30 protein-coding genes and 1 pseudogene (2 of these 31 cut by a window edge) are annotated in these 57,671 nt (G+C 60.4%); 21 read left to right on the forward strand and 10 right to left on the reverse strand.

Features of this window, described 5'->3' with window-relative positions; all coding sequences use genetic code 11:
• The 5 genes from HUW52_RS21605 to HUW52_RS21625 all read right to left on the reverse strand — a co-directional run.
• Positions 1 to 1,808, reverse strand: the 5' portion of a protein-coding gene (locus HUW52_RS21605; RefSeq protein ID WP_175554864.1) for a TonB-dependent siderophore receptor. The gene continues 673 nt to the left of window position 1, outside the view; the window shows 1,808 of its 2,481 coding nt (coding positions 1-1,808); the start codon lies at positions 1,806 to 1,808; its stop codon lies beyond the left edge, outside the window.
• A 337-nt stretch (positions 1,809 to 2,145) separates the two neighbouring features.
• Positions 2,146 to 5,376 carry an amino acid adenylation domain-containing protein gene (locus HUW52_RS21610; protein WP_175554865.1) on the reverse strand — a complete coding sequence of 1,077 codons (3,231 nt, stop codon included), beginning with the start codon at positions 5,374 to 5,376 and terminating at the stop codon, positions 2,146 to 2,148.
• Positions 5,373 to 18,899: a non-ribosomal peptide synthase/polyketide synthase gene (locus HUW52_RS21615; protein WP_175554866.1), complete on the reverse strand. Its 13,527-nt coding sequence runs from the start codon at positions 18,897 to 18,899 to the stop codon at positions 5,373 to 5,375. Before HUW52_RS21615 ends, HUW52_RS21610 begins: the two co-directional genes overlap by 4 nt.
• Positions 18,899 to 31,219, reverse strand: coding sequence for a non-ribosomal peptide synthetase (locus HUW52_RS21620; RefSeq protein WP_175554867.1), 12,321 nt, complete (start codon positions 31,217 to 31,219; stop codon positions 18,899 to 18,901). Before HUW52_RS21620 ends, HUW52_RS21615 begins: the two co-directional genes overlap by 1 nt.
• Before the next feature lie 243 nt (positions 31,220 to 31,462).
• A complete protein-coding gene (locus tag HUW52_RS21625) occupies positions 31,463 to 32,200 on the reverse strand; it encodes a thioesterase II family protein (protein ID WP_049802100.1) in 738 nt (245 codons plus the stop codon).
• A gap of 129 nt (positions 32,201 to 32,329) precedes the next feature.
• On the opposite strand from HUW52_RS21625, the gene HUW52_RS21630 reads away from it, so the two are divergent.
• Entirely contained in the window at positions 32,330 to 33,463 is a 1,134-nt protein-coding gene (locus HUW52_RS21630; protein ID WP_175554868.1) for a cupin-like domain-containing protein, read from the forward strand.
• Between the two features lie 111 nt (positions 33,464 to 33,574).
• Here HUW52_RS21630 and HUW52_RS21635 read toward each other — a convergent pair whose 3' ends face one another.
• On the reverse strand, positions 33,575 to 34,747 hold the full coding sequence (locus HUW52_RS21635; protein WP_175554869.1) for an MFS transporter: 1,173 nt from the start codon (positions 34,745 to 34,747) through the stop codon (positions 33,575 to 33,577).
• Between the two features lie 251 nt (positions 34,748 to 34,998).
• Between HUW52_RS21635 and HUW52_RS21640 the strand changes: the two genes are divergently transcribed.
• The 4 genes from HUW52_RS21640 to HUW52_RS21655 all read left to right on the forward strand — a co-directional run bounded on the left by HUW52_RS21640 (position 34,999) and on the right by HUW52_RS21655 (position 39,013).
• Positions 34,999 to 35,799: a glucose 1-dehydrogenase gene (locus tag HUW52_RS21640; RefSeq protein ID WP_175554870.1), complete on the forward strand. Its 801-nt coding sequence runs from the start codon at positions 34,999 to 35,001 to the stop codon at positions 35,797 to 35,799.
• A complete protein-coding gene (locus tag HUW52_RS21645) occupies positions 35,792 to 37,618 on the forward strand; it encodes a glycoside hydrolase family 15 protein (protein ID WP_175554871.1) in 1,827 nt (608 codons plus the stop codon). Before HUW52_RS21640 ends, HUW52_RS21645 begins: the two co-directional genes overlap by 8 nt.
• 360 nt (positions 37,619 to 37,978) lie before the next feature.
• Complete coding sequence (locus tag HUW52_RS21650) at positions 37,979 to 38,368, forward strand: hypothetical protein (RefSeq protein WP_175554872.1); 390 nt, start codon at positions 37,979 to 37,981, stop codon at positions 38,366 to 38,368.
• A 12-nt stretch (positions 38,369 to 38,380) separates the two neighbouring features.
• Positions 38,381 to 39,013 (forward strand): BRCT domain-containing protein, encoded by a 633-nt coding sequence (locus HUW52_RS21655; RefSeq protein WP_175554873.1) that lies wholly within the window; start codon positions 38,381 to 38,383, stop codon positions 39,011 to 39,013.
• 8 nt (positions 39,014 to 39,021) lie between these two features.
• On the opposite strand, the gene HUW52_RS21660 is transcribed toward HUW52_RS21655, so the two are convergent.
• On the reverse strand, positions 39,022 to 40,008 hold the full coding sequence (locus tag HUW52_RS21660) for a GlxA family transcriptional regulator (protein WP_175554874.1): 987 nt from the start codon (positions 40,006 to 40,008) through the stop codon (positions 39,022 to 39,024).
• Between the two features lie 89 nt (positions 40,009 to 40,097).
• On the opposite strand from HUW52_RS21660, the gene inhA reads away from it, so the two are divergent.
• From inhA to HUW52_RS21685, 6 genes and pseudogenes are all read left to right on the forward strand, one after another.
• Entirely contained in the window at positions 40,098 to 40,784 is a 687-nt protein-coding gene (inhA, locus tag HUW52_RS21665; RefSeq protein WP_175554875.1) for an isonitrile hydratase, read from the forward strand.
• 253 nt (positions 40,785 to 41,037) lie between these two features.
• A complete protein-coding gene (locus HUW52_RS21670) occupies positions 41,038 to 41,829 on the forward strand; it encodes a CPBP family intramembrane glutamic endopeptidase (RefSeq protein WP_016983501.1) in 792 nt (263 codons plus the stop codon).
• Positions 41,830 to 41,931: 102 nt separating this feature from the next.
• A complete protein-coding gene (locus HUW52_RS21675; RefSeq protein ID WP_016983500.1) occupies positions 41,932 to 43,497 on the forward strand; it encodes a PAS domain-containing methyl-accepting chemotaxis protein in 1,566 nt (521 codons plus the stop codon).
• A gap of 564 nt (positions 43,498 to 44,061) precedes the next feature.
• Positions 44,062 to 44,526 (forward strand): hypothetical protein, encoded by a 465-nt coding sequence (locus HUW52_RS21680; RefSeq protein WP_175554876.1) that lies wholly within the window; start codon positions 44,062 to 44,064, stop codon positions 44,524 to 44,526.
• 17 nt (positions 44,527 to 44,543) lie between these two features.
• Positions 44,544 to 44,759: pseudogene (locus tag HUW52_RS30445) on the forward strand (chemotaxis protein); the annotation flags it as partial.
• A gap of 312 nt (positions 44,760 to 45,071) precedes the next feature.
• Positions 45,072 to 45,545 (forward strand): hypothetical protein, encoded by a 474-nt coding sequence (locus tag HUW52_RS21685; RefSeq protein WP_110719734.1) that lies wholly within the window; start codon positions 45,072 to 45,074, stop codon positions 45,543 to 45,545.
• Between the two features lie 67 nt (positions 45,546 to 45,612).
• On the opposite strand, the gene HUW52_RS21690 is transcribed toward HUW52_RS21685, so the two are convergent.
• On the reverse strand, positions 45,613 to 45,978 hold the full coding sequence (locus HUW52_RS21690) for a DUF6124 family protein (RefSeq protein WP_175554877.1): 366 nt from the start codon (positions 45,976 to 45,978) through the stop codon (positions 45,613 to 45,615).
• A 1,106-nt stretch (positions 45,979 to 47,084) separates the two neighbouring features.
• Positions 47,085 to 47,765, reverse strand: coding sequence for an alpha/beta family hydrolase (locus tag HUW52_RS21695; RefSeq protein WP_016987594.1), 681 nt, complete (start codon positions 47,763 to 47,765; stop codon positions 47,085 to 47,087).
• Between the two features lie 95 nt (positions 47,766 to 47,860).
• Between HUW52_RS21695 and ccoN (HUW52_RS21700) the strand changes: the two genes are divergently transcribed.
• The 8 genes from ccoN (HUW52_RS21700) to ccoP (HUW52_RS21735) all read left to right on the forward strand — a co-directional run bounded on the left by ccoN (HUW52_RS21700) (position 47,861) and on the right by ccoP (HUW52_RS21735) (position 54,761).
• Complete coding sequence (gene ccoN, locus HUW52_RS21700; RefSeq protein ID WP_008082029.1) at positions 47,861 to 49,285, forward strand: cytochrome-c oxidase, cbb3-type subunit I; 1,425 nt, start codon at positions 47,861 to 47,863, stop codon at positions 49,283 to 49,285.
• Between the two features lie 10 nt (positions 49,286 to 49,295).
• The gene (gene ccoO, locus HUW52_RS21705; protein ID WP_016987593.1) at positions 49,296 to 49,904 is read left to right on the forward strand and encodes a cytochrome-c oxidase, cbb3-type subunit II; all 609 of its coding nucleotides are present in this window, start codon (positions 49,296 to 49,298) and stop codon (positions 49,902 to 49,904) included.
• 5 nt (positions 49,905 to 49,909) lie between these two features.
• Complete coding sequence (locus HUW52_RS21710) at positions 49,910 to 50,107, forward strand: cbb3-type cytochrome c oxidase subunit 3 (protein WP_038365514.1); 198 nt, start codon at positions 49,910 to 49,912, stop codon at positions 50,105 to 50,107.
• Positions 50,104 to 51,057, forward strand: a complete 954-nt coding sequence (gene ccoP, locus HUW52_RS21715) for a cytochrome-c oxidase, cbb3-type subunit III (RefSeq protein ID WP_175554878.1) — start codon at positions 50,104 to 50,106, stop codon at positions 51,055 to 51,057. Before HUW52_RS21710 ends, ccoP (HUW52_RS21715) begins: the two co-directional genes overlap by 4 nt.
• Before the next feature lie 482 nt (positions 51,058 to 51,539).
• Positions 51,540 to 52,982 (forward strand): cytochrome-c oxidase, cbb3-type subunit I, encoded by a 1,443-nt coding sequence (gene ccoN, locus HUW52_RS21720; protein WP_034152833.1) that lies wholly within the window; start codon positions 51,540 to 51,542, stop codon positions 52,980 to 52,982.
• On the forward strand, positions 52,982 to 53,590 hold the full coding sequence (gene ccoO / locus HUW52_RS21725) for a cytochrome-c oxidase, cbb3-type subunit II (protein WP_007917161.1): 609 nt from the start codon (positions 52,982 to 52,984) through the stop codon (positions 53,588 to 53,590). Before ccoN (HUW52_RS21720) ends, ccoO (HUW52_RS21725) begins: the two co-directional genes overlap by 1 nt.
• 5 nt (positions 53,591 to 53,595) lie before the next feature.
• The gene (locus HUW52_RS21730) at positions 53,596 to 53,781 is read left to right on the forward strand and encodes a CcoQ/FixQ family Cbb3-type cytochrome c oxidase assembly chaperone (RefSeq protein ID WP_003175465.1); all 186 of its coding nucleotides are present in this window, start codon (positions 53,596 to 53,598) and stop codon (positions 53,779 to 53,781) included.
• A complete protein-coding gene (gene ccoP / locus HUW52_RS21735) occupies positions 53,778 to 54,761 on the forward strand; it encodes a cytochrome-c oxidase, cbb3-type subunit III (protein ID WP_007917163.1) in 984 nt (327 codons plus the stop codon). The genes HUW52_RS21730 and ccoP (HUW52_RS21735) overlap by 4 nt, the downstream gene beginning before the upstream one ends.
• A 236-nt stretch (positions 54,762 to 54,997) precedes the next feature.
• On the opposite strand, the gene HUW52_RS21740 is transcribed toward ccoP (HUW52_RS21735), so the two are convergent.
• Complete coding sequence (locus tag HUW52_RS21740) at positions 54,998 to 56,002, reverse strand: metallophosphoesterase (RefSeq protein WP_175555721.1); 1,005 nt, start codon at positions 56,000 to 56,002, stop codon at positions 54,998 to 55,000.
• A 300-nt stretch (positions 56,003 to 56,302) separates the two neighbouring features.
• Between HUW52_RS21740 and HUW52_RS21745 the strand changes: the two genes are divergently transcribed.
• Both HUW52_RS21745 and ccoG read left to right on the forward strand, forming a co-directional pair.
• Positions 56,303 to 56,479 carry a hypothetical protein gene (locus HUW52_RS21745; protein WP_175554879.1) on the forward strand — a complete coding sequence of 59 codons (177 nt, stop codon included), beginning with the start codon at positions 56,303 to 56,305 and terminating at the stop codon, positions 56,477 to 56,479.
• 234 nt (positions 56,480 to 56,713) lie between these two features.
• Positions 56,714 to 57,671: the 5' portion of a cytochrome c oxidase accessory protein CcoG gene (gene ccoG, locus HUW52_RS21750; RefSeq protein ID WP_175554880.1), read on the forward strand. 458 nt of this gene lie beyond the right edge of the window; 958 of the gene's 1,416 nt are visible here — the first part of the coding sequence; its start codon is at positions 56,714 to 56,716; the stop codon falls past the right edge of the window.

Below are 57,671 nucleotides of genomic sequence, written 5' to 3' on the forward strand. Positions count from 1 at the left end.
TAACTGGCGTAAACCGCCCACTCGCGGCTCAGGTCATAGACGATACCGGCGTAAGGCGTGACTTCCCCGGTTTCGGTCGCGGTGCTTGGGTCGTTCTTGGTGATGCCGCCGAACGAGGATTGCGCCTTGGATTTGTAGCTGAAGTCGTACCAGCTGACACGGGAACCGAGCACCAGGGTCAGATCGTCGATCGGCTTGACGCGCCAGGTGCCATACAGGCCTTTCTGGCGGACGTCGTATTTACTCAGCGTGCCGCGACCACCCGAAGCGATCAGGCTGTCGTAGTTGATATCGGGACGGTCATTGTTGACGCCGAAAATCGTGTCGCTACTGTTGCTGAAGGTACGGGCGAGCTGATCGTCCGTTTCGAGCTGGGAAAAGTTACCGCCCAACATCACTTCCTGCTGCATCGACAAGGCTTCGAACTTGCCATTCAGGTTCATGTCGATACCGACTTTTGTCGAGTCGAAATCGGTCACGAAGTTGGCGTACTGCACGCCGCTGCCATCCGCTTCCAGACCGTCGCCGGCACTTTGCACGCGCTGGTTTTTCGCCTTGTTGCTTTCGGTCATGCGCACCGCACCGACCTTGAGTGCCCAGTCTTCGTTGAAGCGATGTTCGAGGTCGGCGTAAAGCGTGGTGACGTCGATGTCGGAACTGTTCCAGCGTGCACCGGTGTAGGTGGAGCGCGAGACATCCGGCATCTTGCCGTTAGCGTAACGTGGCAGGCCACGAATCATCGGACGCGAATCACCGTCGGAACGGCTGACGGCCAGACCCAGGGTGGTGTCTTCGCTCAGGTCGAAGTCCAGCGAGCCGTACAGCGACAGCGTCCGGCTCCAGTCGTGGTCAATGAACGAGTTGCTTTGGTCCTGATCGGCCACCAGGCGACCGCGGATGGTGCCGGCCTGGTTCAGCGGGCCGCCCGCGTCTACCTGCAGACCGTAATGGTCCCAGGAGCCCGCTTTGGCGGTCACGGACACAGTCGGTGCAGCCTGGCCGCGCTTGCGCACCAGGTTGATGGCGCCACCCGGGCTGCCAGTGCCTTGCAGCAATCCGGAAGCACCGCGCAGGATTTCCAGGCGATCGAAAAACACCAGATCCTGAGTGGCCCAGTTACCCAGCGAATAGGTGTTACGTGGAATCGGTACGCCGTCGTACTGCCAGTCATCGATCTGGAAACCGCGCGAGGAGATGATCAACCCCTTGCCGACGCCCTGCAGACCCACGACACCGGTGGTCTGGTTCAGCGCATCCTTGAGGTCGACCAGGTCCTGGTCGTCCATCTGCTTGCGGGTCATCACAGTAACCGACTGGGGGATTTCCTTGAGGGTGTGGGTGCCCTTGCCAATCGTCACAGCGTTGGAGGTGTAGGAGTTGCTGCCTTCGGTGGTTGCGCCGACCTGATGTGCGCTGATGTTGGTCGCGCCCAGTTCCAGGCCCTGGGTGCTGCTGCCACGCACCAGCATCAGGGTGTTGCCCTCGACGCTGTAGCGCACGTCGGTGCCCTTGAGCAATTCGGCGATGGCCGCCTGCGGGCTCATCTTGCCGCTGACGGCGTGGCTTCTGAGCCCGGCCATGTCGTCAGCGTTGTAGATCACCTGCTGGTTGGTCTGCTGACCGAACGCCTGCAGTGCTTGTGGCAACGATTGCGCCGGGATATTGATGCTGACGCTTTCAGCCATCACCTGAGCGCTCAAAGGCAATACACAGACCAGCCCCAGACCGGTCAACACGCGACGTGAACGCAGGCCGCGGGACATGACGAGTGCCTTGAACAGAGGTTTCAACTCATGAATTGCTGACATCGTGCTCTCTATTATTGGTAGAAGTGAAAGTCCATTGGGCCAAAGGGCCCGCCACGGCCAGCACACGGGAACCGCCCACTGTCGTTGGCCCCGTGGGCGACATGGCAGTGCGCGGTTGACCGGCCCCTCCCCGGGCGCGGTCATCCTGCTGGACGACGGCGAAATTTTTCTACTGAACAATCCGCTGCCTTGGCTGCCCTGCCTGACCGGATTTGCCCACATACCTTATTAAGACGCAGCACCTCCAAAAAACCGGAATGAGTTTATTTATCATTAACTCAAAAAGTTAAAAAAAAGGCCGACGCTGTTGGGCGACGGCCTTTTGTTTCTTTCTGTGTCAGCTTGTTTGCGCAGCCTTGGCGGCCTGTAACTGTCGCGCCTGCTCGGCTAGACGGGCCTTTTCCTCAGGACTCATCGCCTCCATGCGCAGGCGTACCTGAGCCATTTTCTCCAACTGCCCCGGGCTGCTTTCCACCGCCCGCAACGCCAGCGCCAGCGACGCCACGGTCGGATGATCGAAAACCAGTCCCGGATGAATTTCGCATTGCAGCAACTTGCGAATACCGGCGACCAGTTTGATCACCAACAGCGAATGGCCTCCGGCCGCGAAAAAGTCGCGCTCGACGCTCAAGCGTTCAAGCCCCAGCAGTTGCGCCATGCGCACGGCAAGCAATTGCTCCAGTGCATCACGCGGCGCAACGCCTTCGTCATCCGCTGCCGTAGCGGCCAATTGTTGCAGCGCCTTGCGATCGATCTTGCCGTTGGCCAGCCGTGGAAAACGCTCGATCAGTTGCAGATGCTGCGGCACCATCACGGCGGGCAGACGCGCACTCAGTTCGGCTCGCGCGGTGTCGAGCAGATTCGCTGTGGCGCCCTGCTGCGGCACGATAAACGCCAGCAGACCTTGCTCGGCCGACGCGGCAGGCACCACCAGCGCTTCGGCAACCGCCGGCAGGCGCAGCAACTCGGCTTCGATTTCCGCGAGTTCGATACGGAACCCGCGCACCTTGACCTGTTGATCACGTCGACCGTGCAACTGGATCGCTCCGTCGGTGCGGTAACGCGCCAGATCTCCGCTGCGATACAAACGCTGCGCCGCATCGAACGGACTCTGGATGAACGTCTGCGCATCGGCCTCGGCATTCAGATAACCACGGCACAATTGCGCACCGCCCAAGTACAACTCGCCCAGCACACCGACGGGCGCCAGACGCAAATCAGCGTCCAGCACATACACCTGATTGTTGCCCAGCACTTGGCTCAGCGCCGAGCAATCGCTGGCCGTGCCGTCCAGGGTCAGTGGATGGATCATCACACCCACCGTGGTTTCGGTCGGGCCATAGTGGTTGAACACCCGACAATCACTGCGCAGCCGCGCAATGCGCTCGATCAGCGTCGGCGCAATCGGTTCGCCGCCCAGCACCAGCGTGTGCGGCAAGGTTGCCTGCTCATTGTCGAGCAGCGCCGCAAGGTGCGACGGGACGATTTTCAGGCAGTCGACCTGATGCTGCTTCAGGTAGTCGGCGAATAATGCGCCGTCCTGCATTTGCGCATCACTGGCGACGTGCAGGGTTGCCCCATTGAACAGCGCACCGAACAACGCCGTGTTGCCCAGATCTGCCGCGACCGTAGAACTGAAACCGAAGTTTTTGCATGGCTCCAGACCCAGCGCCTGACTGGCCTGAGCGACGTAGTTGAGCAATTGCCGATGTTCGATCACCACACCTTTCGGCACACCGGTAGAACCGGAGGTGAACAACACATAAGCAATGTCGGAGCCTTGCGTCGCGAGCGTCGGCAACGGCGCGCCCGACGCACCGAGTTCTGCCAGCGTCAGCGTTTTGTACGGCTGATCCTGCCAGGCCGTCAGGTGCGCCGCATCGGTCAACAACAGCGCGGCGCCGGCCTGTTCCAGCATCAATGCCTGACGCGCCTGCGGCCATTGCACATCCAGCGGCAGATACGCGCACCCGAGGCGCCAGCTCGCCAACATTGCGATCACCAGATCCGCCGAGCGTGGCAACGCCAGCGCGATGATCGAGCCTGCGCTGACACCTTGATGGTTCAAACCCTGAGCGGCGCTTTCGACGCGGGCCTGCAACTGGCCGTAGCTCAATGACTGCTCAGCGTCGGTCAAGGCAATGGCGTGCGGCGTACGCAGCGCCAGATCAGCAATGCGCTGTGGCAGATAACGCTGATCAGCCAGCGCCTGTATCGCCGGATTGATTGCCAGCAAGCGCTGTTCAGCGGCGCGACTGAGCAGGTTGAGTTGCGCCAGTGTCGCGTGTGGTGCATCGACAATCGCGCTCAACAGCACGCCAAACTGTTCCAGTACGGCGTTGGCGGTCGCTGGTGAATAGCGCGAAGCGGCGTACTGCAGACCAGCGCCGGCAAGACGCTGGTTTTCGTCCAGCTGCACCTGCAACAACAATTCGAAAGCATCCGGTTGCACCTGCACGACGTCAGCCACGCTCCAGCGCATACCGCCGCTGCTCGCGGCAACGCCGATCTGGCCAAGGCTGAAACCGTAGGCCGAACGTGCTGCGTCGGGCGCCAGTTCCGGCGTCCAGTATTCCTGCCAGGTGCGATGTTCTTCGACACGCGCGGCCAATTGCCCCAGCCAGTCACTGAAGCGCGCACTGCCAGGCAGTTCCAGCGACAGCGGCAGGGTTTTCTCGAACACGCCCACGGCGTTGGCAAAATATTCATAATCAGCACGGCTGTCATGCCGCAGACCGACCAGTACCTGATCGAGCCCGCTCAAACGTCCCAGCAACACCCACCACGCGCCTTGCAGCAACGTGGCGACTGGCTGACCGAGCTGCTCGGCCAGCGCTTGCAGAGCATCACGCTGCGCCGACTGCAGACTCAGCGATACGCACGTATCGGCGGCACTCACTTCGAGGCCGGCGCTGCGAGCGGCCAGCCATGGCGTAGCGATATCGGCCTGCACACCTTGCAGGTGCTGCTGCCAGTAGGTACGCGCGGTGACGGCGTCTTCATCGAGCACCACCTCACTGCGCCATTCCAGATACTGGGCGAATTCCCCCGACTCTTCGTCTTCGCTTGGCTGAACCCCGGCGTACGCTTGCTGCACTTGTTGCAGCACAAGGTTCAACGATGGCGCGTCGGCACTGTAGCGAGCAATGCCCAGCACCAGTTGCCATTGCTGTGACGCCAGTCGATACAGCACCGCCTGGACACTGGCCGATTCGCCGACGACAAAGGCGCGTTCCAGCGATTCGCTGATTTGCGCCTGAACGTCCCCGCCGCGTTGCTCGCCGGCATGGATCGTCAGCGGGAAGCGCCCGGCGTCGGCCGCCGCCTGACGCAAACCGTGGAAACCGCTGACCTTGTCCAGCCGCGCCAACAGCATCGGCTGCTGTGCCAGCACGGTATCGAACGCGGCCTGCAAACGTTGCGGATCAAGATCACCGTCAATGCCAACGCTGAGCCAGCGCATGGCCTCGCCACAGGTGGCGGTGTTCGACAGGCGCTCATGCAGCGCCTGTTGCTCAGGCGTCAGGGCGAAACCCGGATCCTGCACGTCCTTCATGACTTCGCTCATGCTCCGCTTTCCTCGGTATTCAATGCCGCCCGAGCGTTGGTGGCCGCGCGCTCCAGGCTGCTGTGGTCGTACATGTCACCCATCGCGACGACAATCTTGCGCGGGCCCTCGAACGGATCACGGGCATGCGCCACCAGCATGTTGTCGAGCAGGATCGCGTCGCCCTTCTGCCAGTCGAATCGCACGGCGCACTCTTCATACAGCTCACCAATGCGCTGCATCACGTCGTCTTCGATCGGTGTGCCGTCGCCGTAATACACATGACGCGGCATGCGCTCGGCGCCGAACATCGACAGCAGGTCTTCACGCACATCCGGCTCCAGCCAGTAGATGTGGTGCAGTTGCACCTGATTGAAAAATGACTTGGCGCCGGTGATCGGGTGACGAATGATCGCCGGTCCCGGTGTGCGGGTTTGCAGTTCGTTGTTGTCGAGCCAGCGCCACTCGATACCGCCGGCGCGACAGCGGGCTTCGACTTCGGCACGGTCTTCGGTCTTGAAGAAGTGCTGCCACGACACGTCGAGGTTGTCGGTGAAGGTGCGCACATACAGCAAGCCTTTGGACTCGAACTTGTCACGCAGGTCTGCCGGCAGTTTTTCGTACATCAAGCGGCAGTCGACTACCGGCGTTGCACCGCCGACCGGCGCCGCTTGCTCGCAATAGAACATCTGCTTGCGCGGCCAGCGATCCTGGTGCGAGCTCTCGTTGTGGAACAGGATCATCTTGCGTTCCGGGTACGGCGTGGAGCGGTAGGTGTTCTTGCCGCCCTCCTTCTTCGGCAGATCGCCGTATTGACCGTACAGGCCCGGCTGGATCGCTTCGGCGAACGCTTCAAAACCCTGAATGCCGTCGAGCTCGAAACCACGGAAGAGAATGCCGGCGTGGGTCGCCAGTTTTTCTTCGATCAGCGGGCGGTTGTGCTTGATCCACTCGATCAAATCCAGCTGCGGCTCGTTCGGTTCCATCAACAGCGGGAACGGCTGCGGCGCAGCGATCAGCGATTCGCGGATCGGCGCCGGGCGAACCTTGGCCACCGGGGCGGCGCCACGCTTGAGGAACTTGCCCAGTTTGTCGGCCTTGGGTCCGGGGGCAGCGGGTTTGGCCGCCACTGCTAAATTGTCGACTGGCATGCTGATAGCTCCCAATTGAATGTCCTGATCAGCGACGATCTGTTCCAACAGGGCTATCCAGGCCTTCACCAGGTACTGAATGCGCTCGTGTCCGAACAAGGTTGTGGCGAATTGCCAATTACCCAGCAATTGCCCTTCTTCTTCGTCAACGAACAATGCCATGTCGAATTTAGAATGGCTCTGCAGTGCCGCCAGCGGCTCGACGCTCAAACCGCCCATGGATTGGGTGCGACCCGGCAGGTTGTTCATCACGAACAACACCTGCACCAACGGGTTCATGCCCTTGTGACGCGGCACGCCACAGGATTCGACGATCATGTCCAGCGGCAGGTCCTGATGCTCCAGCGCGCCGAGCAAGGTGTCCTGAGTGCCCGCGAGAAACGTCGAGAACGCCGTGTCGGCCGAGAAGCGTGAACGCAGCGGCAAGACGTTGACGAAGAAGCCGATCAGCCGCTCCAGCTGCGCCTGCTCGCGCCCGGCGACGTCGGCGCCGACCAACACGTCGTCGCCGCCGCTGAATTGATGCAACAGCACCTGGAACGACGCCAGCAGCGTGCTGTACAGCGTCACCCCGGCGTCATTGGCAACCTTGCGCAAGGCCTGACTCAAATCCTTCGGCAGATGGAACTGCACGGCATCACCGTCGTACGACGCCACCGGCCCGCGCGGGGTGTCCAGCGGCAGGTTGAGCTGCCCGCTGTAGCCACTGAGCCTCTCTCTCCAGTAATCCGCCTGCTGGCCGAGAATCCCTTGCCGCTCCAGCGCCTGTTGCCACAGGGCAAAATCCGAGTACTGCACTTCCAGCGCCGGCAACGACGCGGCAGCACCGGCCTTGCTCAACTCATAGAGCTGCACCAGCTCATTGATCAATACGCCCATCGACCAACCGTCAGAAATGATGTGATGCATGGCGAACAGCAGCACATGCTCGGTCGGCGACAGATGCAGGATGCGCCCGCGCCACAATGGCGCCTGCTCCAGATCGATCGGTGTCCGTGCGTTATCCAGCGCGGCCTGCGCGACCTGTTCTTCCTGGGCACTGCGCGACAGACCGGACAGATCGAGCAACGGGAAGTCGACGTCGACCTGCTCGGCAATCAGCGCAATCGGATCACCTTCGTCATCCTGCGAGTACGCGGTGCGCAACACTTCATGACGGCGCACCACTTCGGCAAAACTGCTCATGAAGCGCTCGACCGACAGCTCACCGCGCAAGCGCAAGGCCAGCGGCATGCCGTAGGCCGAGCTGCCGCCGGACAATTGTTCGGCGACCCACAGACGACGTTGCACCAACGACAGCGGTGCCGTCGACTTGGCGCCCCAGGCCTTCAGTGGAACGGCCTGACTGGCCGTCCCGCCGAGGGTCGGTGTCTGCTCCTCGGCCATCCAGGTGGCCAGATCCTTGAGGCGCGGATAGTTGAACAGGTCGCGCAGGCTCAACGCGCCGCCGGTCAAATGGCGCAAACGCGAGACGGCCTGAGTGGCCAGCAGCGAGTGCCCGCCCAGTTCGAAGAAATGATCCTCGCGGCTGACCTGATCGAGCTCCAGGACGTTCTGCCAGATGGCTGCGATCTGCTGTTCCAGTTCACCGACCGGGGCAACGAAATCACCCGCCGCGACAAACGCGTCGGCGCTCGGCAAGGCCTTGCGGTCGACCTTGCCGTTCGGCGTCAGCGGCAGGCTGGCGAGGAACAGCACGTGCGCCGGGATCATGTAGTCCGGCAGGTGCGTCTTGAGTCGCGTCTTCAGTGCTTCGCGCAGAGCGGCTTGCGCGGCCGCATCGGCGCTGGCCACGGTCGCATCATCGACCACCACATACGCCACCAGTTGATGGCTGGAGGCGATCGGTTGCGCCACCACTAGTGCCTGGCTGACGTTGTCGATCTGCAACAGACGCGCTTCGATTTCGCCCAGCTCGATACGGAAACCGCGCACCTTCACTTGGTGATCGATACGCCCGACGTATTGCAACGTGCCGTCGCCCAGATAACGGGTCAGGTCGCCGGTGCGGTACATACGTTCGCCATTGCCGGCGAACGGATTGGGCACGAATTTCTCTGCGGTCATCGCCGCCCGGCCCAGATAGCCACGGCTGAGACCGGCACCGGCCAGGTACAACTCCGCCGACACACCCTGCGGTGCCGGTTGCAGATCGCCGCCCAGCACATAACTGGCGGTGCGGATCATCGGTCGACCGATGTTCGCCGTGCCGCCAGCCTCTCGACGGGTCCAGGTGGAGTAAACGGTATCTTCCGACGGGCCGTACAAGTCGAAGATATCGGCGATGGTCGCCTGTTGATACAGGGTGTCCACCAGGTTCTGCTTCAGCGCTTCGCCGCACAGGTTGATGATGCGTACGCTGGCAGGAATATCGCCAGAGTCCTGCAAGGCATTGATTGCCGACGGCACGGTATTGATCAGGCGTACCTGATCGCGCGCCGGCAAGTGCGGCAACTCCAGCGCGTTGCGCGCGATGATCAACGAACCGCCATTGGCCAGGGTGACAAACAGCTCCCACACCGACAGGTCGAAACATACCGACGTCGAAGCGAGCACACCTTGAATGTCCTCGCGGCTGTAGAGGTGCTTCGACCAGTCGCTCAGCGCCATGATGTTGGCATGGCTGATCGATACGCCTTTGGGCTTGCCGGTGGAACCAGAGGTGTAAATCACGTAGGCAAGATTGTTCACACTCACGTCGGTGACAGGCGCGACCGTGCTGTAGGCCGAGAGATCCAGTTGATCCAGCAGCAACACTTGCATGTCGCCGGCGAGCGACAGGGTCGCGGCTACATCGGTTTCGGTCAGCAGCACGCGGGCGCGGCTGTCTTCAAGCATGTAGGCGACCCGATCCGCCGGGTAATCCGGGTCCAGCGGCACGTAGGTGCCACCGGCCTTGAGGACCGCGAGCAATGCCACCAGCAGATTGTCGGTGCGCTGCATCGCTACACCGACGCGCACTTCGGCGGCGACGCCCGTGCTGATCAAACGGTGCGCCAGGCGATTGGCCCGGGCATCGATATCGCTATAAGTGAAGGACTGCTGGCCGAACGTCACGGCGCGCGCGTCCGGCTGGGCAGCGACCTGACGCTCGATGGCCTGGTGGATGCAAATCGGCTCAAGATCAGCGCTTGCCTGCGGATTCCAGTCACGCAGAATACGTTGCTCGTCACCTTCCTCCAGCAAGTTCCACTCGCCCAGGCAGGCATCGGCGCTGGCGTGCATGCCGTCCAACAGTTGCTGCAACTGTGTCGCCAGTTTGATCACGGTGCTGGCGGCAAAGCTTGTGTGCTGATAGCTGAAGTGCACGGTCAGTTGCTGATCGAGGTTGACCATCAACGTCAGCGGATAGTTGGTCTGCTCATAGCGGTCAACCTCGCCAAAGCGCAGGTCAGCCGATTCGGCTTGCTGCAAGGCTTCGGCAATCGGGTAGTTCTCGAACACCAGAATGTTGTCGAACAACGCCTCACCGCTCTGCCCTGCCCAACGCTGAATGTCGAACAGCGGTGTGTGCTCTTGCTCGCGCAGCAACAGGTTCTGTGCCTGCACCTGTTGCAGCCATTGCGGCAACGACTGTTCGGCACGTGGGCTGGCAATGATCGGCAAGGTGTTGATGAACAGACCGATCTGCCCTTCGACGCCATTCAACTGCGCCGGTCGCCCCGATACCGTGGCGCCGAACGTGACCGTGTCCTGCCCGGTGTAGCGTTGCAACAGCAACAGCCACGCGGCTTGCACCAGCGTGTTGACCGTGACCTTCTGCGCCCGGGCAAAACTGTTGAGTTCGGCGGTCGCGTGAGTGTCGAGGGTCAGCAGGTATTCACCCTGACCGCTGGCGGTTGCATCAACCAGGTGCGGCACGGCATCGGCCAGATACGTCGGTGTCTCGAAGTCGGCCAGTTGGCCTTTCCAGAAGTTTTCCGTGACCTGCGCGTCCTGCTGCGCCAACCACTCGATGTAATCGCGATAACGCCCCGCCCCCATCGCCGGCGCGTGGCCGTGATAGCGCTGCAATACATCGCCGAGCAACTGCGAGTTGCTCCAGCCGTCCATCAGAATGTGGTGCGAGGTGTAAATCAGATGGAAGCGCTCAGCCGCCACCTGCACCACGACCAAACGCAGTAACGGTGCCGCGTGCAGATCAAAGCCTTGCAGGCGTTGCTCAAGCTCCAGGGCTTTCAGGGCTGGCGCCAGGTCACCGCGATCACGCCAGTCGAGCACGCTGAACGGCACTTGCAAGCCTTTGTGCACCACTTGCAGGGCGTTGGGCAGATCCCCTTCCCAGACAAAACCGCTGCGCAGCACTTCGTGACTGTCCATCGCCGCTTGCCAGGCATCGCGGAAACGCTCGACCTGCAAGCCATCGACGGCCACACACATCTGGTTGATGTAATCACCGGACTGTTGCGCGTAGAGGGTGTGGAACAGCATGCCCTGCTGCATCGGCGACAACGGATAAATATCTGCAATCTGCTGTGGGCGGGTTGGCAAGCCGTCGAGCTGCGCCTGGGTCAAGCCGGCCAGCGGGAAGTCCGAAGGCGTCAGCCCAGCGACGCCCGGGGTCAGGCAATGGCCGATCAACGCGGCCAGCTCCTCGGCATAATCCGCCGCCAGTGCTTCGATCACAGCACTGTCGAAACGCTCGCTGCTGAAGGTCCAGCCTACGCGCAATTCGCCGCCGTACACCTGACCGTTGAGGGTCAGCCAATTGCCCATTGGCGCATCCGGGCTCTGGTCGAGACCGGCGTTGTCCGGCGCCGGGGCAAACAGCGCGCCGTCATCGCCCTCGAAACTGCCGTCGAACTGGCCGAGGTAGTTGAAGGTGATGCGCGGGGTCGGCAATTCACGCAGGCTCTGTTGTGCCTGAGCATCGCCAAGATGACGCAGTGCGCCGAAACCGATGCCCTTATTGGGGATCGAGCGCAGTTGTTCCTTGATCTGTTTGATCGAATCGCCCGCGCCTTCGGCCGGGGTCAGGCGCACCGGGAACAGACTGGTGAACCAGCCGACGGTGCGGGTCAGATCAACACCGTCGAACAGCTCTTCACGACCATGACCTTCGAGCTGAATCAGCGTCGACGCCTGCCCGCTCCAGCGGCCAATGACCCGCGCCAACGCAGTCAACAGCAAGTCGTTGACCTGGGTGCGATACGCCGCCGGGGCTTCTTGCAGCAACTGTCGGGTCAGCTCGCTGCCGAGACGGGTCTGCACAGTGTGCGCCAGACGATTGTGCTGACCGGCATCGGCACGCTTGCACGGCAGATCCGTGCTGACATCGCTCAGGCTGGCTTGCCAGTAAGCCAATTCCTGTTGCAACGCCGCGCTGTTGGCGTAGCGCTGCAAGTGCTCGCTCCAGTCCTTGAAAGCACTGGTTTTCGCCGGCAGCTTCAGTGGCTGACCGTCGAGCAATTGCTGATAAGCGTTTTGCAGGTCTTCCAGCAGAATCCGCCACGACACACCGTCGACGACCAGGTGATGGATCACCAACTGCAAGCGCTGAGTACCATCGGCCAGATTCGCCAACACGGCGCGCAACAGCGGCCCGTTCTGCAGATCGAGGCTGCGCTGGGCGCGGTTGCCCAAGGCTTCCAGCGCAGCCGCATCGGCGACGTCTTCCTGCCACAGCAGGTTTTGCGACTGCACTTCAATCGCGCGGTGCTCGGCCTGCCACACGCCATTGTGCTGAGTGAAGCTCAGGCGCAAGGCATCGTGATGCGCGACCAGCGCACGCAACACTTGCTCGACTTTGTCCGCGTCCAGCGGCTGACGCGGCTTGAGCAGCACCGATTGGTTCCAGTGATGACGCTCAGGGATTTCATCGTCGAAGAACTGCTGCTGAATCGGCAGCAGCAACGCTGCGCCGGTCACCGCTTGTTGGTCGATGCTCGTTTCGTCATCGCCCAACTGCGCGACCAGGGCCAGACGTTGAATGGTCTGGTGCTGGAACAGGTCTTTCGGGTTCAGGCGAATGCCGGCCTGCCGTGCACGGCTGACCACTTGAATCGAGATGATCGAATCGCCGCCCAGTTCGAAGAAGTTGTCGTTGAGGCCCACTTGCGGCAGCTTCAGCACGTCTTGCCAGATCGCCGCCAAGCGTTGTTCCAGCTCACTTTGCGGCGCCTGATAGGTCTGCTGCGCCTGACTGGCATCCGGCGACGGCAACGCGCTGCGATTGAGCTTGCCGTTGGCGGTCAGCGGTAATTGCGCGAGCAGCAACAGGTGCGCCGGGATCATGTGATCCGGCAGGTTTTCCTTGAGTTCGGCCCGTACGCGGTCGCGCCACTGCGCCTGTTCAGCAGGGCTTGCGTCGAGTAACGCAGCATCGCTCGGCACCAGATACGCGACCAGTTGTTGACCACTGAGGCCCGGCTGCGCCAGCACCACCGCCTGACGCACGGCGGCCTGTTCAAGCAGTTGCGCTTCGATCTCACCGAGTTCGATACGGAAACCGCGAATCTTCACCTGATGGTCGATCCGCCCAATGTATTCGATCACGCCGTCAGCGCGATAACGCGCCAGGTCGCCGGTGCGATACAGACGACCACCGTCAGCGGCAAACGGATCGGGAATAAACCGCAACGACGTCAGATCGGCACGGTTCAGATAACCGCGCGCCAGACCGGCGCGACCGACGTACAGCTCACCGATGCAGCCTTTGGCCACCGGGTTCAGGTCGCCGTCGAGCAAATACCACGACAGGTCCGGGATCGGCTCGCCGATCGGGCTGCTGGCGTCACGCTGCAAATCGGCCATCGACAACGGCCGGTACGTCACGTGGACGGTGGTTTCGGTGATGCCGTACATGTTGATCAGTTGCGGCGTTTGGTCGCCGAAACGCTCGAACCATGGACGCAGGCTTTTCACTTCCAGCGCCTCACCGCCAAACACCACGTAACGCAGCGCCAGTTGTTGCGCGGCGTGCTCCGGGGCGCAGGCGACTTGCATCAACTGCTTGAACGCCGACGGCGTCTGGTTGAGCACGGTGATGCCTTCGCGACAGAGCAAAGCGAAGAAATCTTCCGGCGCACGGCTGACCTCGTAAGGCACCACCACCAGTTTGCCGCCGTACAGCAGCGCACCGAAAATCTCCCACACGGAGAAGTCGAACGCATAGGAGTGGAACAGGCTCCAGACATCCTGCGGGCCAAAATCGAACCACGCGGCGCTGGCCTCGAACAGGCGCAGCACATTGCGATGGGCGAGCAAGGTGCCCTTCGGCTGACCGGTCGAACCCGAGGTGTAAATCACGTACGCGAGGTTATCCGCGCTCATGCTCACTTGCGGATTGCTGTCGCTGTAGCCCTCGAGGTCTTCGCGATCCTGATCGAGCATCAGGCTGCGCACCGAGTCCGGCACCGGCAGACGTGCGAGCAAATGGCTCTGGGTCAACAGCAGGCCGATGCCGCTGTCGCCGATCATGTAGCTCAGGCGTTCTTCCGGGTAGCTTGGGTCGAGCGGCACGTAAGCACCGCCGGCCTTGAGAATGGCGAGCAGTCCGACCAGCATGTCGAGGCTGCGCTCGACCGCAAGGCCGACGCGCACGTCCGGGCCGACGCCGCTGGCAATCAGCTTGTGCGCCAACTGGTTGGCGCGGCTGTTGAGCTCAAAGTAGCTCAGGCACTGCTCGGCATACGTCACGGCAATCGCTTGCGGTGCGCGGGCGGCCTGGGCTTCGATCAAGTGATGCAGGCACTGCTCGCTCGGGAAATCGGCCACGGCCGGGTTCCATTGCAGCAGGGTCGCGCCGCGCTCGATGGCATCGTGCAGTGGCAGTTCGGCGATACGCTGGGCGCTGTCGGCGACGATGCCTTGCAGCAGATTCGTCCAGTGTTGCGACAGACGCTCGATAGTCTCGACGTCGAACAGGTCGGTGGCGTAAGTCAGCTCGGCCCAGACATTATCGGTCGATTCAAAGGTGTTCAGGGTCAAGTCGAACTGCGCGGTATTCGACGCCCAGGGCAAGCCTTCGATATGCAATTGCGGCAGGCGTGTCGCGCCCTGCGCCTGACGCGCCTGGCTCTGGTGGTTGTGCATCACCTGGAACAGCGGGCTATGGCTGAGGCTGCGTTCCGGTTGCAGCGCGTCGACCAGTTGCTCGAACGGCAGATCCTGATGGGCCTGAGCGCCGAGCACGGTGTTCTTCACTTGCTGCAACAGGCTGCGGAAGGTCTGCTGACTGTCGAATTCAGCCTTGAGCACTTGGGTGTTGACGAAGAAGCCAATCAGCCCTTCCGTCTCGACCCGATTACGGTTGGCCACGGGCACGCCAACACGGATGTCGGCCTGACCGCTGTAGCGGTGCAGCAAGGTCTGGAACGACGCCAGCAACAGCGCGAACAGGGTGACGTTTTCACGCTGCGCGACTTGTTTGAGGGCAGCGGCCAGATCGAGGCTCAGCGGGATGTCGCGACGGGCACCGCGATAGCTTTGCTCGGCCGGGCGTGGACGGTCGCTCGGCAGCTCCAGCAACGGCTGATCGCCATCGCCGAGTTGCGCGGTCCAGTAGCTCAACTGACGCTCGCGCTCACCGGCGTCCATCCACTGTTTCTGCCACACGGCATAGTCGGCGTATTGCACCGGCAACGTCGGCAAATGCGCGGTCTGACCCTGGCTGTACGCGGCGTACAACGCCACCAGTTCATCGACCATGATGTTCATCGACCAACCGTCAGAGACGATGTGGTGCAAGGTGATGACCAGCGCATGATCATCGGCAGCCAGACACAGCAGTTTCACCCGCAGCAACGGGCCTTGCTGAAGATTGAACAGGTGCAGGGTTTCTTCGGCGACCAGCGCTTGCAGCGCTGCATCGTCCAGCCCGGCAACGTCCTGCACTTGCAGATCCAGCGTGCCTTGCGTCTGAATCACTTGCAGGGTTGTGCCCTGCTCTTCGACGAAGCAGGTGCGCAGGGATTCGTGGCGCTCAATCAACGCATTGAAGCTTTGCTGCAATGCCGGCAGATCCAGTTCGCCACGCAGACGCAGTGCGGCCGGAACGTGATAAGCGCTGCTGGTCGGTTCCAGCTGCCAGAGGAACCATTGGCGTTCCTGCGCATAGGAAAGCGCCAACGGTTGCAGACGCGGCAGCGCAACAATCGCCGGTTCCTGCGTCGCCTGATCGACACCCAGCGCGGCAACGAAATCTTCCAGTGTGCTGTGCTCGAACAGCGTGCGCAGCGGCACCTGAACGTTCAGCGTCTGACGCACACGGGAGACCACTTGCGTTACCAGCAAGGAATGGCCGCCGAGTTCGAAAAAGTTGTCACTGAGGCCGACACGCTCAAGCTTGAGCACCGCTTGCCAGATCTCGGCGACGGCATGTTGAGTCGCGGTTTGCGGCGCAATGTAGCTTGATTGCAACTGGCTGGCATCGGGGGCCGGCAAGGCTTTGCGGTCGACTTTGCCGTTGGGGGTCAGCGGCAGTTGCGCGAGGAACAACAGCTGTGCCGGCACCATGTATTCCGGCAGTTCAGCCTTGAGGCTGGCTTTCAGCGCGGCACGCAGTTCGACTTCATCAGTAACGCTGGCGGATGGCACCACATAGCCGACCAGTTGCGCACCGGTCGGGCCGTCCTGAGCGACGACGACGGTTTCACGCACGCTGTCCAATGCAAGCAAACGCGCTTCGATCTCGCCAAGTTCGATACGGAAACCACGGATTTTCACTTGATGGTCGATGCGCCCGATGTACTCGATCACGCCTTCTGCGCGATAACGGGTCAGGTCGCCGGTGCGGTACAGACGTGCGCCGTTTTTCGCGAGCGGATCCGGTACAAAACGTTCGGCGGTCAGGCTCGGACGCTGGAAGTAACCACGCGCCAGACCGTCACCGCCAATCAGCAATTCACCGGGTGCGCCGAGCGGATTCAGCTCAAGGTCGCTGCCGAGGATGTACAGCGCGGTGTTGTCGATCGGCGTGCCAAGGAATGGACGGCTATTGTCCGCGCTCAGTGCGTGTTGCGCCGACCAGATCGTGGTTTCGGTCGGGCCATACAGGTTCCACACGCTCGGCGTCAGCGCCAGCATGCGCTTGGCCAATTCCTGCGGCAGCGCTTCACCGCCACAGAGGAATGTGCGGCCATTGAGAATCGCCGCGTGTTCGTTGTCGAGCAGCATGCGCCAGGTCGATGGCGTGGCTTGCAGCACGCTGACGGCGTGACGTTCGATCAACGCCAGCACCGCTTGCGGATCCTGATGCACGTCCTTTCCAGTCAGCACTACGCAGGCGCCAGCCAGCAGCGGGCCATAGATTTCCAGGCCAAAAATATCGAACGAGAACGTGGTCAGCGACAACATGCGATCCGCAGCGGCAATCCCCGGCTGCTTGATCATGCTCGCGACAAAGTTGCGCAGCGCCGCGTGGCGCACCATCACGCCTTTCGGTTTGCCGGTGGAACCGGAGGTGTAGATCGTGTAGGCCAAGTGCTCGCCATTGACGGCCACGCTCGGCGCGGTCTGTGGATAAGCCGCCAGCCAGTCACCTGGCTGATCGAGCAACAGGGTCTGCACACCCGCCGGGATCGGCAACTGCGCTTGCAAATGCGTTTGGGTCAACAGCAATTGCAGGCCACTGTCCTCGATCATGTAGGCCAGACGATCCTCGGGATACGCCGGGTCCAGCGGCACATAAGCGCCGCCGGCCTTGAGGATCGCCAACAGGCCGACGATCATCTCAACGCTGCGCTCGACCGCGATGCCGACCAATTGATCCGGGCCGACGCCGGCCTCGATCAGATGATGCGCCAGTTGATTGGCCCGGGCATCCAGCTCGCCATACGTCAGTACATCGTCGCCGATGATCAGCGCCGTCGCCTGCGGGTTTTGCTGCGCCTGCAAGGCAAAGTCCTGCTGCACGCACTCGGCCTGCGCGCTGTGATCCGCTGCGCGGAACCAGTCCTGCAACAACACGCCGTGCTCGGCACTTTCCAGCAGCGGCAGTTCGCCAACCCGCTGGGTTGGCGCGGCAATGATGCCCTGCAACAGGTTCTGCCAATGACGCGCCAGACGCTCGACCGTTTCCGGCTTGAACAGATCGGTGGCGTAGGTCAGCTCGGCGGCGAAACCATCCTTCGATTCGTAAGTATTGAGGGTCAGGTCGAATTGCGCGGTGCGCCCTTCCCACTGCACATCCTCGACGCTCAGCTGCGGCAGTTGCACCGCACCACGGCTCTGGTCACGGCTGGTCTGGTGGTTGAACATCACCTGGAACACCGGGCTGTGACTCAGGCTGCGCTCCGGTTGCAGCGCTTCGATCAACTGCTCGAACGGCAGATCCTGATGCGCCTGCGCGGCCATCGCCGCTTGCTTGACCTGGGCCAGCAGTTGGTTGAACGGCAACTGCCCATTCACTTCGGCATTCAAGACCTGCGTGTTGACGAAGAAGCCGATCAGGCCTTCAGTCTCGACCCGGTTGCGGTTGGCGGTCGGCACGCCGACGCGAATCTGCGCCTGGCCGCTGTAGCGATGCAGCAACGCCTGGAACGACGCCAGCAACAGCATGAACAGGCTGGCGCCTTCGCGCTGGGCCAGTTGCTTGAGCGCGTCGCTGAGGGCGGCTGGCAGGTCCAGTTGCAAGCGCGCACCGCGCAAACTTTGCACTGCCGGACGCGGGAAATCGATCGGCAGTTCCAGCACTGGCTGCTCGCCGTCCAGTGTCTTGATCCAGTAAGCCAGTTGTCGCTCACGCTCGCCCGCTTCCAGCCAGTGACGCTGCCAGATCGCGTAGTCGGCGTATTGCACCTCCAGTTCCGGCAATGCCAGTGGCTGCCCGGCGGTGTCGGCGGCGTAATGCTGGATCAACTCGTTGACCAGCACTTTGATCGACCAGCCATCGGCGATGATGTGGTGCTGGACCAGCACCAGCACATGATCGTCATCGGCGATTTTGAGCAATGCCACGCGCAGCAGCGGGCCCTGTTGTAGATTGAACGGGCGCGCGGTTTCGCCTTCGACGAACGCCTTGATCGCCGCCTCTTCGCCAGCGCTGTCGAGGCCTGCCGGCAGCGGTGCCATGGAGATGCTCAGCGGCAACTGAGGGTGAATCACCTGGCAGAAGGTTTCGCCGTGCTCGGCAAACGTGGTGCGCAAACTTTCGTGGCGCGCGGCCACGGCATTGAAGCTGCGTTCCAGCGCCGCCACGTCCAGTTGCCCCTTGAGGCGCAAGGCGCTGGGGATGTGATACGCGGTGCTGTGCGGGTCCATTTGCCAGAGGAACAGTTGACGTTCCTGAGCGTACGACAGAGGAATCGCTGCAAACCCGGAACGTGTTTCCGGGATCGGCAGGTTGGCCGGGGAGACGCCCTCTTCGAGCATCTTTTCCAGGTACAGCTTACGTTTGTCCAGCGGCAGAGTGATAAAGCGCTTGGCTACCCTCAAAGCAACACTCTTGTCCATCAGACTTCCTCCATATCGTCAAGCAGGGCTTCCAGCTTGCTCAGTTTCTGTTCGTTGATTGCCCCGCCTCCTGTATCGAGTCGAGCGACAAAGTCACTCAGGACGGGGTGCTGGAATAACAGTTGCGGGGTCAGCGTCAGGCCCAGTTCGAGGGCGATGCGCGACACCACGTTGACCGCCAGCAGCGAGTGCCCGCCCAGTTCGAAGAAGTGATCGTTCAGACCAATGCGTTCAACCTCGAGCACTTGCTGCCAGATCGCCGCGACCTGCTGCTCAAGCTCACTCTGCGGCGCGACGTACGCGGCCTGCATCTGGCTGGCATCCACCGCCGGCAGGGCCTTGCGGTCGAGTTTGCCGTTGGGGGTCAGTGGCAACTGCTCAAGGAACAGCAGGTGCGCGGGAATCATGTAGTCAGGTAACGAAGACTTGAGGCCAGTCTTTAGTCCGTCGCGCAGTTGCCGCTGCGCTTCGCCGTCGTACAGATCCAGTTGCGGTGCGACCACGTAGGCCACCAGTTGCGCGCCCGTCTCGCTTGCAACGGCAAGCACCGCCGCTTCGGTGACGGTGGGTTGCGCGAGCAATCGTGCCTCGATCTCGCCCAGTTCGATGCGGAATCCACGAATTTTCACCTGATGGTCGATCCGGCCCATGTACTCCAGCGCGCCCTCTTCGCGTTCACGAATCAGGTCGCCGGTGCGGTACATGCGCTCGCCGTTGCTGGCGAGTGGATTGGGCACAAAGCGTTCGGCAGTCATCGCTGCACGCCCCAGATAACCGCGGGTGATGCCGGCGCCGGACAAGTAAAGCTCCGCCGAAATCCCTTGCGGCACCGCTTGCAGATCGGCGTCGAGCAAGTGGCTGGCGCTGTGATCAAGGGCACGACCGATGCGCGGCTGGCCACCGGCGGTGCGGCGGGTCCAGGTCGAATAGGTGGTGTCTTCCGACGGGCCATAGAGGTCGTAAACGTGCTTGATCGTCGACTGCTGATACAGCGTGTCGACCAGGCCTTGCTTGAGCGGTTCGCCGGCCAGATTGATGATGCGCACGCTCGCAGGAATCTGCCCCGCGCGTTGCAGTGCAGCAATGGCCGACGGCACGGTGTTGATCAGGCGTACCTGATCACGCGCTGGCAACTGCGGCAGCTCCAAAGCGTTACGCGCAATGATCAGCGAACCGCCGTTGGCCAATGTGACAAACAGCTCCCATACCGACAGGTCGAAGCAAACCGAGGTCGAGGCCAGCACGCCTTGAATATCGTCGCGGCTATAGACCTTGGCCGACCAGTCGATCAGCGCCATGACGTTGCGATGGGCAATCGCCACGCCTTTCGGTTTGCCGGTGGAACCGGAGGTGTAGATCACGTAAGCGAGGTTGTCCGGTGTGACCGATGTTTGAGGTGCGCTAGCCGGATAAGCGCTCAGCGAAACCAGATCCATTAGCAGCACTTGCGTGTCACCCGGCACGCTCAGGGTTGCGGCGACCGCTTGCTCAGTGAGCAGCACCCGCGCGCGGCTGTCTTCGAGCATGTAGGCAACGCGGTCAGCCGGGTAATCCGGGTCCAGCGGCACGTAAGCGCCACCCGACTTGAGCACCGCCAGCAAGGCAATCAGCAACTGCTCGGAACGCGGCATCGCCACGCCCACGCGCACTTCCGGGCCGACACCCAGTTCGATCAATTTGTGCGCCAGGCGATTGGCCTGCGCATCCAGTTCGGCGTAACTCAGTTGCGTATTGGCGAAGGTCACCGCCAGCGCGTCCGGGGTTGCTGCCACTTGGCGGGCAATGCCCTGATGAATGCACAGCTGGGTGACGAAGTCGGGCTCGACGTTCGTGACGTTGTCGATCAGGTTCAAGTCGCTCAACGAGCCTTCACCCGCTTCGACCATCTGCCCGAGCAGACGCTGCAGGCTTTCACCCAACTGCGCCACGCTGGCCGCCGCAAAACTGTCGCGCTGGTAACTGAAATGCACCGACAGTTGCGCGCCCATGCTCACCAGCAAGGTCAACGGATAGTTGGTCTGCTCCTGATTGACCACCGCACCGAAACGCAAATCCTTCGGCGCGCCGCGCTCCAGCGCTTCGCCAATCGGATAGTTCTCGAACACCATCAGGCTGTCGAACAACGCGTCACCGCCCTGCCCGGCCCAACGCTGAATGTCCGCCAGTGGCGTGTGTTCAAACTCACGGGACGCGAGGTTCTGCGCCTGCACGGCTTGCAGCCAACTGGCCAGACTCTGCTGCGCTTGCGGCGCGGCCACCACTGGCAAGGTGTTGATGAACAGCCCGATCTGCTCTTCGGCCCCCGGCAGATCCGCCGGACGCCCGGCCACGGTCGCACCGAATGCCACACAGTCCTTGCCGGTGTAACGCTGCAAGAGCAACAGCCATGCAGCCTGCACCAGGGTGTTGACGGTGACTTTCGAGGCACGGGCGAATTCACCCAGACGCACGCTCAGATCAGGGTCGAGAACTTGGTAATGGTCGCCATAACCGACACTTGGCAAAGCGTCGACTGGCCGCGCGAGCGCATTGGCCAGACGCGTCGGCTCTTGCAGGTGTTCCAGCGTTGCCAGCCAGTAACTCTCGGCAGCCGCCGCATCCTGACGTTGCAGCCAGCCAATGTAATCGCGATAGCGACCCGCCGGACGCGGTACCGCTTCGCCGCGATAATGCTGCAACACTTCGCCAAGCAACTGCGCGCTGCTCCAGCCGTCCATCAAAATGTGATGGTTGGTGTAGATCAGGTGATGACGATCAGTCGCCGTGCGCACCAGCACCAGACGCAGCAGCGGCGCACAGGTCAGATCCAGGCCCAGTGCGCGCTCCTCGTCAGCGAGGGTTTGCAGCGCCGTGTCCAGATCAGCTTTGCCGTGCCAGTCGAGCACACTGAACGGCACGTCCACCTGCCGCTGCACCACTTGCACCGGTTGCGGCAAGTCACCCTGCCAGAAGAACCCGGTACGCAGAATGTCATGGGCATCCACCACCGCCTGCCACGCGGCGTGGAAGCGCTGCGGCTCGACGCCCTCGACGTCCAGACGCATCTGGTTGATGTAGTCGCCATTGCCATGTTCGAGCAGGGTGTGGAACAGCATGCCCTGCTGCATCGGCGACAGCGTGTAAATGTCATCGATACCTTGCGGCTCCAGCACCAGCGCATCCAGTTGCGGCTGCGACAGTTGCGCCAGCGGGAAGTCCGATGGCGTCACGCCACGGTTGCCGCTGTCGCAACAGTGGCCGATTAGCGCCGTCAGTTCCTGCACATAATCATCGGCCAGATGCTGGATGGTCGCCGCGTCGAACATGGCGCCGCTGTAGGTCCAACTCAGGTCCAACTCGCCGCCGAAGACTTTGCCGTTCAATGCCAGCGGGTTGCCCAGCGGGCCTTGCAGGTTGACTTCAGCACCGCCGGATTCGCTGGTCGGTGCGAACAAAGCCTCATCCGCCTCAGCAAAACTGCCGTCGAACTGGCCTAGATAGTTAAAGGTCAGGCGCGGCGCCGGCAAGCCTTGCAGTGCCTCGCGAGACTGCGCATCGCCCAGATGTGCCAGCGCACCGAAACCGATCCCTTTGTGCGGAATCGACCGCAGTTGTTCCTTGACCTGTTTCAGCGAAGCGCCCAGCTCAGCCACCGGCGACAGTCGCGCCGGGAACACACTGGTAAACCAGCCTACGGTGCGGGTCAGGTCGATGTTGTCGAAGAGGTCTTCGCGACCGTGGCCCTCCAGCAGAACCAGCGCATGGTCGTCACCGGTCCAGCGCACCATCACCCGTGCCAGGGCGGTCAGAAGCAGATCGTTGACCTGCGTGCGATAGGCCTGTGGCGCATCCTGCAAGAGTTGACGGGTCAGGGCTTTGTCCAGTTTGCTGCGGATCGTCAGCGCCTGATCGTGTTGCTGCCCGCCGTTTGGATGGTCGTAAGGCAAGGCAGCCGAAGCGTCCTGCAATTGTTGTTGCCAGAAGCTCAACTCAGTCTGCAACGCAGGGCTTGCTGCGTAGTCCTGCAAGGCTGCCGCCCAGACTTTGACTGCGCTGGTCTTGGCCGGCAATTGCACGGGATTACCCGCGAGGATCTGCCGATAAGCGTTTTGCAGGTCTTCGAACAGGATCCGCCACGACACGCCATCAACCACCAGGTGATGGACGATCAGCAACAGGCGTTGCGTACCGTCAGCCAGGTTCGCCAGCACCGCGCGAATCAGCGAACCATCACTCAATTGCAAGCTGCGCTGGGCCTTGTCGCCGAGGATTTCCAAAGCGTCGAGATCAGCCACATCGACTTGCCAGAGGATGGTCTCGCCAGCTTGCGTTGCAACGTCGCGGTATTGCGCGACCCAACTCTCAGCCTGCTCGGCAAATTCCAGACGCAAGCTGTCGTGATGCAGCACCAAGGCATCCAGCGCCTGCTCGAGCACGTGAGCATTCAGGGACTGATTGGGTTTGAGCATCACCGACTGGTTCCAGTGATGACGATCGGGAATCGCCTGCGCGAAGAACTCCTGATGAATCGGCAACAGTGCGGTCGTGCCGGTCACCGCTCGCTGATCGATCACTTGCAACGCTTCACCGGTCTGCGCGACCAACGCCAGCGCGGCAATGGTCTGGTGCTGGAACAGGTCTTTCGGTGTAAAGCGAATCCCGGCCTGCCGCGCACGGCTGACCACTTGAATCGAAATGATCGAATCGCCGCCCAGCTCGAAGAAGTTGTCGCTGATGCCCACTTGCTCAAGCTTGAGCACGTCTTGCCAGATCGCCGCCAGTTGCTGTTCCAGCGGCGTTTGCGGTGCAAGGTAAGCCTGTTGCAGTTGGCTGACGTCCGGTTTCGGCAGGTTCTTGCGGTCGAGTTTGCCGTTCGGCGTCAGCGGCATACGCTCCAGACGCAAGACATACGCCGGCACCATGTGCCCCGGCAACGTCCCCTTGAGTTGCGCACGCAGCTCGTCGGTGAAGTCGGCACGGCTGGAATCGCCCACCACATAGGCCACCAGACGCTTGCCACTGCCGGCGCTGCCTTCCTGCGCGACGACCACCGCTTCACGCACGCCGTCGAGGGCTTGCAGCGCCGCTTCGACTTCGCCCAGCTCAATGCGGAAACCGCGAATTTTCACCTGATTGTCGATGCGATCCAGGTAGTCGAACGTGCCGTCGACACGCTGACGCACCAGGTCGCCAGTGCGATAGAGCAAGCCGCCCGCGGCGCTGAACGGGTCAGCCACAAAGCGCTCGGCGGTCAGCCCCGGACGGTTCAGATAACCCCGCGCCAAGCCCGTGCCACCGAGGTACAACTCGCCGGCCATGCCTTGCGGCAGCAGATTCAGATCGGCGTCGAGCACGTAGGCGCTGCGGTCACCAATGCGGCTGCCGATTGGCGCGTACGCGGCGCCACACGGCACTTCGCGACCGGCCTTCCAGATCAGTGGAGTGACCACGGTTTCGGTCGGGCCGTAACCGTTGATGATGTAGTCCGGATCGAGCGCGCGTTTGACCCGCTCGAAACTGGCGTTCGGCACCGCATCACCGCCGAAGCAATAGATACGTACCTTCGGCGGATTGCCAACGCGTTCGGCGTGTTCGGCCAGTTGTTGCAGGTACACCGGCGGAAATGCGACGACGGTCACGCCGTGTTCGATCATCGCGTTGTAGGTCTGCTCCGGCGTCCACAACGTGTCGTCGCGAATCAGCAGCGACGCACCGTGGGTCAGGCTGGTCAGCCAGCGCTCGTGGGCACCATCGAAGGCGAACGACATGAAATGGAATTCACAGTCGCTGTCACGCATTTCATAGCGCTGACCGATGGCCTGGCAGTGCATGGCCAACGGACCGTGGGCGACGCTGACGCCTTTCGGATTGCCGGTAGAACCGGAGGTATAAATCACGTAGGCGAGGTTGTGCGGATCGAGCTGCACGTGTGGCGCCTTGATCGGCAACTCGCGCAAATCGAGACGATCCAGTTCCAGCAGCGGCACCGATTCATCGACCGGCAATTGCGCCGATACCGAAGAGTCGCTGATCAACAACGCCAGCCCGGAATCTTCGATCAGATAGGCCAGGCGTTCGCGCGGATAACTGGTGTCCAGCGGCACATAAGCACCGCCCGCCTTGAGCACCGCCAGCAGCGCGACGATTACCGACTCACTGCGCGGCAGGGCTACACCGACGCGGGTTTCCGCGCCGACGCCACGGGCGATCAGGGCATGCGCCAGTTGATTGGCACGCTGGTCGATCTCGCCGTAGCTGAAATGCTCACCGTTGAAGATCACCGCCGTGCGCTGCGGATTTTGCGCAGCCAACGCGGCAATACGCTGATGTACGCCGATGTCCAGCGGGTACGGCTGCGGGTGGTTTTCGGCATGCTGGCGCGCCTGCTCTTGAGCATCTGCCAAGGCGATTTCACCGAGGTTGCGCTCCGCCGACAGGGCAAACTGCTCAAGCAATTGCAACAGGTGCGCACTGATACCTTTGATGACATCGCTGGCGAACTGGCCGCGATCAAAGCTGTAGTGCAACGCCAACTGCTGACCGAGGGTGACCGCCACGCTCAGCGCGTAATGGGTTTGTTCGAGATTGCCGACATCACCGAATGTCAGCCCTTGCCCGGCCTGACTCAGCGCCTGGGCAATCGGGTAGTTTTCGAACACCAGAATATTGTCGAACAGCGCTTCACCGCCCTGCCCGGCCCAACGCTGGATGTCCGCCAGTGGCGTGTGCTCGAAGTCGCGCAGGCTCAGGTTCTGCGCCTGAACCGCTTGCAACCAGCTGCCAACGGTTTGATCCGGACGCGGCGCGCCGATGACCGGCAAGGTGTTGATGAACAGACCGACCTGCTGCTCGATGCCCGGCAGATCCGCCGGACGCCCGGCCACGGTCGCACCGAACGCCACGGCTTCGTGGCCGGTATAGCGTTGCAGCAACAGCAGCCACGCCGCTTGCACCAAGGTGTTGACGGTGACTTTTTGCTGGCGGGCAAAGGTTTCCAGCGCCTGGGTGCGCTGCACGTCCAGCGTCAGGTAGTGATCGCCATGGCCGCTCTGCTTCTCGCCAGCGGTGGCCGCGCGCGCCAGCCGGGTCGGCTCTTGCAGGGCAGCCAATTGGCCGCTCCAGAAATCTTCACTGAGTTGGCCGTCCTGACGTTGCAGCCAAGCGATGTAATCGCGATAACGTCCGCCGCCAGTCACCGGCGTGCGCCCGCTGTAGCGCTGCAAGACTTCGCCGAGCAACTGCGAGTTGCTCCAGCCGTCCATGAGGATGTGGTGATGGGTGTAAATCAGGTGCCATTGCTCGGCGCCGGTCTGCACCAGCAGCAGTCGCAGCAGTGGCGCGCAGGTCAGGTCAAAACCTTGCTGGCGCTCGGCATCGGCCAGCGCGGCGAGCGCTGCCGGCTGATCGTCGCGGTCGCGCCAGTCCAGCGTGCTGAACGGCAGTTGCACGTGCTTGTGGACGATCTGCACCGGCTGCGTCAGCTCACCCTGCCAGACGAATCCACTGCGCAGAATGTCCTGCGCATCGACGGTGGCCTGCCACGCGGCGCGGAAACGCTCGGGATCGAGACCTTGCACGTCGACGCGCAACTGGTTGATGTACTCACCCGCCGCTTGTTCATAAAGGGTGTGGAATAGCAGGCCCTGTTGCATCGGCGACAGCGGATAAACATCATCGAGTTGACCTGCCGGCACCGGCAACCCATCCAGTTGTGCCTGGGTCACGCGGGCCAGCGGGAAGTCCGATGGCGTTGCTTGCGCGGCTTGCAACGTGCAGCAATGTTCAATCAGCGCATGCAGTTCCAGCGCGTATTGATCGACCAGATACTGCACGGTCGCGCTGTCGAACATCTCGCGGCTGAAGCCCCAGCTCATCGACAGCTCACCGCCATAGACCTGGCCTTCCAGCGTCAGCCAGTTGGCCAACGGCGCGGCCGGATCCTGCGCAACGCCGCTGGTTTCAGCGGACGGCACGAACAGCGCGGCGTCGTCGAACTGACGATCGAACTGGCCGAGGTAGTTGAAGGTAATCCGGGGCGGCGCCAACGCTGCCAGTTCGGCGCGCACCGATGGCGCCGCCAGATAACGCAGCACGCCGTAACCCAGACCTTTGTCCGGCACGGCGCGCAGTTGCTCCTTGATCGACTTGATCGACCCGTCGAGATCGTCGGCGGCGGTCAGATTGACCGCGAACAGACTGGTGAACCAGCCCACGGTGCGGGTCAGGTCGATGTCATCGAACAGGTCTTCGCGACCATGCCCTTCCAGTTCGATCAGCGTGCCCGGCTCCCGGGTCCAGCGGCTGATGGTGCGCGCCAGTGCGGTGAGCAGCAGATCATTGACCTGCGTGCGATACGCGGCCGGGGCCTGTTGCAGCAACTGACGGGTGCGCTCGGCGTCGAGGCGCCATTCGATTTTTTCGCCGTGCAGGTTTTGCAGGCTGCCATCGGGACGTTCGCACGGCAGATCCTGCGCGCCTTGATGCTGGGCTTTCCAGTAATCCAGTTGCGCGTCGAAACGTGCCGCCTCGCTTTCCAGACGCGCGGTCCAGCTCTGGAAGGCATTGGTCTTGGCCGGCAACTGAATGCCTCCGCCCGCCGAGCGCTGTTCGTAAGCTTGCTGCAAATCTTCCAGCAGCACGCGCCAGGAAACCCCGTCCACTGCCAAGTGGTGAATGATAAGGTTCAGGCGCTGCGTGCCATCGGCCAGCGTCACCAGCAGTGCGCGCAGCAGCGGACCGTTTTGCAGATCGAGACTGCGTTGAGCCTGATTGCACAGCGCCTGCAACTGTTCCGCCGACTCGGCGTCACGCAACCACAGATCAACACTGTCCACCAGCGGGCCATGGTTTTGCTGCCAGCCTTCGGCGCTTTCGACAAAACGCAGGCGCAAGGCGTCGTGATGATTGATCACCTGCGTCAGCGCGGCATCAAGCCACTGTGCATTCAAGCTCGCGCGCGGGGTCAGCAACAGCGACTGGTTCCAGTGTTCACGCAGCGGCATTGCGCGGCTGAAGAAATGCTGCTGGATCGGCCCGAGCACAGCGTCTCCGGTCACCGGCCCTTGATCCACCGAGGTCTGATTATCCAGCGTGGCCACCAGCGCGAGGCTGCGCACGGTCTGGTACTGGAACAGGTCGCGCGGGCTGAGACGAATCCCGGCCTGCCGCGCACGGCTGACCACTTGAATCGAGATGATCGAGTCGCCGCCCAGTTCGAAGAAGTTGTCTTCGAGGCCGACGCGCTCAAGGCCGAGCACGTCTTGCCAAATCGCCGCCAGGGCTTTTTGCAGCGCATCCTGCGGCGCGACGAACGCCTGTTGCGGCGCGGCGTCGGGTTGCGGCAAGGCTTTGCGATCAAGTTTGCCGTTGGCGGTGACCGGCAGTTTGTCCAGCGTCATCAGGTAGGTCGGCACCATGAATTCCGGCAGGCTGCCGAGCAGCCACGCCTTGACGTCCTGCTGCCACTGTTCGTCCGGCTGAGCCTGTTCCAGCACAAGGTATGCCACCAGGTGCTTGCCACCCTGCACCAGCACCACCGCTTCGCGCACCAGCGGATGCTGCATCAGGCGGGTTTCGATTTCACCCAACTCGATGCGCAGACCGCGCAGTTTCACTTGATGGTCGAGACGACCGAGGTATTCGATCACGCCGTCGGCACGTTGGCGCACACGGTCACCGGTGCGGTACAGCCGCGCGCCGTCGTGGAACGGGCACGGCACAAAACGCTCGGCGGTCAGCGCCGGACGCTGGTGATAACTGCGCGCCAGACCGGCGCCGCCCAGATACAGTTCGCCAGCCACGCCACTTGGCACCGGCAGCAACTCGGCGTCGAGGACGTGGGTGCGCAGGTTGGCGATTGGCTGGCCGATCGGCACGCTGTCCGCGCCTTCGTCAACGCAGGTCCAGTGGGTGACGTCGATCGCCGCTTCGGTCGGTCCGTAGAGGTTGTAGAGGCCGGCGTTCGGCAGTTTGGCGAAGACTTGCAGTTGCGCATCCAGCGGCAGTGCTTCACCGCTGCAGACGATGCGCTTGAGGCCCACGCAGCTTTCGACACCCGCCTCATGAATGAACGCCTGCAACATCGACGGCACAAAGTGCAACGTACTGATGCCGTGGCGATTGATGATGTCGATCAGTTGCAGCGGATCGCGGTGCGCACCTGGCGCAGCAACCACAAGACGCGCGCCGGTCAGCAGCGGCCAGAAGAATTCCCAGACCGACACGTCGAAACTGAACGGGGTTTTCTGCAACACCGAATCGCTGGCGTCGATCGCGTACGCTTCCTGCATCCAGCACAAGCGATTGACCAGCGCCGCGTGGCTGTTGCCGGCGCCTTTCGGTTTGCCGGTGGAACCCGAGGTGTAAATCACATAAGCCAGGTTCAGCGGATCGACGCTGACGTCCGGGCGGCTGTCGCTGTAGCTGTCGAGCAGGCCCGGCTGATCCAGTGTGATGACCTGCACGCCGTCAGTCGGCAGCGACGACAGCAGCGCCTCCTGCGTCAGGAACAAGGTGATGCCGCTGTCCTCGATCATGTACGCCAGACGTTCCTGCGGGTACTCCGGATCCAGCGGTACATAAGCGCCGCCAGCCTTGAGAATCGCCAGCAGCGCGACAACCATTTCCACCGAGCGCAAGGCGCAAACACCGACCAGACTGTCGGCCCGCACGCCTTGTTGACCCAGCAGATGCGCGAGGCGGTTGGCGCGGGCATCCAGTTCGGCGTAGCTCAGGGTCTGCTCGCCGAACACCAGCGCCGGCGCATTCGGCGTGCGCGCGACCTGCGCTTCGATCAGTTGATGGATCGGTGTTTCGGTCGGATAAACCGCGTGAGCGTTGTTCCAGTCATGCACCAGCGTGTGCTGTTCCTCGGCTTCCAGCAGCGGCAATTCGCCGACGCGTTGCGCCGGATCGGCGACCATGGCCGAGAGCAAGCGCAACCAGTGGCGGGCCATGCGCTCGATGGTCGAAGCCTCGAACAAGTCGCTGGCGTACGTCAGCGCGGCGTGCAACTTGCCGCCCTTCTCGTAGGTATCGAGGGTCAGGTCGAACTGGGTGGTGCGGCTCTGCCAGTCGAGGCTGTCGAGCACCAGGCCGGACGCCGTGCTGAGACTGGCGATATCGGCCACTTGCGGCTGGTGGTTGTACATCACCTGGAACAGCGGCGTGTGACTGAGGCTGCGCTCCAGTTTCAGTGCCTCGACCAGTTGTTCGAACGGCAGATCCTGATGCGCCTGAGCGCCAAGCGCGGTTTCCTTGATCGCGCGCAGCAGGTCATCGACCCGCGTCTGCCCGTCCAGTCGGGTACGCAGCACCTGGGTGTTGACGAAGAAGCCGATCAGCCCTTCGATTTCGCCACGGTTACGGTTGGCAATCGGCACGCCGACGCGCAAGTCGGTCTGGCCGGTGTAGCGATGCAGCAACGCGTTGAAGGCACCGAGCAAGAGCATGAACAACGTGACTTGATGCTGCTGCGCGGTGTTGCGCAGTTGCTCGGCCAGTTGTTCATCGACAGCGAATTCATAGCGAGTGCCGCGATAGCTCGGCATCGCCGGGCGGGCATGATCCAGCGGCAGCTCCAGCACCGGGTGTTCGTCGCCCAGTTGTGCTTGCCAGTAATCGAGTTGCCGCGCCTGCTCGCCCGCCTCCAGCCAGCGGCGCTGCCACAAGGCGTAATCGCTGTACTGGATCGGCAACGCGGCCAGTTGCGGCTGCTGACCGGCATCGAATGCGTCATAGCAACGGATGAATTCGTCGATCAATACGTTCATCGACCAGCCATCGGAAACGATGTGGTGCAGGGTCAGCAACAGGACATGTTCCTGCTCGGCGAGCTTGAGCAAAGTCACCCGCAGCAGCGGACCGACGGCCAGATCGAACGGCAATACCGATTGCTGTTCGGCGGCCTGCACCACGGCCTGCTCACGTTCGCCGGTCGGCAATGCACTGAAATCTTCATGCCTGATCATCAACGGCGCCGTGGCCGGCACCTGCAACAGGCTGTCATCAGCCTGGCGCTGGAACACCGTGCGCAGGGTTTCGTGACGCTCGACCAGGCTGGCGAAGGCTTGCTCCAGCGCGGCAAGGTTGAGGCGACCGCTCAGGCGCACTGCGCCCGGCAGGTTATAGGCGCCGCTCTGCGGATCGAGTTGCCAGAGAAACCACATGCGTCGCTGCGCGTAGGACAACGCCTGACGATCCTCGGCTTCGATCCCGGCCGGGATCGGAAACCGGGCGAAATCCACGCCCTCCTTTTGCAGGGCCGCGAGGAACATCTGGCGCTTTTCCAGGGGCAACCCGATAAACCGGCGAGCAAGTTTCAAGGAGTCTTCAGCATTCATTTCTCAGCATCCGGATCAGTAGGCAGGAAGCACAAAGGCACGTCATCCCTATAAAACGAATGCAGACCGGAAAAATTAGCGAATGAGAAGAACTGTCAGGCGGGAGGCAGAGCGGGGAATTTCAGATCTGCAAAACACCCTGTGGGAGCGAGCTTGCTCGCGAATACGGTATGTCTGCCAATACAGATGTTGACTGACATTGCGTCTTCGCGAGCAAGCTCGCTCCCACAGGTTCTGCGGTGTTCAGGCGGTTGCGGCCATGGCATGTCGGCGATGATGCACATCGAGCTGATCCTTGATCACCTTCAGCACCTTCGCCTCATGTTCATGAATAAAGAAGTGCCCGCCCGCGAGCATGTCTACCGAGAAACTGCCGCGGGTCTCCTTGCTCCAGCCGATCAATTGCTCGGTGGTGGCACGATCAGCCTTGCCGCCGAGCACATGCACCGGGCAGTTGAGCAGCGGTCGCGCCAGCGGTTCGAACTTGCCACACAGTTGAAAATCCGCGCGCAGGATCGGCAGGGTCAGGCTCATCAACTCTGCGTTGGCCAGCACTTCCTCGCTGGTGCCATTGAGCGTGCGCAATTGTTCGATCAATTCGGCGTCGGTCTTGGGATCGGCAAAGCCGCGATCGTAATCGGCACGCAGTGTAGGTGCCGCCGTGCCGGAAGCGAACATCGCCACCGGCTCCGGACAACCCAGCGCACGCAAGGCATGCGCCATTTCGCAGGCCAGCAACGCGCCAAGGCTGTGGCCGAACAGCGCATAAGGCGCTTTGAGTGTCGGGCGTAATTCCTTGGCCAGCTGCATTGCCAGTGCACGCATGTCGGTGTGCAGCGGCTCACCAAAACGCGCGCCACGCCCCGGCAGCTCAACCGGTTGCAAATGCAGCCATTGCGGCAGTTTCGGCCGCCAGCGGCTGTAGACCATGGCACTGGCGCCGGAATACGGCAGGCACAGCAGGGTCAGCTTGGTCACCACGCTTTCCTCGAAAAATTCATCTGTAGAGAGAGACGGATCCGGCGCCAGGCAAATTAGTCAGCGACCAGTAAATTCCCCCCACAGGCGCTCGTTAACTGTTCAGGCCAAAACCAATAATGAGGGATCACCGTGGACCTGCAGAGCATCCTGGGCAAACTGTTCGCCAATGCCGGTGCCGTCGGCATCGAAGGCGTTTTTCAATTCGTGTTTGGCCCGCAGCAGGCCTACTGGTCCGAGGTCAAGGCCAGCAGCCGCACCGTGCCCGGACGCCACGCCAGCCCGGACGTGACCATTGAAGTCGCCGAGCGCGATTTCCTCGGGATCATGAGCGGCATGGCCAACGTTGAAGAGCTGTTCGCCAGCGGGCGCCTGAAGATTGGCGGCAACATGGGCCTGGCAACGATGCTGCCGCAGATCATCGAACATGCGATGCACGGTCACGCCGTGGCGGAAAAAGTCGACATGAACAAGCGCTACCCGACACCGCCGCGCTTCAGCGAAAAACTCACCGCCAGCCTGCCGACCCAAAGCAGCGTCGAACGCCTTGCGCGCAGTGATCTGTCGGTCAACGAGTTCAAAAGCCGCTATCTGCCCAATGGCATTCCGGTGGTGATCAGCAATGCGCTGCACGACTGGCCACTGTTCAAGCTCAGCCGCGAAGAATCGCTGGTGCATTTCGCCGAGCTGCAAGGCATCACCCGCCATGGCGATTACGTGAAGAAAACCTTCTCCACCGAGCGTGATTTCCGCTCCACGTCGATGGCCGACTTCATTGCCTCGCTGGACAAACCGGCGGTCAAGGGCGCCGATGGTGAGCCGCCAGCCTACATGGGCAACAACATCCTGCCGGCGCAATTGATGCAGCAGATCAAGTACCCACCCTACTTCGACACCGCGCTGTTTATTCCGCCGCGAATCTGGATCGGGCCGAAAGGGACGCTGACACCCCTGCATCGCGATGACACCGACAATCTGTTTGCGCAGGTCTGGGGGCAGAAGACCTTCACCCTCGCCGCGCCGCATCATCGTGAAGCCTTGGGCACCTGGTCGACGGCGCCCAAGGGAGGTCTGGATGGCTGTGATTTCAACCCGGATGCGCCGGACTACGAGCGCTTCCCCGCCGCCCGCGACGTGACATTTCTGCGGGTGACGCTGGAGGCCGGGGATTTGCTGTTCCTGCCGGAAGGCTGGTTCCATCAGGTGGAGTCGGTGTCGACTTCACTGTCGGTGAATTTCTGGGTGAATTCGGGACGGGGCTGGTAACACTGCAAATCCTGTGGGAGCGAGCCTGCTCGCGAAAGCCATTTCACATTCGATCTGAATGTTGCCTGACACACCGCTTTCGCGAGCAGGCTCGCTCCCACAATGACATTCTCATTTCAGATGGCGATAACTCTGTACCGCTGAGCACAACACCACCGCCCCAGCCGCAATCGCCAGCCAGAAACCGCTGCGTGCACCGAAGGCATCCACCAGCCAACCGGAACCGGCAGCCCCGACGGCCACGCCGATACTCAAACCAGTCACCAGCCAGGTCAACCCTTCGGTGAGTTTGGCCGGCGGCACGATGCGTTCGATCAACGCCATCGCCACAATCAGCGTCGGCGCGAAGAACAGCCCGGCGATGAATACCGCCACCGACAAGCCGAAAATATTGCTCGCCAATAACAGCGGCAACGTCGTCACCGCTGTCGCCACGCCGCCGTACAAAAACAATCGCGGCAACGGCAGTTTCGAACGCATGGCGCCGAAGGCGATACCGGCCAGGCACGAGCCGATGGCGTAAACCGACAAGACGATGCTCGCCGCCGCTGGCTGCCCTTGTTGCTGGGCAAACGCGACGCTGACCACATCGATGACACCGACGATAACGCCCATGGCAATCATCAAGGCCAGCAACAACTGAACGTCAGTCGAACCAATGATCGAGGCGTGATGTTCAGACGTATGCGGGTGCACCGGTGGCTCGGTGCTGCGCTGGGCGACAAACGCCGTCACGCCAATCGCCAGCGCCAGCAAAGCCGCCAGCGGCCCGGCCTCGGGAAACACCGCCACGCACAAGCCCACCGACAGCGGCGGGCCGACGATGAAACACACTTCATCAAGCACCGATTCCAGCGCATACGCGGTCTGTAGTTGCGGCTGACCACGATAGATTTCCGTCCAGCGCGCCCGCACCATCGCCGACATGCTCGGCATGCACCCGGCCAGCGCGGCGAAAATGAACAACGTCCAGGTCGGCGCCTGCAACCGTGTGCACAGCAGCAACATCAACAGCGCGCCACCGCCGAGCAGCGCCGACACCGGGAGAATTTTTCCCTGCCCGAAGCGGTCCACGAGCCGTGAAACCTGCGGCGCGCAAAACGCCGTGGCCAAGGCAAACGTCGCCGCCACTGCACCGGCCAGTGCATAGCCGCCCTTGAGTTGCGAAAGCATGGTGATCACGCCGATACCGGTCATGGAAATCGGCATGCGCGCAATCATCCCGGCCAGCACAAAATTGCGTGCGCCGGGGGCAGAGAATAATTCGCGGTAGGGGTTTGCCATCGGTTGCAGCCTCATCAAGGGCCGCCAAGTTGCCATAGGGTCAGGTGTCGGGGAAGCGGGGAATTGTTGGTGGAATGTGAAGGCCCCTTCGCGAGCAAGCTCGCTCCCACAGGATTTGTGTACGCCGCAGATCCAGTGTGGGAGCGAGCTTGCTCGCGAAGGGGCCAGCGCAATCACCGCATCCCCCGAATGAACTCTCGGCGCCAGCCACCAGTCAGCTATGTAAGCCCTCACTCAAGGCGCGACCCTGCATGCAAATCTCCCTCACCGGACAAGTAGCCCTGATCACCGGCGCCAGCTCCGGCATCGGCCACGCCGCCGCCAAAGCCTTGGCCGCAGCTGGCGCGGCGGTGGTCATCAACTACAACCGCCAGGCAGAACCGGCCGAAGCACTGGCCCGGCAGATCATTGCCGAAGGTGGTCAAGCGCTGGCCATCGGCGCCGATGTCTCGAAGGAAGACGACGTTGAACGACTGTTCACCGAAACCCTCGACGCCTTCGGCTCACTGGATATTCTGATCGCCAATTCCGGGATGCAAAAAGACGCCGCCGCTGTGGACATGACGCTCGACGACTGGAACGCAGTCATCGGCGTCAATCTCACCGGACAGTTTCTCTGCGCCCGCGCCGCCCTGCGCATCTTCAATCGCCAGGGCGTTCGCGAAGGCGTGTCCCGCGCCGCCGGCAAGATCATCCACATGAGTTCGGTGCACCAGCGCATTCCCTGGGCCGGGCATGTCAATTACGCCGCGTCCAAGGGCGGTGTCGATCAGTTGATGCAGACCCTCGCGCAGGAAGTCAGCCACCAACGCATTCGCATCAACGGCATCGCGCCGGGGGCGATTCGCACGGCAATCAACAAAGACGCGACCGAAGGCGCTGCCGGCGAAAAGCTGCTGGAGCTGATCCCCTACGGGCGTATCGGCGACGCGGAAGACGTCGCCAACGCGGTGGTCTTTCTTGCCTCCGACGCCTCCGATTACATCGTTGGCACCACCCTGTTCATCGACGGCGGCATGAGCCTCTATCCGGAGTTTCGCGGCAATGGCTGAGCATCACCTGGAACGACAAAGCCCGATCGACGCCCACGGCATCATCGGCGACATGCGTAGTGCAGCGCTGGTCAATGATCGCGGCAGCGTGGATTTTTTCTGCTGGCCGGAGTTCGACAGTCCGTCGATTTTCTGTTCGTTGCTGGATACCCCCGACGCGGGGATCTTCCAGTTGGCGCCGGACTTGCCCGATGCTCGCCGCGAGCAGATTTACCTGCCCGACACCAATGTCCTGCAAACCCGTTGGTTGAGTGAGCGCGCGGTGGTGGAAGTGACCGATCTGCTGCCCATCGGAGACAGTGACGACACTCTGCCGCTACTGATGCGGCGGGTTCGCGTCGTCAGCGGCTCGGCGACTTTCACGATGCGCTGCGCCGTGCGCCACGATTACGCACGAGCCGACACCCGAGCACAGATGGATCAACAAGACGTGACGTTCAGCGCTTCTGGCCAACCTTCACTGCGCTTGGCTTCGGACCAGCCGATGCAGATCGACAAGCAAGCGGCGGTGGCGCAATTCACGCTCAAGCAAGATGAAACGGCGGCGTTCATGCTCGGTGCGACCGATGATCCACGATTCGCCGAAGGCGCCGGACACTTGTGCATGGAACGCACGCTGAAGTTCTGGCGCGACTGGATCGGTCAGTCGATTTACCGCGGACGCTGGCGCGAAATGGTCAACCGCTCAGCCCTCGCGTTGAAACTGCTGACGTCGCGCAAACACGGCGCGATTCTCGCCGCCGCCACTTTCGGTCTACCGGAAACGCCCGGCGGCGAACGCAACTGGGATTACCGCTACACGTGGATCCGCGACGCCTCGTTCACCGTCTACGCGTTCATGCGTCTGGGCTTTGTCGGCGAAGCCAATGCCTATATGGGCTGGCTGCGCGGACGGGTCAGCGACTGCCACGGGCAACCGATGAAACTGAATATTCTGTACGCCATCGACGGACAACAGGAATTGCCGGAAACCGAACTTGATCATCTGTCGGGACACGGCGGCGCGAAACCGGTGCGCATCGGCAATGGCGCGTATGAGCAGATCCAGCTCGACATCTTCGGCGAGCTGATGGACGCGGTGTACCTGGTCAACAAATATGGCGATGCGATTTCCCACGAAGGCTGGAAACATGTGCGCGAAGTCGTCGATCAAGTCTGTGAGACCTGGCAGACCACCGATGTCGGCATTTGGGAAATGCGCGGTGAACAGCACCACTTTCTGCACTCTCGACTGATGTGCTGGGTGGCGCTGGACCGGGCGATTCGTTTGGCGTCGAAGCGCTCGCTGCCGGCGCCCTTTGCGCAATGGGACCAAACCCGGCAGGCGATCTACGCCGACATCTGGGACAACTTCTGGAACGAGGAGCGCGGGCATTTCGTCCAGTACAAGGGCGGCACGGCGCTGGATGGCTCGATGTTGCTGATGCCGCTGGTGCGCTTTGTCAGCGCCAAGGATCCACGTTGGCTGTCGACGCTTGAGGCGATTGAAAAGACCCTGGTGCGCGACGGCATGGTTTATCGCTATCGCAATGACGACAGCAATATCGATGGCCTGGCCGGCACCGAAGGCGCGTTTGCCGCGTGCTCGTTCTGGTACGTCGAATGCCTGGCTCGCGCGGGGCAGGTAGAAAAAGCGCATCTGGAGTTTGAGCAACTGCTGCGTTACGCCAACCCGCTCGGGTTGTATGCCGAAGAGTTCGACGCCCATGGCCGGCATTTGGGCAACACCCCTCAGGCCTTGACGCATCTGGCGTTGATCAGCGCGGCGAGCTTTCTGGATCGACGTTTGAGCGGGGAAAAGAGTGAGTGGCAGCCGTAATGTTCGCCAGTGACTGTAGGAAATAGCCCATAACACGATGACTTTGTAGGATCCCTGTGGCGAGGGAATGTATCCCCGATGGGCTGTGAAGCAGCCCCAAAACCACCCGACTCATTCATCCAGAAGTACCGGAGCTTCTGAGTTTTGGGCCGCTGCGCAGCCTGACGGGGATACATCCCCTCGCCACATTTGGGCACACCTGCGGACTACAGCGGCTCAACATCCCCCACTTCAACCCTTCCCCGCAACTTGCACTTACACGCCGAAATACCCTGTTGCCAGCTGTTACATCCGCCCCTACCATCCACCGCAACGGGCACAGCGGAGCTGTCCAATAAAACCCGAATTCAAGGAACCAGAATGAGCCAGCACGTCCAGCGCACCATCGACACGCCCCTTCGCAGCGGCCTGACCCGCAACCAGCTCTGGGAAGCCGCGGACAAAGGCCTGATCAAATGCTGGGAAATCGGCCGCCAGCGCGCCACCCGCTTCCCCGACCTCGCGCAAAAATGTCTAGCCGGCGAACTGCCCGTGCTCGGCTGGAAAGGTGGCGTGAGCCGCAGCCTGAAGAAAAACGAGAAATATGGCTCGCTGAAATATCTGGCGCAGTGGCAAGGCTTGCGTGGTGAGGATCTGGATATCGATTTGAGTGAAGAGCGTTCGCTGACCTGTTCGCGGACGAAGATGCTGGTGACGTTTACACCGGATCGGACGAAGTATTTCAATCAGGTGGCGGAAGCCGAGGCTTAAGGAGAAGCAGCGATGGTCGATTTGCATCTGGAGTTTCAAAACAGTCGTTTCTTTCACGAAGCGCGGATTGACAGGCGTTCGGCCGACGCACTGGCAGGTATTGCTGTCGGGCTAGCCGCAGACGGAAAGATTAACCAGCAGGAAGCCGAGTTTCTCAAGACTTGGATCGAAACCCACTTGGTGCACTTGGAAGATCCGGTCGTAAACATTCTATATAGACGTCTTGCCAACATGCTCAGTGACGGCGTGCTGGATGCCGATGAGTCTGTTGAATTACTGGGAATGCTTCATCAATTCGCTGGTTTGCCAGCCGGTGCTGCGACCATGACTTACGCGCCTACTAGCCTTCCTTTCGATAACCCCGCCCCGGAACTTAGTCTGCCTGATCGAGTGTTCCTGTTTACCGGCGTGATGTCGTATGGACCACGCAAGGAATGTGAATCCTTGATCGTCGAGCGAGGCGGACTGATTGGCGGTTCCGTCAGCAAAAAGGTTCATTATCTGGTCGTTGGCAATATCGGCAACGAACAATGGTTGCACAGTAGCTATGGAACCAAGATAAAAAAGGCCGTTGAGCTCAGAGATAACGGCGTACCAATCGCCATTGTTGGCGAAGATCATTGGTTAAAAGTGTTGTTCGGTTAGGCATTTCCTTAAGGCATTGCTGGATCTGTTAAAGCGCTGACCGAAAACCGCTCCCGATAAGCCTGCGGCGTCACGCCCATCGCCCGCAGGAAACTGCGCCGCAGCGTCTCTTCGCTACCAAACCCGCAATTGGCAGCAATGCGTTTGACCGGCAACCCGGTATCACTGAGCAAGCGCCGCGCCGTCTCGACGCGGATCAACTCAATCGCCCGCGCCGGAGTCTGGCCGGTGTCGGCGCGGTAGTGGCGCACGAAACTGCGTTCGCTCATGCCAGCCTGCTCGGCGAGCGTAGGGACGCCGAGGTCGCAGGTGAGATTCTCGGCGATCCAGGCGTGCAACTCATCAAAGCGATTGCCCTGATTCTGCAAGGATAAGGTCACGCTGAATTGCGATTGCCCGCCCGGACGTTTCAGAAACACCACGAGGTGCCGGGCGACGTCCAGGGCGATGTCGCTGCCCAGATCCTCTTCAACCATGGCCAAGGCCAGATCGATGCCAGCGGTGACACCCGCCGAGGTCCAAACCGGGCCGTCGTTGATGAAAATCGGATTGGCTTCGACGCGCAAATTCGGGTGTTGCTGCGCCAGTTGTTCGCAACGGGTCCAGTGAGTAACCACGCGACGACCATCGAGCCAGCCACTGGCCGCCAACAGAAATGCGCCGGTACAGACCGAGGCCACGCGTCGACATTTGCCGGCATGCTCGCGCACCCAATCCACCAGCAGCACATCTTCGGCCGCCGGATAAATGCCCCAGCCGCCAGCGATGATCAATGTGTCGCTGGGCGCTACGGGCAATGCTTCGGCCAGCACCGCCAAGCCTGCCGACGACATCACCGCCCCGCCGCCACCGCCGGCGATCACACTCGGCGCATAAGGGATCGGCAAGCCGCGCTGACGGGCAATGTCATTGGCCGAGGCGAACACCTGCAACGGCCCGGTGACGTCGAGGATCTGCATATTGGCAAACGCGAGTACGTGGATGGCTTTGGGCATTTGGCGTAATTCGTGGGTTGATTGGCGTATGCGCCAGAACCTACGCGCCTACAGTGAAGCCGTCCACCCCTTTTCATGGAGCAAGAACGATGACGCTGCAGATCGGTTTTCTGTTGTTTCCACAGGTTCAGCAACTCGACCTGACCGGCCCTTATGACGTGCTTGCCTCGTTGCCGGACGTGCAGGTGCATCTGATCTGGAAAGATCTGATGCCGGTCACCGCCAGTACCGGGCTGCTGCTGAAACCGACCACCACGTTCGAGGATTGCCCGGATCTGGATGTGATCTGCATCCCCGGAGGTGGTGGCGTCGGAGCGTTGATGGAAGACGAGGTAACGCTGGCCTTCATCAAGCGTCAGGCTGCTCAGGCGAAGTACGTGACATCGGTGTGCACCGGTTCGCTGGTGCTCGGCGCGGCGGGCTTGCTGCAAGGCAAACGCGCGACCACGCATTGGGCGTATCACGATCTGCTGCCGACGCTGGGGGCGATTGCGGTGAAGGATCGGGTGGTGCGTGACGGCAATCTGTTTACCGGTGGCGGGATTACGGCGGGGATCGATTTTGCCTTGGTCTTGGCTGAAGAGCTGGTGGGTGCCGACGCGGCGCAACTGATCCAGTTGCAATTGGAATATGCCCCGGCGCCGCCGTTCAATTCCGGCAGCCCGGAGACTGCGCCGGGAGCGGTTGTCGATGAGGCGCGTTTGCGTGCAGCGCCATCGCTGAAGCTGCGCACGGAAATTACCGAGCGTGCTGCCGCCAAACTTAACCTGCACTGATTTCCAGCCATCCACAAAACCCTTGCTGGAATACTAATCCCCTGTGGGAGCGAGCTTGCTCGCGAATGCGGTGTATCAGTCGAAACAACTATTGCCTGTCACACCGCTTTCGCGAGCAAGCTCGCTCCCACATTGGGATTTATGTTTGGCCAACGGTATCGGAGCTGTCCCGCTTTACCGCCACACCTTCACTTGTCCCCACGCCCCCACCCGTGTAGAAAGCCCTTCCACAAAACTTGCACAGGGACTTTCGATGAAGGCTTTGCCATGGCTCTATCTGGCGCTTCTCAGCCTCGGTTATGGATGGGCGCTGAGCTACGGCCACCTCGGCTGGCTGGCGCTGATTTCCATTGGGCTGCTGGTATTCGCAGGCTTTGCCGTGCGCCAACAACAGGTGCCGGTCGCGCGTTTTCTTGGTCATGGGCTGTTCATCGTGCTGGCTTTGGCACTGGCACTGCACTGGCTACCGGGTTTCGCCAACGGTCGCGCCCTTGACCCGCAACGTTTCACCGACGACGCCGTGCCGTTCTCGATGTACCTCAATCTCGACAAACCGCTGATTGGCTTCTGGCTGCTGCTGGCATGCCCGTGGATTGTCGCGCGGCGGTCGTTGCGCCTGAGCGTCTACGCCACCGCCCTCGCCCTGACGCTGAGCGCGGTTCTGGCCCTCGGTGGCGCGCTGTTGCTGGGTGTGATTGCCTGGGCGCCGAAGTGGCCGGATCAAGCGTGGCTCTGGGTGCTGAACAACCTGCTGCTGGTGACCTTGGTCGAAGAAGCGCTGTTTCGCGGCTATATACAGGGCGGCCTCAGCCAGCGTTTCAAACATCTGCCTTACGGTGAAAACCTCGCCCTGCTGCTGGCCTCGTTGCTGTTTGGTCTGGTGCATGTCGGTGCCGGCTGGACCTGGGTGTTGCTGGCAGGGCTGGCGGGGGTCGGCTATGGTCTGGCCTATCGTTTTGGCGGGCTCGGCGCGGCGATCGCCACGCATTTCGGCCTGAACCTGCTGCATTTCGGTTTGTTCACCTATCCGATGCTCGCCGGCTGAAGCAAGCGCCGTTTTGCGACGCCGTGCTGATTATTGAAAAAAAATTTCAATAAAAAGCTGTCACCGCCGACAACCTTTCAAAGCCTTGCGGATTGAAAAACCATGCGTAACAACCAGCCCATTACACAACGCGAACGGACTTTCCCGGCTCAGCAGCGGTTGATCTCCACAACTGATGCCAAGGGCGTGATCACCTACTGCAACGACGCTTTCGTCGAGATCAGCGGGTTTTCGCGTGAAGAACTGATCCGTGCGCCGCACAACCTGGTCCGTCACCCCGACGTCCCGGCTGCGGTGTTTTCGCACATGTGGGGCACATTGAAACAAGGCTTGCCATGGATGGGCATTGTCAAGAATCGCTGCAAGACCGGTGACCACTACTGGGTTAACGCCTATGTCACACCGGTGTTCGACGGCAATCAGGTGGTCGGTTACGAGTCAGTGCGGGTCAAACCCACTGCCGAACAGATCCGCCGTGCCGAAGCGCTCTATCAACGCATCAACCAGGGCAAGTCGGCGATCCCTTCCACTGATAAATGGCTGCCGGTGTTGCAGGACTGGCTGCCGTTCATTCTGGTCAGCCAGTTGAGTTTCATGATCGGCGCGACCCTGAACTCGCAGTGGGGTTTTGCCCTCGCCGCCGGTCTGTCGGTGCCATTGGGCCTGATGGGCCTGCAATGGCAGCAACGCGGGCTAAAACGCCTGCTGCGTCTGGCCGAACAGACCACTTCCGACCCGTTGATCGCGCAGATGTACACCGACAGCCGTGGCGCCCAGGCGCGTCTGGAAATGTCGATTCTCAGCCAGGAAGCACGCCTGAAAACCTGCCTGACCCGTCTGCAGGACACCGCCGAACACCTGACCGATCAGGCCAAGCAGTCCGACGCCCTGGCGCACAACAGCTCCACCGGTCTGGAACGTCAGCGCGTGGAAACCGAACAGGTCGCCACCGCCGTCAACCAAATGGCCGCCACTACTCAGGAAGTGGCGAGCCACGTGCAGCGCACCGCTGACGCCACTCAGGAAGCCAATCGCCTGACCGGTCGCGGCCGTGACATCGCCGGGGAAACCCGCGAAGCCATTCAGCGTTTGTCCGTAGTGGTCGGTGAAACCGGTCTGACCGTGACCCAACTGGCCAAGGACAGCGACGAAATCGGCGGCGTGGTTGATGTGATCAAAGGCATCGCCGACCAGACCAACCTGCTGGCACTGAACGCTGCGATCGAAGCGGCACGTGCCGGTGAAATGGGCCGTGGTTTTGCCGTGGTGGCTGACGAAGTCCGTCAACTGGCGCAACGCACCAGCGAATCGACCGGGCAGATTCACGCCCTGATCGCCAAGTTGCAGCAGACGGCTTCGAGTGCCGTGCAAACCATGGAAGCCGGGCATCGTCAGGCGGAAGAAGGTGTGGCGCGGGTGCTGGAAGCGGATCAGGCGTTGGTCGGGATCAGTGAAGCGGTGGCCAACATCACCGACATGACCACGCAGATTGCTGCCGCGACCGAAGAGCAAAGTGCGGTGGCTGAAGAGATCAGCCGCAACATCAGCAATATTTCGGAGTTGGCGGATCAGACGTCGGAACAGGCGCATAACTCGGCATTGTTGAGTGAAGAGCTGACGAAAACGGCTAATACGCAGTACTCGTTAGTGGAGCGGTTTAACCGCTGATTGAACTGGCGATAACAAAAAACCCGGAGAGCGAGAGCTTCCGGGTTTTTGTTGCCTGTCTGAAACAGATGTTGTTTGGCAGGCCGCTTTCGCGAGCAGGCTCGCTCCCACATTGGAACTGCTCGGGACCACAGTTTTGTGTCCGACGACAATCCCCTGTGTGCGAGCCTGCTCGCGAAGAGGCCATAACAGCCAGCGAAACTACTGCGGCAACTTCAGCTTATCCAGCAGTCGATTGAGCAACAGTTCGTTCAGCATGGGCGTATGAAAGCGACTCGCCCGACCAGCAGGGTTTCGTCCTCCAGCGTTGGGTCGACGAGGTAGACGGGACAAATTTGGATGAGCTTGGCGGGGCCGCCAGGTATTCGGGTTTGAGGTAGTACCAGAGCGCGATCAGTTGCTACTTCACCTTTTGCGCGGGACCTAGCCTCTTCTTAAAAATTCGACTTAACACAAGAGATCAAAAAGCAACTGTCAACTCTGACAGTTATCTTTTTTCTGCTGTTGCCCCACTCTGTCCCTTTATATCGGCAGAAGCTGATGAACCACGGTTAGGGACTAACAATGCGCACTCTTCACAATCGTCTGTTAGCAGCAACAAGAACAAACCGTCTATCGGGCCCGGAGGACATTTTCAAATGGCGCTTTGACTCAAGTTCAGCGTGGATAGAAGCGACCACGGCGTCACTGCAACTTATCCACGCTTCACCGGGACGGAAGTATTGGGCATGGGATGCCTGGAACGGTTCGCATGATACAGGGGACCTTTTCCTTTACTCATTCACGCTTGATTACGTTAATGAATCCATTATCGATGGCACATTCGGCCTGGGAGACCAAGGGCTAACATTTTCACACTGTTTTTTGACCAGTGATGGTGGCTTCACGTGCATTAAAGCGCACTCAGCTTCCGTAACCATCACACTTGATCCGGTCAGCGGAACCAGCACGGGTAAATTTAAAGCCACATTCAATGTCGATCCCAAGACCCCCAACGGCGAATTCAAGCTGACAAGGAGCGCATCGTAAGTAGCCGATACACATGATCCCCAACCGCCAGCCACATCAGTTCGATGTTCGGCGACAAACCTCTACCGGAAGAGCAAAGTCCAGTGGCTGACGAGATCAGCAGATACGTCAGCAGTATTTCGAAACTGGCAGATTAGACGTCGGAACAGGCGCATAACTTGGCGTTGTTGAGTGAAGAGCTGACGAAGACGGCGAATACGCAGTGTTTGTCGGTAAAGCGGTTTAACCGCTAAAAATAAAAACTCGCAGCCTGTGCCAGCTCCGGCACCGATCCCTGTAAGAGCTGCCGCAGGATGCGATCTTTTGATCTTGTTCTTGATTAAAAAACCCGGACTGCGAAAGCTTCCGGGTTTTTTATTGCAGGTCGGAAATGGATGGCGCCAAAGCCGGAATTCGCTAACGACCTTGGTTTGCCTACGCATCCACATTTACACGACGCTGTCTAGCTGTCAGGTTTTACAGTAGACGCGTGTTCATTAAAGAACCTTCAATGGCACCCAGGTGTTCTCACCTGTCTTTGTTTACACACGGAGAAGGATTTCATCATGAGCGCGAAGTGCATTTTCATCACGAAGCAAAACAGTTTCCAGCCCGCCACCAATGATTTTCACTGGAGTTTCGGGGCTGAGCCCATCAACGCTCAACACAGCTCGTTCGACTACAGCGTCTTTCCGCCTACCGGAGAAGAAAGTTGGGTCTTTGCCGGTTCGACCGGATCGTTGGACGAAGAAAACTACTTTAGCTTTCTTCTGAGCGTGCCTTATCTCGATGAAGATTTGATGGAATACACCTACAAACTGAATGACGGTAAGGGGTTGCATGTTGCCCATATCCATTCGATACCTGCCCCACCGGGTTTCACGGGATTCGCAACTGTCGATGCCGACGACGCGGAACTTACAATCAGACTGGACCGGACAACAAGCACCGTCACCGGTGACTTCACCGCAACGTTCAAATCCGAAGGTTATCGTTTGTGGCCGAACGGAACGTTCAAACTGACAAGAACTGATCAGTGAATCAGCATTAGGCGGTACGGCCTCTTTGCGATGAACGGGGCAAACGCCCCACTCATCGGCTTCACAACTACTGCGGCAACTTCAGCTTATCCAGCAGTCGATTGACCAACAGTTCGTTGAGCATGATCACCTGTTGCAGCGCCAGCAGCGGTTTACGCTCCGGGCCGCCGATTGAGTTGGCGATATTGCCGGCCATGGCATGGGCGTATGAAAGCGATTCGCTCGCCTCGACCAGCAGGGTTTCGTCATCCAGCGTGGGGTCTACGAGATAGACGGGGCGAAACCTGGGCGGGTTTGGCGGAGCACCCAGAGCTTCGGGTCGGAGGTAGTAGTCGAGGGCGCGATCAGTCGCTTCTTTTGTCTTTTGAGACTCAAGCGCTGGGTCGTGAGGGGTTGGGTCTGTGCCCGGAGGGTTTGGCGTGGCTTTGAACATAAATATCTAATTCCTGAACAAGGGCCGCGACCGTTCTCTACTAAAAGAAGGGTGGCGGCTGTGCGCAGGTTAGTAGACCGGAGGAATTAGCAAGACCGGCGCGCTCGAAAGCGCCCTGAGCACAGCCACCATTGAGTACAGGCAGATGCGCCTGACTTAATGGGACATATGCACTTACTAAAACCATACGGGCTACTAAACCCGACCACTGATGGGCAGTGGCAGGCAAACGATATAGCCCGCGCTATGGTCGTGTAAGCAGGCGGATTCTGGCGTACGCGTAGGTAACGGCGCAAGGTGTTGTAGGGCTCGCGGGGTAACGGGTTGTGTAATTTAAACGTGCTCATAAAATCATGTTTACGCACAGGAAATGCCGGACAGAGAGCGGTTCCAGTTTTTATCGTGTCAGCGAAATAGCCCCTCACCCTAGCCCTCTCCCGGAGGGAGAGGGGACTGACCGAGGTGTTTGGGCGAGGTACGCCGACGTGAAATACCGGGGCGAACTCAGATTCTGAAACAGATCAAAAGCCCCTCACCCTAACCCTCTCCCAGAGGGAGAGGGGACTGATCGAGGTGTTTGGGCAAGGTACGCCGACGTGCGATACCGAGTTGAACTCAGATTCTGAAAAGCTCAAAAATCGGCTCCCTCTCCCTCCGGGAGAGGGCTGGGGTGAGGGGAAAATCCACCACAACACTAAAGCCGAACATCCGCTCTTCACCACTCAATAGGCCGAGTGTCAGCTCGCCTGCTTTTGATCCTGATCCACCGGCGACGTCGGAAGGCTGAGTGGAGGGATTGATCCGGGCGTGGGAGCGTAGCGACCGTTTGGCGCTGCGCCCGGATCGATCCCGCAGCGAAGGAACCCCGAGCCCCAGCGAGCGGGCCGCACGTAGGAGCAAGCCTTTTTGGTTACTTTTTCGGCGTTTGGAAAAAGTGACCCGCCGTAAGGGCGGAACCCTAAGTGGCCGTTACCGCAGCAATGGATATGTACCCAAAAAATATGTCGTAGCTGAAATCGATCCCCCTCACCCCAGCCCTCTCCCCCAAGGGGGCGAGGGGAAAGGGAGCAGATCTTCATGCAGTTCAAAATTTCAGCCCAGCTCGGTCAGTTGCTGAGAAACTCGGCTACTTTCTGCGCGGCGCTGGCCAAATGCTGTTCATGGGTAAAACCTGAAGCCTTGAGCGGTTTCAAATCATGATCCCCGGCCACCAGCCAAAAAACCTTGATACTCGGCGATAACGTATACGCCTCAACCGCCTCCCGATTGCCCAGCGCATCCCGCTCGCCTTGCACAATCAACGTCCGCGTCTTCAAACCAGCCAAATGCTCAACCCGAGGTTTCTCTGGTTTACCCACTGCATAAAACGGATAGCCCAAACACACCAACGCATCGGCACCCAATTCGTCAGCCAAAAGACTAGCCATCCGCCCGCCCATGGACTTGCCGCCAACGGCCAAAACCCCAGTGACATGACGCCGCACCTCGGCATAAACCTCACGCCAACATTCCTGCAGTTTCGCAGCAGGATTCGGCGGCCGCTTCACCCCATCCACCCGCCGCTGCGCCATATACGGAAACTCAAACCGCAACACGTTCACACCCAGTGCAGCAAGGCGCCGAGCCATATCGTTCATCCAGTCACTGTCCATCGGCGCACCAGCACCGTGGGCAAGGATCAACGTCGCGAAAGTCTCACCACTGGCGGCATCCCAAAGCCATCCATGATCGAGCACGCACTGCGCCCATTGATCCCCGTCAATACTGGCCTTGTGCTGTTTGTCCATGCTTGCCTCGCTTTTAGTCTGCCTATAACTCCAGACGAAGGATTCGCCGCGTGTCTTGCGCGCGCTCACTTCGGCTGAACCGTGGATGGGGAACCATGAACACTTCTATCAGTACCGCCTACAACTACAAGGTGGTCCGCCAATTCGCCATTATGACGGTGGTGTGGGGCATCGTCGGCATGGGGCTCGGGGTTTTTCTCGCGGCCCAATTGGTCTGGCCCGAACTCAACTTCAATTTGCCCTGGACCAGTTTCGGCCGCCTGCGCCCGCTGCACACCAACGCGGTGATCTTCGCGTTCGGTGGCTGTGCGCTGTTCGCCAGTTCGTTCTACTCGGTGCAACGTACCTGCCAGACGCAATTGTTTGCACCGAAAATCGCCGCGTTCTGCTTCTGGGGCTGGCAGTTGGTAATCCTGCTGGCGGCGATCAGCCTGCCACTGGGTTACACCAGTTCCAAGGAGTACGCTGAGCTGGAATGGCCGATCGACATCCTGATCACCATCGTCTGGGTCGCCTACGCCATCGTGTTCTTCGGCACGATCATGCAGCGCAAGACCAAACACATTTATGTGGGCAACTGGTTCTTCGGCGCGTTCATCATCACCGTGGCGATTCTGCACATCGTCAACAACCTTGAGTTGCCAGTGAGTTTCACCAAGTCCTACTCGGTGTACGCCGGTGCAACCGACGCGATGGTGCAATGGTGGTACGGCCACAACGCCGTAGGCTTTTTCCTCACCGCCGGTTTCCTCGGGATGATGTACTACTTCGTGCCGAAACAGGCCGAGCGTCCGGTGTATTCGTATCGTCTGTCGATCGTGCACTTCTGGGCGCTGATCACCCTGTACATCTGGGCCGGCCCGCACCACTTGCACTACACCGCGCTGCCGGACTGGGCACAGTCGCTGGGCATGGTGATGTCGCTGATCCTGCTGGCACCGAGCTGGGGCGGCATGATCAACGGCATGATGACCCTCTCGGGCGCCTGGCATAAGTTGCGCAGCGACCCGATCCTGCGCTTCCTCGTGGTCTCGCTGGCGTTCTACGGCATGTCGACCTTTGAAGGTCCGATGATGGCGATCAAGACCGTCAACGCCCTCTCCCACTACACCGACTGGACCATTGGTCACGTACACGCTGGCGCCCTCGGTTGGGTGGCGATGATTTCCATCGGCGCGCTGTACCACATGATCCCGAAAATCTTCGGCAAGGCGCAGATGCACAGCGTCGGCTTGATCAACGCGCACTTCTGGCTCGCGACCATCGGCACCGTGCTCTACATCGCTTCGATGTGGGTCAACGGCATCGCCCAGGGCCTGATGTGGCGCGCGGTGAACGAGGACGGCACGCTGACCTACTCCTTCGTCGAAACCCTGGTGGCCAGCCACCCAGGCTTCGTCGTGCGGCTGATTGGTGGGGCGATCTTCCTCAGCGGCATGTTCCTGATGGCTTACAACACCTGGCGCACCGTGCGGGCCTCGCAGCCTGCTGACGTCGTCGCTGCCGCGCAGATGGCCTGAGGAGTCCGCCATGAAACACGAAACGATTGAAAAGAACGTCGGCCTGTTGATGTTGCTCATGGTGTTTGCCGTGAGCATCGGCGGCCTGACCCAGATCGTCCCGCTGTTCTTCCAGGACGTCACCAACAAACCGGTGGAAGGCATGAAGCCCTACACCGCGCTGCAACTGGAAGGCCGCGACATCTATATCCGCGAAGGCTGCGTCGGTTGCCACTCGCAGATGATCCGGCCGTTCCGCGCCGAAACCGAGCGTTACGGGCACTACTCGGTCGCCGGTGAGAGCGTCTGGGATCACCCGTTCCTCTGGGGCTCGAAACGTACCGGTCCGGATCTGGCCCGGGTCGGCGCGCGTTACTCGGATGACTGGCACCGCGCGCACTTGTACAACCCGCGCAACGTCGTACCGGAATCGAAAATGCCGGCCTATCCGTGGCTGGTCACTCAAGCGGTCGACAGCAGCCACACCGAAACCAAGCTCAAGACCATGCGCACCCTCGGCGTGCCGTACACCGACGAAGACATCAGCGGCGCAGTGGCCAGCCTCAAGGGCAAGACCGAAATGGACGCCCTCGTCTCCTACCTGCAAGTGCTCGGCACTGCGATCAAGAGCAAGAGGTGAGCACGATGATCATTGAAATGAGTGCAGGCCTGATTCGCGGCCTCGGCACGGTCGTGGTGTTCGTCGCCTTCGTGGGTTTGACCTTGTGGGTGTTCAACCGCAAGCGCACGCCGGAATTCGCCGAAGCGCGCTTGCTGCCGTTCGCCGACGAACCACAACCCGACACTACCCAAGCACCTGAAACAAGGAGTACCCGGCCATGACCACCTTCTGGAGTACGTGGATCTGCGTACTGACCATCGGCAGCCTGATCGGCCTGACGTGGCTGCTGATCGGCACCCGCCGGGGCGAAACCAAGGGCAGCGTCGACCAGACCATGGGCCACAGCTTCGACGGCATCGAGGAATACGACAACCCGCTGCCGCAGTGGTGGTTCATGCTGTTCGCCGGCACGTTGGTGTTTTCCGTGGGCTATCTGATTCTGTATCCGGGTCTGGGCAACTGGAAAGGCATCCTGCCCGGTTACGAGGATGGCTGGACTGGCGTGCACGAGTGGGAAAAGGAAATGAACAAGGCTGATGCCAAGTTCGGGCCGATCTTCGCCAAGTTTGCCGCCATGCCGGTGGAAGAAGTGGCGAAGGATCCACAGGCGCTGAAAATGGGTGGCCGCTTGTTCGCTTCCAACTGCTCGGTGTGCCACGGTTCCGATGCCAAAGGCGCGTTCGGTTTCCCTAACCTTGCCGACAGCGACTGGCGCTGGGGCGGCGACGCCGACACCATCAAAACCACCATCATGGGTGGCCGGATGGCGGCGATGCCAGCCTGGGGCGAAGTGTTGGGCGAGGCCGGGGTGAAAAACGTGGCCGCTTATGTGCGTCACGAACTGGCCGGTCTGCCATTGCCCCCCGACAGCAAGGCTGACCTGCAAGCCGGACAGCAGGCGTTCAGCACTACGTGCGTTGCCTGTCATGGGGCAACCGGCCACGGCACTGAAGCCATGGGTGCGCCGAATCTGACGCACCCGGCCGGGTTTATCTATGGCACCAGCCTGACTCAGCTTGAGCAAACCATTCGCCACGGTCGTCAGGGTCATATGCCGGCGCAGAACGAGTTGTTAGGTAACGATAAAGTGCAATTGCTGGCAGCTTATGTGTACAGCCTGTCGCACGTATTGAATACAGAAAAACTGATTACCGAAGACAACAAGAAGTAATCATTGCATACACCCATGCCGCACCATTCTCGGTGCGGCAGCATCCAGCCCCTTTGCGACGCATTGTCGCACCCCTTCACACCCTCTCCTTTCGGTTCCCCGGATTCGGGTCTACGCTTGCTCGATGCGGACTGGCTTGCGCCGGTTCCAGGTCAACGCTAACTGCTGTGTTCCGCGAACCGGCTGACTGATGTGGCCGCAAACGCCGGTAGATACCGGCTGTCGTGCCATTTACCGTCCGTCACCCGAACCGAGCGTTTGAACACACCCCGTTACAAGCGACCTGAACCCCTCGCTTTTTTCGTCCGCTGCGACATTTTGTCCGAGGCCGATTTTGTCCTTACGCGCCGCATGGAAAGGCCGCAGAATCAGCGTTGGAAAGCATTGACCCAGGTCATGGCGCGTTGCAATGACCCCCTGCTCTCTGCATACTTGCGGCCGATTTTAATCCTAATAAAACACCCAAACCGTGGAACCTTAGAATGAGCACAGCAATCAGTCCGACTGCTTATAACTATAAGGTAGTCCGCCAGTTCGCCATCATGACGGTGGTCTGGGGGATCCTTGGCATGGGGCTCGGTGTCTTCATCGCCTCGCAACTGGTCTGGCCGGAGTTGAACTTCGGTCTGCCGTGGACGAGCTTTGGACGCTTGCGCCCGTTGCACACAAACCTGGTGATTTTCGCCTTCGGTGGTTGTGCACTGTTTGCCACTTCCTACTATGTCGTGCAGCGAACCTGCCAGACGCGACTGATTTCCGACAGCCTCGCGGCCTTCACCTTCTGGGGCTGGCAAGCGGTGATCGTCGGCGCAATCATTACCTTGCCGCTGGGTTACACCACCACCAAGGAATACGCGGAACTGGAATGGCCGATCGCCATTTTGCTGGCCATTGTCTGGGTCACCTACGGTCTGGTGTTCTTCGGCACCATCACCAAGCGCAAAACCAAGCACATCTATGTCGGTAACTGGTTCTATGGTGCGTTCATCGTCGTCACGGCGATGCTGCACATCGTCAACCACATGTCGCTGCCGGTGAACCTGTTCAAGTCCTACTCCGCCTACTCCGGCGCGACCGACGCAATGATCCAGTGGTGGTACGGCCACAACGCCGTAGGCTTCTTCCTCACCACCGGCTTCCTCGGAATGATGTACTACTTCGTGCCGAAACAGGCCGAACGTCCGATCTACTCCTATCGCCTGTCGATCGTGCACTTCTGGGCACTGATCACCCTGTACATCTGGGCCGGCCCGCACCACCTGCACTACACCGCACTGCCGGATTGGGCACAATCGCTGGGCATGGCGATGTCGATCATCCTCCTGGCACCAAGCTGGGGCGGTATGATCAACGGCATGATGACCCTGTCGGGCGCCTGGCATAAGCTGCGCACCGACCCGATCCTGCGCTTCCTCGTGGTCTCGCTGGCGTTCTACGGCATGTCGACCTTCGAAGGCCCGATGATGGCGATCAAGACCGTCAACTCGCTCTCGCACTACACCGACTGGACCATCGGCCACGTACACGCCGGCGCTCTCGGCTGGGTAGCGATGATCTCGATCGGCGCGATCTACCACATGATCCCGCGTCTGTTCGGCCGTGCGCAGATGCACAGTGTCGGCCTGATCAACGCGCACTTCTGGCTCGCGACCATCGGCACCGTGCTGTACATCGCGTCGATGTGGGTCAACGGCATCACTCAGGGCCTGATGTGGCGTGCGATCAACGACGACGGCACCCTCACCTACTCGTTCGTTGAAGCGCTGCAAGCCAGCCACCCGGGCTACATCGTCCGTGCGCTGGGCGGTGCATTCTTCGCCAGCGGCATGTTCCTGATGGCTTACAACGTCTGGCGCACCGTGCGCGCCTCGAACCCGGTTGAAGCTGAAGCCGCTGCCCAGATCGCTGTCGTTGGAGCTCACTGATGAAGCATGAAGCTGTCGAGAAGAATATTGGCCTGCTGGCCTTCTTCATGGTCATCGCCGTCAGCGTTGGCGGCCTGACCCAAATCGTTCCGCTGTTTTTCCAGGACGTCACCAACAAGCCGGTCGAAGGCATGAAGCCGCGTTCGGCGCTGGAACTGGAAGGCCGCGACGTCTACATCGCCAACGGCTGTGTCGGCTGCCACTCGCAGATGATCCGTCCGTTCCGCGCTGAAACCGAACGCTATGGCCACTACTCGGTGGCCGGTGAAAGCGTCTGGGATCACCCGTTCCTGTGGGGTTCCAAGCGTACCGGGCCGGATCTGGCCCGTGTCGGTGGTCGTTACTCCGATGACTGGCAACGTGCGCACTTGTACAACCCGCGCAACGTAGTGCCTGAGTCGAAAATGCCGGCTTACCCGTTCCTCGTGGAAAACAAGCTCGACGGCAAGGAAACCGCCAAGAAAATGGAGGTTTTGCGCACCCTCGGCGTCCCTTACACCGACGAAGACATCGCCGGTGCACAGGATGCCGTGAAGGGCAAAACCGAAATGGACGCGCTGGTGGCCTATCTGCAAGGCCTGGGCACCATCATCAAAAGCAAACGGTGATCTAGATGGATATCGGGATGATTCGTGGCCTGGGCACCGTTGTCGTGATGGTGGCCTTCATCGGTCTGGCGTTGTGGGTGTTCAGCCCCAAGCGCAAGTCGGAGTTTGAAGACGCGACCTTGTTGCCTTTTGCGGATGATCCCGAAGCCATCAAGCACGTCGAGCAAGCTTCTAGGAGTAACAAAGAATGACTACATTCTGGAGTCTGTACGTCACAGTCCTCAGTCTCGGTACGATCTTCGCCCTGACCTGGCTGCTGCTGTCGACCCGCAAGGGCCAGCGCAGCGAGCAGACGGACGAGACGGTCGGGCACTCCTTCGACGGGATCGAGGAGTACGACAACCCACTGCCGAAATGGTGGTTCATGCTGTTTGTCGGCACGATCATTTTTGCCTTGGGTTACCTGGTGCTGTACCCGGGCCTGGGCAACTGGAAAGGCCTGCTGCCGGGCTACAACTACCTCGATAACGACAAGCAGACCGCGTTCGCCAACGGCCAGACCGGCTGGACCGGCGTGCACGAGTGGGAAAAGGAAATGGCCCGTTCGGACGCCAAGTTCGGTCCGATCTTCGCCAAGTTCGCCGCCATGCCCATCGAAGAAGTCGCCAAGGATCCACAAGCGCTGAAAATGGGTGGCCGTCTGTTCGCCTCCAACTGCTCGGTGTGCCACGGTTCCGACGCCAAGGGTGCTTACGGCTTCCCTAACCTGACCGACGCCGACTGGCGCTGGGGCGGCGAGCCGGAAACCATCAAGACCACCATCATGGGCGGTCGTCACGCGGTGATGCCGGCCTGGGCTGAAGTGATTGGTGAGCAAGGCGTTGCCGACGTCGCGGCATTCGTCGTGACCAACCTCGATGGCCGCAAACTGCCGGAAGGCACCAAGGCTGATCCGGCCAACGGTGGCAAACTGTTCGCCGCCAACTGCGTGGCTTGCCACGGGCCGGCCGGCAAAGGCACCCCCGCCATGGGCGCGCCTGATCTGACCCACCCGGGTGCGTTCATCTACGGTTCGAGCTTCGCGCAACTGCAGCAGACCATCCGTTACGGCCGTCAGGGCCAGATGCCTGCGCAGGAACAACTGCAAGGCAACGACAAGGTTCACCTGCTAGCGGCGTATGTTTACAGCCTGTCCCACGGTGAAAAAGCACCGGAAGCGAACGCCGAGTAAGGCCGACGCTCCCGACAAAAAACGGCCCCGCCAATTCTCTTTGGCGGGGCCGTTTTGTTTTAACGCATTCGCATCGACAATGGGAACGCTTGCTGCACTGCAAAGGTTGCCGGAGTGCAACTGTCGCCACTCGCCGCACTCGCCTGTCGTCTCACGCACCCGGTCGCGAAAAGGCACCACCGACGGCACGTTCGACACAAGACAAAAAAACCTCGCCGAACTCCACGAGCCCGCTTTCAGGGACGATTGGCCCAAATGGATTGCACCGGAACGGTGTCGATCAACTCGCGGTTTCGCCATTGATTGTTCTTCACCAGATAAATCTGCAACTGCTTGCGATCTTCAGTAAAACTGGTGATCAGGTAAGTTTGTTGAGAAGTGGCGCCACTCAGGTACATCGGCACATTCCCCAACCAATACGAACTACCGCCATCCTTGTGCAGATGACCGGCAAATACTGCGGTGACCTTATAGGTCTTGAGCATTTCGATAAAGCGCTTCTGCTGGCTGGGACTGCCCTTCATCTCAAACGGTTTGTGCATATTGATGATGATGGCGTGACCCTGAACTCTCGCCAAGCGAAGATCCTTCTCGAGCCAGTCCAGTGCACTGTTTATTTCGAACGTCGTCGGATTCAAAAAATGAGCTATCCGGGCTGTGTAAGTCGGCTCATTATTGAGTTGAACCAAATGGACGTCACCGATAGTCTTTGAATAAGCAAGACTCCCCGAATAAAGTCTATTGACCACACTACCACTAATCGTCAGATCAAAATTATCCACCTTGCCTTCATGATACTCTTTGAATTGGACAATACTCCCCGCCGCACAACTATTACTGAAGCAGTCATCTACATTATTTTCATAATCATGATTGCCCAGGCCATATAGATAATTCGTGCCGAAGTGCCGCTTCAATGCCGCCGCCATATAGTCACGCTGCCAGCCATGGCCGAAAGCAGTGATATCGCCATTGATCATCAAAGGGATAGTCGACTGCGATCCATTACGAGTTCGAAAGTCTGCAATACTTGCCAGTTGACTTTCTACCAGCCACTTCGAACGCGTGGTGAACTCCTCATCGGATTCAGGTGTTCTGCTGTCCGTCTTGTCTGTCCAGGGATATTGTGTGTCCGATGCGAACACCATGTGCTTCGGTGCATCAGGCACTGCATGGGCCATGAAAACCGAAAACAATAAAAACGCACCCACAAACAAACTTGCCACTTTATTATTAGCCATCATATAACACTTCCATTTAGTCGAATAAACTGACGACCTCGCGCCGTCAACTTTCACGCTATTCGAAAACCTTATAATCCTCAAACATACAGCGCAGATTAATTAATTTATTTTATTTCCAGACCAACATCATCCCACTTGCAAAGCGCAACTACGGTTAACTTCCTCCTTACACAAGACGCTCATAAAATGAGACGAATGCCCGCTAGACTCGACTTTCAGCGAGCAGTAACTTTTATTGGCGCCTGACGCACATTGTCAGAGCGCCTCATACATCAATAGATTCCAAGGAAGATAACCATGCGAGAAGCTGATCATGATTGTGTGCAATCCCATGAGGATTTCACCTATGTCAACTCTGACACCGACCCCTTCAATACGCAGCACCAGGGCAGTGATGACGCCACAACCGTCGACGTGGCCAAAAAAAACCCCGAAAGCGGGCTCGACAGTCTCGGCGGCGGACGGCTGATCTGAACAAGGCAGGGACTCGCTCGTCAGAGCGAGTCTCATGCATCGTCTATAGTCAATTGATCTGGATCATGACTTGTTCCATCTGCTACACCATTTACACCCTTCCCCCAACGCGACCAAAGGTCGCACCCGTTCGTCGGCGTGACAGGCGTATCATTGCGCCACTGCAACGCCCCTTTTTGACCTTGGTTGGCACGTATCGACCGAGGCATTTTTCCACTGCCGTGGGATGCAATGATGAGCAACCAGATTCCGGTACACGACGTCACACCACCGAGCAAAAACGCGAACAACAGCGTTGATCTTTACGCCTCTCGAGAAAAAATCTACACCCGCGCTTTCACTGGCTTGTTCCGCAATCTGCGGATGATGGGCGGTGCCGTATTGTTCCTGCTGTATTTCGGTACGGTGTGGCTGAACTGGGGCGGCCATCAGGCCGTGTGGTGGAACCTGCCGGAACGCAAGTTCTTCATCTTCGGCGCGACCTTCTGGCCGCAGGATTTCATTCTGCTTTCAGGCCTGTTGATCATTGCCGCGTTCGGCCTGTTCTTCATCACCGTGTATGCCGGCCGGGTCTGGTGCGGTTACACCTGTCCGCAAAGTGTGTGGACGTGGATTTTCATGTGGTGCGAGAAGGTCACCGAAGGCGACCGCAACCAGCGCATCAAGCTCGACAAGGCGCCGATGAGCGCCAACAAGTTTCTGCGCAAAGCCGCCAAGCACTCTATGTGGCTGCTGATCGGTTTCGTCACTGGCATGACCTTCGTCGGCTACTTCTCGCCGATCCGCGAACTGGTCTTTGAGTTCTTCACAGGGCAAGCCGATGGCTGGTCGTATTTCTGGGTCGGCTTCTTCACCCTCGCCACTTACGGTAACGCCGGTTGGTTGCGCGAGCAGGTGTGCATTTACATGTGCCCGTACGCACGCTTCCAGAGCGTGATGTTCGACAAGGACACGCTGATTGTTTCCTACGACCCGCGTCGCGGTGAAAGCCGTGGCCCACGCAAGAAAGGTATCGATTACAAAGCGCAGGGCCTCGGTGATTGCATCGATTGCACGATGTGCGTGCAGGTCTGCCCGACCGGCATCGACATCCGCGATGGCCTGCAAATCGAGTGCATCGGCTGCGCCGCGTGCATCGACGCCTGCGACAGCATCATGGACAAGATGGATTACCCGCGCGGCCTGATCAGCT

This window comes from Pseudomonas sp. 43A, from assembly GCF_013363935.1.
In the GTDB taxonomy this organism is placed as follows: domain Bacteria; phylum Pseudomonadota; class Gammaproteobacteria; order Pseudomonadales; family Pseudomonadaceae; genus Aquipseudomonas; species Aquipseudomonas crudilactis.

Coding starts and splice junctions, on each gene's coding strand:
- HUW52_RS21610 (WP_175554865.1), bottom strand. CDS start 5,376: ATGAGCGAAGTCATGAAGGACGTGCAGGATCCGGGTTTCGCCCTGACG.
- HUW52_RS21615 (WP_175554866.1), bottom strand. CDS start 18,899: ATGGACAAGAGTGTTGCTTTGAGGGTAGCCAAGCGCTTTATCACTCTG.
- HUW52_RS21620 (WP_175554867.1), bottom strand. CDS start 31,219: ATGAATGCTGAAGACTCCTTGAAACTTGCTCGCCGGTTTATCGGGTTG.
- HUW52_RS21635 (WP_175554869.1), bottom strand. CDS start 34,747: ATGGCAAACCCCTACCGCGAATTATTCTCTGCCCCCGGCGCACGCAAT.
- HUW52_RS21640 (WP_175554870.1), top strand. CDS start 34,999: ATGCAAATCTCCCTCACCGGACAAGTAGCCCTGATCACCGGCGCCAGC.
- HUW52_RS21645 (WP_175554871.1), top strand. CDS start 35,792: ATGGCTGAGCATCACCTGGAACGACAAAGCCCGATCGACGCCCACGGC.
- HUW52_RS21650 (WP_175554872.1), top strand. CDS start 37,979: ATGAGCCAGCACGTCCAGCGCACCATCGACACGCCCCTTCGCAGCGGC.
- HUW52_RS21655 (WP_175554873.1), top strand. CDS start 38,381: ATGGTCGATTTGCATCTGGAGTTTCAAAACAGTCGTTTCTTTCACGAA.
- HUW52_RS21660 (WP_175554874.1), bottom strand. CDS start 40,008: ATGCCCAAAGCCATCCACGTACTCGCGTTTGCCAATATGCAGATCCTC.
- inhA (WP_175554875.1), top strand. CDS start 40,098: ATGACGCTGCAGATCGGTTTTCTGTTGTTTCCACAGGTTCAGCAACTC.
- HUW52_RS21670 (WP_016983501.1), top strand. CDS start 41,038: ATGAAGGCTTTGCCATGGCTCTATCTGGCGCTTCTCAGCCTCGGTTAT.
- HUW52_RS21675 (WP_016983500.1), top strand. CDS start 41,932: ATGCGTAACAACCAGCCCATTACACAACGCGAACGGACTTTCCCGGCT.
- HUW52_RS21680 (WP_175554876.1), top strand. CDS start 44,062: ATGCGCACTCTTCACAATCGTCTGTTAGCAGCAACAAGAACAAACCGT.
- HUW52_RS21685 (WP_110719734.1), top strand. CDS start 45,072: ATGAGCGCGAAGTGCATTTTCATCACGAAGCAAAACAGTTTCCAGCCC.
- HUW52_RS21690 (WP_175554877.1), bottom strand. CDS start 45,978: ATGTTCAAAGCCACGCCAAACCCTCCGGGCACAGACCCAACCCCTCAC.
- HUW52_RS21695 (WP_016987594.1), bottom strand. CDS start 47,765: ATGGACAAACAGCACAAGGCCAGTATTGACGGGGATCAATGGGCGCAG.
- ccoN (WP_008082029.1), top strand. CDS start 47,861: ATGAACACTTCTATCAGTACCGCCTACAACTACAAGGTGGTCCGCCAA.
- ccoO (WP_016987593.1), top strand. CDS start 49,296: ATGAAACACGAAACGATTGAAAAGAACGTCGGCCTGTTGATGTTGCTC.
- HUW52_RS21710 (WP_038365514.1), top strand. CDS start 49,910: ATGATCATTGAAATGAGTGCAGGCCTGATTCGCGGCCTCGGCACGGTC.
- ccoP (WP_175554878.1), top strand. CDS start 50,104: ATGACCACCTTCTGGAGTACGTGGATCTGCGTACTGACCATCGGCAGC.
- ccoN (WP_034152833.1), top strand. CDS start 51,540: ATGAGCACAGCAATCAGTCCGACTGCTTATAACTATAAGGTAGTCCGC.
- ccoO (WP_007917161.1), top strand. CDS start 52,982: ATGAAGCATGAAGCTGTCGAGAAGAATATTGGCCTGCTGGCCTTCTTC.
- HUW52_RS21730 (WP_003175465.1), top strand. CDS start 53,596: ATGGATATCGGGATGATTCGTGGCCTGGGCACCGTTGTCGTGATGGTG.
- ccoP (WP_007917163.1), top strand. CDS start 53,778: ATGACTACATTCTGGAGTCTGTACGTCACAGTCCTCAGTCTCGGTACG.
- HUW52_RS21740 (WP_175555721.1), bottom strand. CDS start 56,002: ATGGCTAATAATAAAGTGGCAAGTTTGTTTGTGGGTGCGTTTTTATTG.
- HUW52_RS21745 (WP_175554879.1), top strand. CDS start 56,303: ATGCGAGAAGCTGATCATGATTGTGTGCAATCCCATGAGGATTTCACC.